Source organism: Pseudomonas baltica (genome assembly GCF_014235765.1).
Lineage (GTDB): Bacteria > Pseudomonadota > Gammaproteobacteria > Pseudomonadales > Pseudomonadaceae > Aquipseudomonas > Aquipseudomonas baltica.
Window position 1 is genome coordinate 1 of record NZ_JACMYH010000009.1, and the last position, 57,671, is coordinate 57,671.

Genomic DNA, 57,671 nt, shown 5'->3' on the forward strand with positions numbered 1-57,671 from the left:
GTGATTGGCGAGCCCGTCAACCGTTAATTCAGGTCTTTTTCACAATGGGCGGTTTTCGCCCCATTACACGGGGAATCCGCCGAGCGATGGCAGGAACGCGAAGCAGCAGGAGCAATGCACCCGCGGCAGCGTAGATCGACCATTCCTCCAGATCGGCGCGGACGATCCAGAGGAAGTGCAGCAGCCCCAGGCCCAACACCACATAGATGAGGCGATGCAGCTGCTTCCAGCGCCGACCCAGTCGACGCTGGCTGTACCGGTTGGACGTCACGGCCAGTGCAAGCAGGCAAAGGAACGCAAGGCTGCCGACGATGATGTAGGGGCGCTTGATCAGCTCGACACCAAGCTGACTCCAGTCCAGCCCTAGAACGAAGAACAGATAGGCCGCCAGGTGCAGGCATACATAGGCAAAGCACCACAGGCCCAACTGCCGTCGCACTGCTATCCAGCCGGCCCAGCCAGACAACTTCTGCAGGGGCGTCATGCACAGCGTGATCATCACCAGTATCAGGGTGCCCAACCCCAGCCGATCGACCAGCACCTTGCCTGGATCAGGGCCCAAGGCAAATATCCAGGCCTGGTACAGCCATAACAAAGGCCATACGCACGCCACCACGAACACACTCAGACGCCATAACGGATAACGCATCAGTAGTTCTTCCGCAGATCCATGCCGGTATAGAGGGAAGCAACCTCCTCCGCGTACCCGTTGAACATCGCGGTCTCACGCACGTTGGGGCTGAACAGCCCGCTGGGCAGACGCCGTTCACGTGCCTGTGTCCAGCGCGGATGGTCGACTTCCGGGTTCACGTTGGCATAGAAGCCGTACTCGCTGGGAGCGATGTTTTCCCAGGTCGTCTCTGGCCGTTCGCTGACCAGGCTGATACGCACGATGGACTTGACGCTTTTGAACCCGTACTTCCACGGCACTACCAGGCGCAAGGGTGCGCCGTTCTGGTTGGGCAACTCGCGGCCGTACATGCCTACCCCAAGGATTGCCAGCGGATTCATCGCCTCGTCCAGGCGCAAGCCTTCTACATACGGCCAGTTGATCAGGGCAAAGCCGGAGCGCTGACCGGGCATGCTCTTGGGGTCCTGCAAGGTTTCGAAGCGGATGTACTTGGCTTTCGAGGTGGGCTCGACCTGCTTGAGCAAGGCCGAGATGGGAAAGCCGATCCAGGGGATGACCATGGACCATGCCTCGACGCAGCGCAGCCGATAGATCCGCTCTTCGAGCTGATAAGGCTTCATGAAGTCTTCGAGGGCATATCGCCCAGGCTTGGCCACTTCACCGTCAATAACCACCGACCAGGGTTCGGTCTTCAAGGTGCCGGCATTGGCTGCCGGATCGCCCTTGCCGGTGCCGAACTCATAGAAGTTGTTGTAGTGGGTAGCATCCTTGAAAGGCGTGATCGCCTCGCCTTGCACGGTGACCGCGCCCCAGCGGGTTTTACCCAGCTTGTCGTTCAACCAGGCGGGCGCACCGCTAGGGTCGACGCCTTCATAGCGCGATGGGTCGGCAGCGGATGCCCAAGAGGGAAGTGCCGAAACGGCCAAGGCTGTTGCGGTGGCGCCCATGAGCGAGCGGCGCGAGAGATAGATCGATTCGGGGGTGACTTCGGACTCTTTGCAGTCCGAAGCACGCGATAGCTTGATAAGCATGGTGCCTCCGTAGCCTTGGCTGTGTTCAACACACCAAGAGACTACGGATTATGCGTGAAATTGAATTTACTCTGCTTTTTTGTGACGACGCATGCGTAACAAATACTGTATCGGGCCGGAAGCGGCATAGGCGAGGAAGATCAGCAGCAGGATGCGGGGTGGATCGCTGAACACCACGGCGAACACCAGGACGACCGCCAGGATGGCTACGAAAGGCACTCGACCCTTGAGATCCAGCTCCTTGAAGCTGTTGTACTTGATGTTGCTGACCATCAGCATGCCTGCTGCCGCCACCAGCAGGGCGACCAGGAAAGACATCTTCGAGCCCTGGATGCCGTAGTCGCTGAACGCCCACACAAGACCTGCGACCACACCGGCAGCAGCCGGACTGGCCAGGCCGATGAAGTAGCGCTTGTCGGCGGTGCCGACCTGGGTGTTGAACCGCGCCAGGCGCAGTGCCGCACCTGCAACGTAGATAAAGGCCACCATCCAGCCGACCTTGCCCATGTCACCCAGTGCCCAGCCAAAGGCCAGCAGCGCGGGTGCGACGCCGAATGCGACCATGTCGGACAGGGAGTCGTATTCCGCACCGAAGGCGCTCTGGGTATTGGTCATGCGCGCAACGCGACCGTCCAGACTATCGAGCACCATGGCCACGAAGATGGCGATGGCAGCGTAGGCAAAATACTTGCTGGCTTCGGCAGCATTGCCGGCGCTCTGGGCACTGATCGAGTTGATGATCGAGTAGAAGCCCGCAAACAGGTTTGCCGTGGTGAACAGGTTGGGCAGGAGATAGATGCCGCGGTGCCGGACTTTACGTCCTTCGGCGTCATGCCCTTCTTCGACATGCTCATCGATCGGCAGGAGGCTTTCGGCGTCAGGAGCCTTGTTTGGCTCTTCGGGACGTTCGCTCATGGACAATACCTTGCAACGGTGTGGAAAGTTTCGACAGGCGTCTGGGTCGAGGGTTCGACCGCAAAACGTTGCCGCTTTATACCAGAAGCTTGCCACCATAACGAAAAAACGCGGCCATGGCCGCGTTTTTTGTCGCCTGAAACTGTATCAGTTCTTGGCTTTGTCGACGATCTTGTTGGCGGCGATCCAAGGCATCATGGAACGCAGCTGCTCGCCGATGACTTCGATGCCGTGGGCGGCATTGTTGCGACGCTTGGCGGTCATCGAAGGGTAGTTGGTAGCGCCTTCGTTGATGAACATCTTGGCGTACTCGCCATCCTGGATGCGCTTGAGTGCATTGCGCATGGCCTGGCGCGATTCGGCGTTGATGACTTCAGGGCCGGTCACGTACTCGCCGTATTCGGCGTTGTTGGAGATCGAGTAGTTCATGTTGGCGATACCGCCTTCGTACATGAGGTCGACGATCAGCTTGAGTTCGTGCAAGCACTCGAAGTAGGCCATTTCAGGCGCATAGCCGGCTTCGACCAGGGTTTCGAAACCGGCCTTGACCAGTTCCACGGTGCCGCCACAGAGAACGGCCTGCTCGCCGAACAGGTCGGTTTCGGTCTCGTCCTTGAAGGTGGTTTCGATGATGCCGGTACGGCCGCCGCCCACACCGGAAGCGTAGGACAGCGCGACGTTCTTGGCGTTGCCCGAGGCATCCTGGTAGATGGCGATCAGGTCAGGAATACCGCCGCCCTTGACGAATTCGGTACGTACGGTGTGACCCGGCGCCTTGGGCGCGATCATGATCACGTCCAGGTCGGCGCGCGGCACGACCTGGTTGTAGTGAATGGCGAAGCCGTGGGAGAAAGCCAGGGTTGCACCCTGCTTGATGTTGGGCTCGACTTCGTTCTTGTACAGCTGGGACTGGAACTCGTCCGGGGTCAGGATCATGACCAGGTCGGCACCGGCAACGGCAGTGGCGACGTCGGCTACTTTCAAGCCATGGGCCTCGGCCTTGGCGACAGTAGCCGAGCCCTTGCGCAGGCCCACGGTGACGTCGACGCCCGAATCCTTCAGGTTGCACGCCTGGGCGTGGCCCTGGGAGCCGTAACCGATGATGGCTACTTTCTTGCCCTGGATGATCGAGAGGTCGCAATCTTTGTCGTAGTAAACTTTCATTGAATATCACCTGTTATCTAGGCCGTTTCGGCCGGTCGCTAATTGAGTTAGATGCTCAGCACTTTGTCGCCACGAGCGATACCGGTCACGCCACTGCGTACGGTTTCGAGGATCGAGGCGGTGCCGATAGACTGCAGGAAGCTATCCAGCTTGTCGCTGGTGCCCGTCAGCTGAACGGTGTAGACGCTACTGCTGACATCAACGATCTGCCCGCGGAAGATGTCCGTGGTGCGTTTGATCTCGGCGCGTTGGGCGCCAGTGGCCTTGACCTTGACCAGCATCAGTTCGCGTTCGATGTGCGCGCTTTCCGACAGGTCTACCAGCTTGACCACCTCGATCAACTTGTTGAGGTTTTTCGTGATCTGTTCGATCACTTCATCCTGCCCTACCGTGGTCAACGTCAGGCGCGACAGGGTCGGGTCTTCGGTAGGCGCCACGGTCAGGCTTTCGATGTTGTAGTTGCGCTGCGAGAACAGCCCTACCACGCGCGACAAGGCGCCGGGTTCGTTCTCGAGCAAAAGCGAAATGATGTGCCGCATGATTAGGTCCGCTCCGTCTTGCTGAGCCACATGTCGCGCATCGAGCCGTCCTTGATCTGCATCGGATAGACGTGCTCGCCGACGTCGACCTGGATATCGAGGAACACCAGGCGGTCGGTCATGGCGAAGGCTTCTTCCATTTTCGGCTTGAGATCCTTGAGATCGGTGATGCGCATGCCGACGTGGCCATACGCTTCGACCAGCTTGACGAAGTCAGGCAGGGATTCGACGTAGGAATGCGAATGGCGACCTCCGTAGCTCATGTCCTGCCATTGGCGCACCATGCCGAGCACGCCGTTGTTGAGCAGGATGATCTTGACCGGCAAGCCATACTGCAGACAGGTAGACAGCTCCTGGATGTTCATCTGGATGCTGCCCTCCCCGGTCACGCAGGCAACGTGGGCCTCGGGGAAGCTCATCTTGACGCCCATGGCCGCTGGGAAACCGAAGCCCATGGTGCCCAGGCCACCGGAGTTGATCCAGCGATTGGGCTTGTTGAACAGGTAGTACTGGGCCGCGAACATCTGGTGCTGGCCGACGTCCGAGGTGACGTAGGCGTCGCCCTGGGTGACCTCGCACAGCGTCTCGATGACCTTCTGCGGCTTGATCTTGGAGCCATCGCCCTTGTCGTAGGGGAACAGGCCGTTTTCGCCACGCCACTCCTCGACCTGCTTCCACCAACTGGCAACGGTGTCCTTGTTCGGGGTTTCACCGATGTCCTTGAGGGTGGCGAGCATTTCGGTCAGAACGCTGTCCACCGGACCGACAATGGGCACGTCCGCCTTGATGGTCTTGGAGATCGACGCCGGGTCGATGTCAATGTGGATGATCTTGGCGTTGGGGCAGAATTTGGCGGCGCCGTTGATCACGCGATCGTCGAAGCGTGCGCCCACGGCCAGGATGACATCGGCGTGGTGCATGGCCAGGTTGGCCGTGTAGCTGCCGTGCATGCCGAGCATGCCGACGAACTGGCGATCCATGCCCGGGTAGGCGCCCAGCCCCATCAGGGTGTTGGTGACCGGCAGGTCGAGGATCTGGGCCAGCTCGGTCAAGGCAGCGGAAGCTCCACCGAGGATGACACCGCCACCGGCGTACATGACCGGGCGCTTGGCCGCCAGGAGCATCTCGACAGCCTTGCGGATCTGCCCGGAATGGCCACGGACCGCCGGACTGTAGGAACGCAGCTTGGCCTTCTTGGGATAGACGTATTCGAATTTGTCGGCCGGGTTGGTCATGTCCTTGGGAATATCGACCACGACCGGGCCGGGCCGACCGGACTGCGCCAGGTAGAAGGCCTTTTTCAGGACTTCGGGGATCTCCGAGGCGTGCTTGATCATGAAGCTGTGCTTCACGATGGGCCGGGAGATGCCGATCATGTCGGTTTCCTGGAACGCGTCGGTACCCACCAGCGTGCTGGCCACCTGCCCGGAGAGGATCACCATCGGGATGGAGTCCATGTAGGCAGTGGCGATACCGGTGATGGCGTTGGTGGCACCCGGACCGGAGGTCACCAGCACGACACCGGCCTTGCCGGTGGCACGGGCATAGCCGTCGGCCATGTGGGTGGCTGCCTGCTCGTGACGGACCAGCACGTGCTCGACAGCAGGCTCCTTGAACAGGGCATCGTATACATGCAGGAGGGCACCGCCGGGGTACCCGTAGATGTGCTTAACGCCTTCGTCGCGCAAGAAGCGGACGACCATTTCAGCGCCAGATAAAAGCTCCACGTTGTTCACCTCTAAAACGCCAGAATACCGTTCCATGGGAACGGGTCTTAATAGGTTTACTGCCAGCAGAGCATGAGCGACGGTGGTCGCCGACGTACGTCAGCACTGACTGAGCAAGTATTGGGAGTACCCAAGTGTCACGGGTTTTTCCCACCCAGCGCGAGGTAACGCGTTGCGGGTATTACGGGTCGGCGCTGGTGTGCGCCTGTGCTCTGCTGTGTGGGTCTGCTTCTGGCAGTCCCTGTACAGCGGACTTTCGATTGTTGTGATTCGTCTGCTGCAAGTCAAGCGATGCGTGCATTTTATTGCGCGCCTGCACCCAAACGGCGCAATAAACCCTGCCGAGCTGCCAGGCTATGGTAGTTTCATGCGTAACCCACCCTCAGAGAAGGCGCCATGCGTTCAACCATTGCTGTGAGTATCCTGCTGCTTGCCCTGTGCCCGTTGGCAATGGCAGGGCAAATCTACAAATGGGTCGATAGCCAAGGTGTGACGCATTTTGATGCACGACCGCCCAACGGTGTTCAGGCGACAGCCGTCGAAGGCGTGAAACCGGTGACCCCGCCCGAGCCGATCTCCAACGAAGCGGTGATGAAAGCCAGTGGCGAAGCCGAGCAACGCAGGATCGACCGCAAAGTGAAATCGCAGGTTGCCGACGAGGCAGCGCGACGCAACGAATTCTGTACCGGCGTCAGGACCAACCTGGCGCAGCTGAAGAACAATCCGCGGGTGCTTCAACAGGTCAACGGCGAGGTCAAGCGCCTGACAGAGCAGGAGCGTCAGGCGAGGATCGAGGAAGTGCGCAAGGTGATCGACGAGCAGTGCAGCTGAAGGGCTAGCGCACCTGGCCGATCAACTCGTCGAAACGCGCCAGGCTGGCGCGCAGGCCGCGGCTCTGCTCGGCGCGATCGGCATAGACCATTTCGGCCATGGCCAGGATGCCCGACGCATTGGGCAATGGCAGGTCCTGCTCGATGATGGTTTTCATGCGCGGCAGAAAGATCCACTGAAGCCACTGATCGAAATCCAGGGTGTCGACGCTGAATGGTTCGACACTGGCCAGCGCTTCGGCGCTGGGTGGCACGTCCTGCCACCAACCCTGCTGGCGCAGCTCGCGTTCGATCAACAGCAGGTGTTCGGCAATCGCCAGAAAACGATTATCCATCAAGACGCGCTCTTGGCTTTCTGACGGGCCAGATTGGCCCCGGCGGCATCACCCTGCTTGTCGCGCGACTGGGCAATGGTGTTCCACAGGCTCGCCTGCAGATCCGGACGGCCATTGGCATAGGTCAGCGCGCGACGGGCCAGTTGCTCGGCCTGGGCCGCATCACCCTGGGCCAGGCGCACCTGAGCCAGCTTGTACAGAACCTGCGGTTCGCGCGGTGCGATCCGCTGCGCACGCTCCAGGCTCGATGACGCACCGTTCAAGTCGCCACCGCCCTGCTGTTGCTGGGCCGTGGTCAACAGGGCAAGCACCGGCCCGTCCAACTGCTCATCGGCGGACAGGCCGGCGCTGTTGCCGCTGGCTCGCGGAATCCCGCTAGGAGCATTGGCCGGCATGTTGTAGGTCGTGCTGGGCGCCGGCGGGGCATAGGCCGGGGCCGAGCTGCTCGGGCCAGGGACGATCGGGCCTGGTGTGATCGGGCCGGTGCTGATCGGCGCGCTGTTGCCCGGCGCCGGAAAGCTCTGGATCGGCTGCGAGCCTGCACCCTGCGGAACCATGACCACCACGCCGGAATCTTCGGTGATCGCCTGGGCCTGCGCCTTGGGCCGGACCACGGTGGTCTGGCGGAAGCCGCCGGTACGCGACACGCGTTCGCCATTGGTGACCGCAGAGCCGGAATCGACCACTGGAATGGAGCCACGCTCCACGCTGGCGCAACCGTTGAGCAAAGCCAATGCCGTCAAGGCAGGAAACCACCACTTGTTCACTTCATTCCCCTTTGCTTAGTTCAACCAGCCTTTGACCCAGTCCATCACCGAATCGTCGGCCGCCGGATTGGCACCGCCGCATGCGGTGCCTGGCGTCGGTTCGCTGCCACGAATATACGGCATCTGCACAGCGTTGGGGCAGCTGGCATCCGAGCCCTGTCCGGTCTTGGCGTCGATCCAGGCCTGCACCACGTTTTCCGGCACCGGCGTATCCAAAGGCAAGGGATCGGCTTTCTTCATGAAGCTGGTCCAGACCTGCAGCGCACCGGTGGCACCGGTGAACGGCGTCTTGCCATTGTCGTCACGGCCCAGCCAGACCACGGCCAGCACGTCCTGGCTGAAGCCGGCGAACCAGCTGTCGCGAGAGTCGTTGCTGGTGCCGGTCTTGCCGGCCAGGTTAAGGCTGCTCGGCAGCACGTTGTAGACCGAACGTCCGGTACCTTCGCGCATCACGCGCTGCATGGCGTTCTGGATCAGGTAGATGGAGGCAGGATCGAAGCGCTGCTGAATCTGGAACGGGTAGCGCTTGAGCGGTTCGCCTTCGGCCGTGAGGACACTGCGAATGCCACGCATAGGCGTGTTGAAACCGCCGTTGGCCAGGGTTTGGTACATGGTTGCCACTTGCATGGGCGACAAGCCACCGGCACCGAGCAACATCGACGGGTAGGCTGGCCAGTCGACCTGCACGCCCAGTTCGCCGAGGGTCTTGAGCACATTGGGCACGCCCAGTTCCAGACCCAATCGAGCCGTCGACAGGTTGTAGGAATGGGCCAGGCCTTGATACAGGAACACCGTGCCATTGGAGGTACGTTCGTAGTTCTGTGGCTTCCAGATCTGGCCGTCCGCACCCTTGACCGAGAACGGTACGTCCTGCACCCAACTGGTCAGGGTGTATTTGCTCGGCTGCTCCAGCGCGGTCAGGTACACCGCAGGCTTGATCAGCGAGCCGATCGGGCGTACGGCGTCGAGCGCGCGGTTGAAGCCGGCAAAACCCGGTACGCGGCTGCCGACCAGCGCCTGGACCTCACCACTTTCAGGGTTGGTGACGACCATGGCCGCCTCGACCTCGTCCGACCCCTTGCGCCCGGCCAGGCGCTTGAAGGTATCGGTGACCGACGATTCGGCCTTGGTCTGCAGGATAGGGTCGAAACTGGTGAAGATCCGCAGGCCTTCTTCGGTCAAGTCTTCGTCGCGGTAGTCGTCGCGCAGCTGGCGTTTGACCAGGTCGAGGAAGCCAGGGAACGAGCTGTCCGCCAGGCTGCCGCGCTTGGTCACGCCCAATGGCATCTTCTTGGCCGCATCGACCGCCTCCTGGGTCGCCACGCCCTGTTGGGCCAGCAGATCGAGCACCAGGTTGCGGCGTTCCATCGCCCGTTCCGGATTGCGCCGCGGGTTATAGGAAGACGGCCCCTTGACCATCCCCACCAGCAAAGCCACTTGATGCAGCTTGAGTTCGGACAAGGGCTGGCTGAAGAAGAACTGGCTGGCAAGGCCGAAGCCATGCACGGCGCGCTGGCCGTCCTGACCAACGAAGACTTCGTTGAGGTAGGCCTCGAGGATTTCACCCTTGTCGTAGTGCAGCTCCAGCAACACCGCCATCATCGCTTCGGTCAGCTTGCGGGTCAGGCTGCGCTCGTTGGTCAGGTAGAAGTTCTTGACCAACTGCTGAGTCAGGGTACTGCCGCCCTGGCGCATGGCACCCGAGGACGTGTTGACCCAGATGGCGCGTGCGATCGACTTGGGCGAGACGCCAAAGTGGTGGTAGAAGTCGCGATCTTCGACGGTGACCAGTGTGTCGAGCAGGTACGGCGGCACCTGGTCGAGCTTGATCAGGATGCGGTCTTCCAGGTTTTTCGGGTACAGGCCGCCGATCAGCAACGGCTCCAGGCGCACCACCGCGACCTTCTTGCCTGCGCCGCCGCCCAGTTCGGAGACGTAGTCGCCGGAAAACTTGACGCGCACCGCCTGCGGCTGCTCGAGCCCTTCGTAGAACTGGAAGCCGCGGGTATTGAGGTCGACCGTGTTGCCACTGACCGAGGCGGTGCCGGGACCGTCGACGGTCGTTTGCCGACGGTAGCCGAGCGCATCGAGTTCGGTGAGGAAATCATTCTTGGCCAGTTTCTGACCGACGAACAGCTCGAGCGGGCGTGCGTAGACCTTGGCGGGAATGGTCCAGCGCTTGCCAGAGAATTTTTCCTGCACAACGGCGTCCAGGTAGACGGCAAAGCCGGCCAGGATCACCAGGCCTACCAGACCCAGCTTGAGGCCCCAGCCAAGCCAGGTGCGCAAGCCGCCGGAAGGAGGTTTTTTGGGGGTACGGGAAGATCGGGTTCGAGTCATGGCGGCGGATTATACGCACTTTGAATTGTCGCGGGCAGGGACCGTCGGCGGTTTGCATCATCGGTGGCAGTGGCCATAATGACCGCCTTGAAATCACCTCTGCCAATGAAGGATCGCCTGTGAGCCAGACCCTGATCGCCGCCCTGCAAAACCCGGCCCTGTACCCGCATCCGGTAGAAGGGTTCCAGGTCATCGAGACGCATATCTCCTGGGTGATACTGACCGGGCCTTACGCTTACAAGATCAAGAAACCGATGAATTTCGGCTTTCTGGACTTCACCGAACTGTCCGCCCGCTCCCACTTCTGCGCCGAGGAGCTGCGACTGAACCAGCGCCTGACCACCGACCTGTATCTGCAGGTTCTGCCGATCACCGGCAGCGCGCAAACGCCTCGACTGGGCGGCGAAGGCGCACCCATCGAGTATGCCTTGCAGATGCGCCAATTCGAAGGCGGCAACCTGCTGAGCACCCTGCAGGCCAATGGTGAGCTGACCCAGGAGCACGTGGATTCGCTGGCGCGGCAGATTGCCGATTTCCACCGGGCCGCGCCAGTGGTGCCGGAGGCGCACGAGGCCGGCACGCCGAAGGCGGCGATGGCCCCCGTCGAGCAGAACTTCGAACAGATTCGCCCGTTCCTTACCGAAAAGGATGATCTGGCCCAGCTGGATGCCTTGCAGGCCTGGGCCCAAAGCAGCTACGTGCGCCTGGAGCCGCTGTTGGCGCTGCGCAAGCAGGAAGGGTTCATCCGCGAGTGCCATGGCGACATACACCTGGGCAACGCCACCGTCATCGATGGCGAAGTGGTGATCTTCGATTGCATCGAGTTCAACGAGCCTTTCCGTTTCACCGATGTGTATGCCGATATCGCCTTCCTCGCCATGGACCTAGAAGACCGCGGGCTGAAAAGCCTGGCGCGGCGCTTCGTCAGCCAGTACCTGGAATTGACCGGTGACTACCAGGGGCTGGAGCTGCTCAACTTCTACAAGGCCTACCGCGCATTGGTACGGGCCAAGGTGGCCCTGTTCAGCATGTCGCCCGACGCCAGTGGAGTGCAGCGTGCAACGACGCTGCGCCAGTACCGCAATTACGCGAACCTGGCGGAAAGCTACAGCGCCATTCCTTCGCGCTTTCTGGCCGTTACCAGCGGTGTGTCGGCGGTAGGCAAGAGCCACGTCGCGCTGCGCCTGGTCGAAGCGCTGGGCGCCATCCGCCTGCGCTCGGACGTGGAGCGCAAACGCCTGTTCGGTGCCCAGACCGCCGAAACGGGCCTGTATGACGCCAGCACCAGCGAAGCGACCTACCTGCACTTGCACGCATTGGCCGAGCACGTGCTGCGCGCCGGCCTGCCGGTGGTGATCGACGCGACCTATCTCAAGGCTGACCAACGGGCGGCAGCAGCTCGAATCGCCGAATCCACCGGAGTGCCGTTCCTGATCCTAGACTGCAACGCGCCCGCAGCCGTGATATCCAGCTGGCTGCAGCAGCGCCAGGCACAGGCCGACGATCCTTCGGATGCTACCCAGGCAGTGATCGACGCTCAGCAGGCCGGCCGCGAGCCGTTGAGCGAAGCCGAGCTGCTGCAGACTCGCCACGTGGAAACCAACGAAAGCGGCAGCCTGGACAAGCTGGTCAAGCAGATCCGGCAACGCCTGCCAGGGCTGTAACATACAGCCAGACCCGGAAGGCAGATCGGCCATTCGGCAGGCCGCTCTGCCACCGCTACACTGCCAGATTGGCAACTGCTTCATCGCCCCCCGCTCATTCCTTGGCCGAGGCCAGGAGGTTTGATGACCGATGAACTTCTGGCCCTGAAGAATCTGGGCAAGACATCCGCACAGTGGCTGCATGCCGTCGGCATCCACAGTGCTTCCGACCTGCGCCGGGCAGGTGCCGTGCAGGCGTACTGCGCGGTGAAGCAGCGCGGCTTCCGCGCCTCGAAAGTGCTTCTCTATGCCATCGAAGGGGCGTTGCGCAATGTGCATTGGAGTGAGCTGTCGTGCGAACGGAAAAACAGTCTCAATAGCCAGGTCGAAGCCCTGTCGCCCCCTCGCAGGCTCTAGACCGAGGGTCCGCAGGCGGATGAAATAATTGCACGTAGCGCTTGACTCTTAAATGAGAATCGTTATGATTATCACATCCAGTCGCGAGACTGGTGATCTCTGGAAGGCCCTTGGTTCGGACTTCCAGATGTCTCCTCATCAGGCTAATCACGGTTATTGACCCGGCACTTTGCCGGGTCTTTTTTTGCCTCGACTTTTGCAGCACCTCGCCCACTCAGCCTTGCAGGATCACCGGCAAGCGATGGTCGATGACAATCTCGTGCGTATCCAGATGCACCCCATAAGCCAGTACTTCAACACCAGCCTCCACTGCCTGGCGCAATGCCAATGCGTAGCCTGCGTCTATCTCGGTGGCGGGGCGTACAGCATCCACACCGTCGAGGTTGACGCAGTACAACTGCACGGCCCGCACTCCGCTGCGCGCCAGTACGGCCAGCTCGCGCAAGTGCTTCGCGCCGCGCTGGGTGACAGCGTCGGGAAACGCTGCAATGCGACTGCCGGCAAAGCCCAGGGTCACACTCTTTACTTCGACCCATGCAGACGCGCCGGGATAGTCCAGCCTGAAGTCGATACGGCTGCGCTCCTGGCCATAGGGTACTTCGCGCTTGAGCGCAACGAAGCCGGCAAGCTCCGGTATGCGACCTGCGTGCAATGCCTCCTCGACCAAGGCGTTGGCCCGCGCGGTATTGATGCATGCCAGCCGACCTTGCGGTGTTTCGCTGATCTCCCACGTGCCGGGAAGCTTGCGCTTGGGGTCGCTGGAGCGGGTGAACCACACGCGGCCACCGGCCATCATGCAGTTGAGCATCGAGCCGGTGTTGGGGCAGTGAATGGTCATCCGCTCACCGCTTTCAAGTTCGATGTCGGCCAGAAACCGCTTGTAGCGCTGGATCAGGCGCCCCTGCTCCAGGGCCGGCGAAAAAATCATCGCGCCCGCCAGCTCTGCAGGCCACGGGTAATGCGCGCCACAGCCTGCTCCAACCTGGGAAGGCTTTGGGTATAGGCGAAGCGCACATGGTGGCTGGCCTTGTAGCGGCCGAAATCCAGGCCGGGCGTGAAAGCAACGTGCTCGGTTTCCAGGAAATGCTGGCAGAACGCGAAGGCATCGTCGCTGAATGCACTGATATCGGCATACAGGTAGAACGCACCCTCAGGCTCGACCGCAATCGCAAAGCCCAAGGCACGCAAGGCGGGCAGCAGATAGTCACGGCGGTGACCGAAGGCTTCGCGGCGTTGCTCGAAGATCTCCAGCGTGGCCGGTTCGAAGCAGGCCAATGCTGCATGTTGCGCCATGCTCGGCGCACTGATGTACAGATTTTGCGCCAGTTTTTCCAGCTCAGGAATGGCTTGGGGCGGCGCGACCAGCCAGCCAAGTCGCCATCCGGTCATTCCGAAATACTTGGAAAAACTATTCAGGACGAGTGCGTCGTCATCCACTTCAAGTACGCTGGCGGCCGTCGTGCCATAGGTCAAGCCATGGTAGATCTCGTCGACCACCAGATGCCCCTGGCGCGACTTGACGGCCTGGCTCAATGCGCTCAATTCGTCCTTGTTCAACAGTGTGCCGGTAGGGTTGGCAGGCGATGCCACCAAGGCGCCGACGCTGTGCTCGTCCCAGTGCTGCTCCACCAGTTGGGCGTTGAGTTGGTAGCGCTGTTCGGGGCCCACCGGCACCAGATGCGCGGCGCCCTCGACCAGGCGCAGAAAGTGCCTATTGCACGGGTAGCCGGGGTCTGCCAGGAGCCAGTGCTTGCCCGGATCGACCAGCAGGCTGGCGGCCAGCAGCAAGGCTCCCGAGCCGCCCGGGGTGATCATGATGCGCTGCGGGTCGATGTCCAGGCCGTAGCGCTGCTGATAGAAACCGGCGATCGCCTCGCGCAGCGCCGGCAGGCCTCGCGCTGCGGTGTAGCGGGTATGGCCAGCGGCCAATGCGGCCTGCCCGGCGGCAACGATGGGGGCCGCCGTGGTGAAGTCTGGTTCGCCGATTTCCAGGTGGATCACGTCGTGACCCTGGCTCTGCAGTTCATTGGCACGGGCCAACAGCGCCATCACGTGAAAAGGTTCGATGGCGCGACTGCGTGCGCTGTAGAGCGAAGCCATGGGTATTCCTTGGGACGAGGAAAAAAGCCGATTCTACCCAACCTTTGCATCGAACGTTTCGCCGAACGTGCGATCGAAACCCACCACATCGTGCCTGCGACGCAGGCGTTCCGGGCACGACAACCGGGAGTAGCGCGTGCTGGTTCGATCTGGTAAGTTCGCCGGCTTGCAGTCGCAGGGCCGGCGGGTGTCGGAGAGGGATCATCCTGCGCAATGGATTAGTAGAGCGAGAGGCGGTTGATTCATGCCCACCAATGAAAAGCAACAAAGTACTGGCAACTTTTCCGGCTTCGCTCCCTACGTTGCGACGAAGGGCGAGGAATACATGGGCGCGCCGATGCGTGCTCACTTCACCAAGATCCTGAACAAGTGGAAACAAGACTTGATGCAGGAAGTGGATCGCACCGTCGACCACATGAAGGATGAAGCCGCCAACTTTCCAGACCCGGCCGATCGGGCCAGCCAGGAAGAGGAATTCAGCCTCGAACTGCGCGCGCGCGATCGCGAGCGCAAGTTGATCAAGAAGATCGACAAGACGCTGCAGTTGATCGAAGACGAAGAGTACGGCTGGTGCGAATCCTGCGGCATCGAGATCGGCATTCGTCGTCTCGAGGCACGTCCGACCGCCGATCTGTGCATCGACTGCAAGACCTTGGCGGAAATCAAGGAAAAACAGGTCGGCAAGTGACCTGTCGACAAAGGGGCGCCACGGCGCCCTTTTGTTTCTGTATTGCCCGTAGAATCCCGCACCCATGACTACCCTTCCTTATATAGGTCGCTTTGCTCCGACCCCGAGCGGCTACCTGCATTTCGGCTCCCTGGTGGCCGCCCTGGCCTCATGGCTGGACGCGCGCGCCGCAGGTGGCCGCTGGTTGCTGCGCATGGAAGACCTGGACCCGCCCAGAGAAGTCGCCGGCGCACCGGCAGCGATCCTCAAGACCCTTGAGCGCTACGGGTTGCAGTGGGATGGCGAGGTGGTCTACCAGAGCGAGCGGCATGCGGCCTATCAACAGGTGATCGACCGCCTGTTGGCGCAGGGGCTGGCCTATGCGTGCACCTGCTCACGCAAGCAGTTGGAACCCTACCAAGGGATCTATCCCGGCACGTGCCGCAATGCCGGACATTCCACGCAGGATGCAGCCATCCGCCTGCGCGTCCCGGAACTGCGCTATCGCTTCGAGGACCGTGTCCAGGGAACGTATGCACAACATTTGGGCAGCGAGTCGGGGGATTTCGTCATTCGTCGTCGCGACGGTCTGTATGCCTATCAACTGGCGGTGGTGCTGGACGATGCGTGGCAGGGAGTGACCGACATCGTGCGCGGTGCCGACCTGCTCGATTCGACGCCGCGCCATCTGTATCTGCAGGAGCTGCTCGGGTTGCCGCAGCCGCGATACCTGCATGTTCCCTTGATCACCCAGCCAGACGGTAACAAGCTGGGCAAAAGCTACCGATCGCCGCCCCTGGATGCGGACCAGGCTGCGCCACTGCTGGTGCGTGCCCTGCGGGCGCTGGGCCAGCGGCCCGAGGCGGACCTGGCGCACGGCAGTGTGGACGATGTGTTGCGCTGGGGTGTGGAGCATTGGGACAGTGGTGCGATTCCCCCGGTGCGCACGGTGGCAGAAGCGCAGCTGGAGTAGCGATCGGCTGGTGCCCGGCTCTTCGCAGCGACACGCCGATCCGCTACCATCGCCGCACTGTTTTCGCACACTTACCCTACCCCGAGGCCAGCATGTATATCTATCGTTTGGTCCTGCTTCTGGTGGTGGGGATATACCTGTTCTCCCCCGCCATCATGGACTGGTGGATCGAGCCCACGGGCGCGTGGTATCGACCTTACCTGCTGTGGCTGATTCTGATCGTGGTGACCTTTATCCTGCAGAGCCAGCGTGATGCCGATGAGCTTTAGCCTTACCCAGATGCTGCTGGTCAGCGCCGCGTACCTGCTGGTGCTGTTCGCCGTGGCCTGGGTCAGCGAGCGCGGCATGATCGCGCGGGCGATCATCCGCCATCCGCTGACCTACACCTTGTCGCTGGGTGTCTATGCCAGCGCCTGGGCGTTCTATGGCACCGTGGGCCTGGCCTATCAATACGGCTATGGTTTCCTGGCTTGCTACCTGGGGGTTTCCGGCGCGTTCCTGCTGGCGCCGGTGTTGCTGTATCCGATACTCAAGGTCACCCGTACCTACCAATTGTCGTCGTTGGCAGACCTTTTCGCGTTTCGTTTTCGCAGCACCTGGGCCGGCGCGCTGACCACGGTGTTCATGCTGGTCGGCGTACTGCCCCTGCTCGCGTTGCAGATCCAGGCGGTGGCCGACTCCATTGGCATCATGACTCGCGAACCGGTGCAGAACCACGTGGCGTTGAGTTTTTGCGTGCTGATCACTCTGTTCACGATCTTCTTCGGCTCACGCCACATCGCCACCCGCGAGAAGCATGAAGGCCTGGTATTTGCCATCGCCTTCGAATCCGTGATCAAACTGATCGCCCTGGGCGGGATTGGCCTGTATGCCCTGTACGGGGTGTTCGACGGCCCGCACGATCTGGAGCAATGGCTGCTGCAGAACCAGACGGCCCTCGCGTCGCTGCATGCGCCGCTGCAAGAGGGACCCTGGCGCACGCTGCTGCTGGTGTTCTTCGCCTCGGCGATCGTCATGCCGCACATGTACCACATGGTCTTCACCGAAAACCTCAATCCGCGTGCGCTGGTCAGTGCCAGTTGGGGGCTGCCGCTGTTCCTGCTGCTGATGAGCCTGGCGGTGCCGCTGATCCTGTGGGCCGGCCTGCGCCTGGGCGCGACGACCAGCCCCGAGTTCTTCACCCTGGGCATCGGTATTGCCGCCAACAGCAAGTCACTGGCGCTGCTGGCTTATGTAGGCGGACTTTCCGCGTCCTGCGGGCTGATCATCGTCACCACCCTGGCGCTGTCGGGCATGATGCTCAACCATCTGGTGTTGCCGCTGTACCAGCCGCCGGCCGAAGGCAACATCTACCGCTGGCTGAAGTGGACACGCCGGGCGCTGATCGTCGCCATCATCATGGCCGGCTATGCCTTCTACCTGCTGCTGGGCGCCAAGCAGGACCTTGCACACCTGGGGATCGTCGCCTTTGTCGCCACGCTGCAGTTTCTGCCGGGCGTGCTGTCGGTGCTGTACTGGCCCACCGCCAATCGACGCGGATTCATCGCCGGCCTGCTGGCCGGCATGGCCGTCTGGCTGGTGACCATGCTGCTGCCGCTGATCGGCAACCTGCAAGGCTTCTACATCCCGCGCCTGAACATGATCTACGTGCTCGACGATACCAGCTGGCACATGGCAGCCATCGCCTCCCTGGCTGCCAACGTATTGCTGTTCACGCTGATCTCGCTGTTCACCGCTGCCAGCAGCGAAGAAGTCAGTGCTGCCGAAGCCTGTGCAGTGGATAACGTGCGGCGCCCGCAGCGGCGCGAACTGCATGCCGCGTCCCCCCAGGAGTTCGCCACGCAACTGGCCAAACCGTTGGGCGCCAAGGCCGCCCAGCGCGAGGTGGAGCAGGCCCTGCGTGACCTCTACCTGCCCTTCGACGAGCGCAGGCCCTACGCATTGCGGCGCCTGCGGGACCGGATCGAAGCCAATCTGTCCGGGCTGATGGGCCCCAGCGTGGCGCAGGACATGGTGGAAACGTTCCTGCCCTATAAATCAGGCAGCGAGAACTATGTCACCGAGGACATCCACTTCATCGAAAGCCGGCTGGAAGATTATCACTCGCGCCTGACCGGCCTTGCTGCCGAGCTCGATGCCTTGCGCCGCTATCATCGACAGACCCTGCAGGAGCTGCCCATGGGCGTTTGCTCGCTGGCCAAGGACCAGGAGATCCTGATGTGGAACAAGGCCATGGAAGACCTGACCGGCGTGCCTGCGCAGCATGTGGTCGGCTCGCGCCTGGTAACCATCAGCCAGCCATGGCGCAGCCTGCTGATCGACTTCATCAACGTGCCCGACGAGCACCTGCACAAGCAACGCCTCGCCCTGGATGGGCAGACACGCTGGCTGAACCTGCACAAGGCCGCCATCGACGAGCCGCTCGCGCCCGGCAACAGCGGGCTGGTGGTGTTGGTCGAGGACCTGACCGAAACGCAGATGCTCGAAGACAAGCTGGTGCATTCCGAGCGGCTGGCGAGCATCGGCAGGCTGGCGGCCGGGGTCGCCCACGAGATCGGCAACCCGATCACCGGTATCGCCTGCCTGGCGCAGAACCTGCGCGAGGAGCGCGAGGAAGACAGCGAGATCACCGAACTGAGCAGCCAGATTCTCGAGCAGACCAAGCGCGTGTCGCGCATCGTCCAGTCGCTGATGAGCTTTGCCCATGCCGGCGGCCACCAGCACAGTGACGAGCCGGTCAACCTGGCTCAGGTAGCGCAGGATGCCATCGGCCTGTTGGCGCTGAACAGGCGCAACTTCGAGATCCAGTTCTACAACCTGTGCGATCCGGAGCACTGGGCCGTGGGTGATCCACAACGCCTGGCCCAGGTGCTGATCAACCTGTTGTCCAACGCCCGGGATGCCTCTGTGGCCGGAGGCGCGGTGCGGGTCAAGACCGAAGCGTGCGAACACACCGTCGACCTCATCGTCGAGGACGAAGGCAGCGGTATTCCCAAGAACATCATGGATCGGTTATTCGAACCGTTCTTCACTACCAAGGACCCGGGCGAAGGAACCGGACTGGGGCTCGCTCTGGTCTATTCCATCGTTGAAGAGCATTATGGACAGATCACCATCGACAGCCCGGCCGATCCCCTGAGCCAGCGCGGTACCCGAATTCGGGTGACATTGCCGCGTCATGTCGAAGCGACGTCCGCTGTGAACTGAGACCGTCGAGAGAATTGAATCAATGCCGCATATTTTGATCGTCGAAGACGAAACCATCATTCGATCTGCCCTGCGTCGCCTGCTCGAACGCAACCAGTATCAGGTCAGTGAGGCCGGCTCCGTGCAGGAAGCGCAGGAGCGGTTCAGCATCGCATCGTTCGACCTGATCATCAGCGACCTGCGCCTGCCGGGTGCACCGGGCACCGAATTGATCAAGCTGGGCGAGGGCACCCCGGTGCTCATCATGACCAGCTATGCCAGCCTGCGCTCGGCAGTGGACTCGATGAAAATGGGCGCGGTCGACTATATCGCCAAGCCCTTCGACCACGATGAAATGCTCCAGGCCGCCGCGCGTATCTTGCGCGATCGCCACAACGCACCCGCGGCAGCGGTGGAGCGCCCGGCGAACAAGGCCGGCGCGGAAAAGCCCGCCGCGCAGAATGCCAATGGCGATATCGGTATCATTGGTTCCTGCCCGCCCATGCAGGACCTCTACAGCAAGATCCGCAAGGTCGCCCCGACCGATTCCAACGTACTGATCCAGGGTGAGTCCGGCACCGGCAAGGAGCTGGTCGCGCGGGCACTGCACAACCTGTCCCGGCGCGCGAAGGCACCGATGATCTCGGTGAATTGTGCGGCGATCCCGGAAACCCTGATCGAATCCGAACTGTTCGGTCACGAGAAAGGTGCCTTCACCGGCGCCAGCGCCGGCCGCGCCGGGCTGGTCGAGGCTGCCGATGGCGGAACGCTGTTTCTCGACGAGATCGGCGAGTTGCCTCTCGAGGCCCAGGCGCGCTTGCTCAGGGTGCTGCAGGAAGGCGAGATTCGCCGCGTAGGCTCGGTGCAGTCGCAGAAAGTCGACGTTCGCCTGATTGCCGCAACCCACCGGGACCTGAAAAGCCTGGCCAAGCTGGGGCAGTTCCGCGAAGACCTCTACTACCGGCTGCACGTGATTGCCTTGAAGTTGCCGCCCCTGCGCGAGCGCGGCGCCGATGTCGGCGAAATTGCCAAGGCGTTCCTCATTCGCCAGAGCTCACGGATCGGGCGGACCGACCTGCGCTTTGCCGCCGATGCCGAACAGGCCATCCGCCAGTATTCCTGGCCCGGCAATGTGCGGGAACTGGAGAACGCCGTCGAGCGCTCGGTGATCCTGACCGAGAGCACCGAGATATCGGCCGAACTGCTGGGCATCGACATCGAACTTGCCGACCTGCAGGACACCGATGACTTCGTCGGCCTGCCATCCCAGCAGAACGCGGCAAACAACACGGCCCACGATCCCACCGAAGATCTTTCCCTGGAAGACTATTTCCAGCACTTCGTGCTGGAGCATCAAGACCACATGACCGAGACCGAATTGGCGCGCAAATTGGGCGTCAGTCGCAAATGCCTGTGGGAGCGTCGTCAGCGCCTGGGGATTCCACGGCGCAAGTCGAGCGTGGCCAGCGAAAGCTGATACGTTTCAGCTCTAGCCCGCGGGTTTGCGCGGGTTGACGGGTAGCCGTGACAAACTGTTACCCTAGGCCTGCGACGTAACAAGACACGGTTCCATCGGTAACGAATACAGGGTCAATTTCAGCCCTCGATCACCGCCCTCCTCCTCGCAAAGCCCCGTTCTTGAGGGGTTTGCAAAAGTTGGCATGGGACCTGCTATATCTCTGGTACAAGAACAACAACAAGCAAGCAAACTCATAACAAGAACAAGACGAATCGACTCACGCATAACAAGAACAACACGGCGGAGGCGCAGCTAACTGATTCTTTTGGAGAGGCGTTGTTTTTGGGGAAACCCGCAGCCAGGCAGAGAACTACAACAACTGCTTTGAAGCAGATGCCAGAACTGGTTGGATCACATTGATCATCACAGCACAGCGACCAAAGCAATCCGTTTGCTCTTGCTCCCGAATAGGGAGACACCCCCGAACCCAGGTTCGGTGGGCAGGGCACTCAACAAAAACAAAAAGCCCGACAAAAAACAAAAACAGAGCACGCAACTACTTCTTGGGGAGCTTCGGCTCCCCTTGTAGTTTCCGGCTTTTGTCCTGCCGCTTGTGCCGACCGGCGCAGCCTCCTACACCATCCCTCGACTAAATGCTAGAATCCCCGCCCATCATGCGGTCGTTCTTCGTATATGGCCGAAAATCCCTTCAAACAGTGCATCCCATGCTGAAGAAGCTGTTCAAGTCTTTGAATACTCCCGCGCGTCATCCGCAGCACCGGCGTACCACGCCCGAAGTGCTCAATGCTGGCCAACACTCGCTGCAGCGCAGCCAGTTCAGCCGCCACGCCGTGGGCATCGTCGAACGCCTGCAGACTGCTGGCTACCAGGCCTATCTTGTAGGCGGTTGCGTACGTGACCTCATGCTGGGCATCGTGCCCAAGGATTTCGACGTCGCTACCAGCGCCACGCCCGAACAGGTACGGGCCGAGTTTCGCAATGCGCGAGTGATTGGCCGACGCTTCAAGCTCGTGCACATCCATTTCGGCCGCGAGATCATCGAGGTCGCGACGTTCCGCGCCAATCACCCGGAAGAAGACGACGAACAGGACGTGCATCGCTCCTCGAGCAGCGAGAGCGGACGCATCCTGCGCGACAACGTCTACGGCACTCTGGAGGACGACGCCCAGCGCCGCGACCTGACCATCAATGCCCTGTACTACGACCCGGTCAGCGAACGCATCCTGGACTACGCCAATGGCGTACACGACGTGCGCAACCGCCTGATTCGCCTGATCGGTGATCCAACTCAGCGCTATCAGGAAGATCCGGTGCGCATGCTGCGGGCCGTACGCTTTGCCGCCAAGCTGGATTTCGGCATCGAGAAGCACACGGCTGCGCCGATTCGCGAGCTGGCGCCGATGCTGCGCGAGATACCGTCGGCACGTCTGTTCGAGGAAGTGCTCAAGCTGTTCCTGTCCGGCCATGCCGCCGACACGTTCGAGATGCTGGTCGACCTGCACCTGTTCGATTCGCTGTTTCCGGCGACCACGCAGGCGCTGGAAGACACGCCGACCTACACCCATACGTTGATCAGCGAGGCGCTGCGCAACACTGACCTGCGCATCAAGCAGGGCAAACCGGTGACGCCGGCCTTTCTGTTCGCCGCCCTGCTCTGGCCGGCGTTGCCGGCACGCGTACTGCGCCTGCAGAGCCGTGGCATGCCACCGATCCCGGCAATGCAGGAGGCGGCCCATGAGCTGGTTGCCGAGCAATGTCAGCGCGTCGCCATTCCCAAGCGTTTCACCATCCCTATTCGCGAGATCTGGGACATGCAGGAGCGCCTGCCGCGCCGCAGCGGCAAGCGTGCCGACCTGTTGCTCGACAATCCGCGCTTCCGCGCCGGCTACGACTTCCTGCTGCTGCGCGAAAAAGCCGGCGAAGAGACCGAAGGCCTGGGTGAGTGGTGGACCGACTATCAGGACTGCAACGACAGTCAGCGCCGCGAGATGATCGCGGACCTGGGCGGCAAGGACGAATCAGGTGCACCACGCAAGCGTCGCCGTACCGGCACCAAGCGCAAGCGCGCCGAGGGCGACGAATAAGCATGGTGCGCGTGCACATCGGGCTGGGCAGCAATCTGGATAGCCCGCAACGGCAATTGCATGAGGCCCTGCAGGCCCTGGCCGCACTGCCGGACACCACGCTGGCAGCGGTTTCTTCGTTCTACACCAGCGATTCACTGCTGCCCGGCCAGCCGCGCTACAGCAATGCCGTAGCAGCCCTGGACACCGGGCTGGCGCCGCTGCCGCTGCTCGATGCGCTGCAGGCGATCGAGAACGAGCAGGGCCGCGAGCGTGCCGAGCGCTGGGGGCCGCGCACCCTGGACCTGGATATCATCACCTATGCCGACCGGGTGATCGACGAGCCTCGTTTGCAAGTGCCGCACTACCACCTTCAAGCCCGTGCATTCGTGCTGTATCCGCTGGCCGAAGTGGTTGAAGAGGGCTTCATGCTGGCGGACGGCCGCAGCCTGCGCGAGCTGCTGGCTGCCTGCCCGTTCGCAGGGCTGGAGAGGCTGTAGCGCAGGCAGGCCTCTTCGCAGGCTCTGTTCGCGCAGAAGCCGTCAACCCAATTGACTTCCCCGGTCGTGCTCACGACTATAGGCGGCCCGTTGCACCCCCGAGGTGCCAAACGGCGCGAAACCAACCTTTATGAGTGGGTTTCCAAACATCACGACAGATGATGTTGTGTCGACACAGCGCCAGCCCGAGGATACTTTTCATGCCCGAACTCACCCTGACCGCCCTGCAGAGCCTCAAGCTCAAGGGCGAAAAGATCACCATGCTGACCTGCTACGACGCGACGTTCGCCCACGCCGCCTGCGCGGCCGGCGTCGAAGTATTGTTGGTGGGGGATTCGCTGGGCATGGTGCTGCAGGGGCATGACAGTACCTTGCCGGTGACCGTGGCGGACATGGCCTACCATGTCGGCTGTGTGAAACGTGGCAACCAGGGGGCCTTCATCGTTGCCGACCTGCCGTTCATGGCTTATTCCACCTGCGAGCAAACCCTGGCCAACAGTGCACTGTTGATGCAGGCCGGGGCGCACATGGTCAAGCTCGAAGGCGCCGCCTGGCTCGCCGAATCGGTGCGCCTGCTGGCCGAGCGCGGTATTCCAGCCTGCGTCCACCTGGGGCTGACCCCGCAATCGGTGAACCTGCTGGGCGGCTACAAGGTGCAAGGGCGCCAGGACATCCAGGCACGCCAGATGCGTGCCGACGCCATCGCCCTGGAGCAGGCCGGAGCGGCCATGCTGCTGCTCGAATGCGTGCCCGTCGAGTTGGCTGCCGATATTGCCCAGGCAGTGAAAGTGCCGGTGATCGGCATTGGCGCCGGCAGTGCGGTCGACGGCCAGGTGCTGGTTCTGCACGACATGCTCGGGCTCTCCCTGAGCGGCCGCGTGCCGCGGTTCGTGAAAAACTTCATGACCGGGCAGAGCGATATTCAAGGCGCACTGCGCGCCTACGTAGCCGCCGTCAAGGCGGTGGATTTCCCCGCACCTGAACATGGATTCGCCTCATGAACACCGTCAAGACCGTACGAGAACTGCGCGCCGCCGTGGCCCGTGCCCGTGGCGAAGGCAAGCGTATCGGCCTGGTGCCGACCATGGGCAACCTGCACAGCGGTCATGCCGCGCTGGTCGCCAAGGCTACCCAGCGTGTCGATTTCGTCGTGGCGAGTATCTTCGTCAACCCGTTGCAATTCGGCGCCGGCGAAGACCTGGACAAGTACCCGCGCACCCTGGCGGCCGATCAGGAACGGCTGGTGCAGGCAGGCTGCAGCCTGCTGTTCGCACCATCGGCAGCGGAAATGTACCCCGACGGCATGGCCGGGCAGACCCGAGTGAGCGTTCCGCAATTGTCCGAGGGCTTGTGCGGCAGCACTCGTCCAGGCCATTTCGAAGGCGTGGCCACGGTGGTCAGCAAGCTGTTCAACATGGTCCAGCCGGACCTTGCCGTGTTTGGCCAGAAGGACTACCAGCAACTGGCCGTGATTCGCGCGCTGGTACGCGACCTCAATATGCCTATCCAGATCATCGGCGAGCCGACCGTGCGTGCCGAAGACGGCCTGGCGCTGTCTTCGCGCAATGGGTATCTGAGCCAGGAGCAGCGTGCCCAGGCACCTCTGCTGTATCAGGTGCTCAGCCAGGTCGCGGCGCAGATAAGCCAGGGCCGTCGCGATTACCCGCTGCTGCTGGACCATGCCAAGCAGGTCATTGCCCAAGCCGGCTTCGCTCCTGAGTACCTGGAAATCCGGCATGCGGTGACCCTGCGTCCGGCCACTGCCGAAGACCGCGACCTGGTGATTCTGCTCGCAGCGAATCTGGGTACCACACGACTGATCGACAACCTGCACTTGGACCTCGATCACGACACTCAACACAGCTGAACCGCGACAGCCTGAAAGTCCCTCGCGCATCGTTCACTAGGCGCAGACAGAACGCGCGCGGCGGTTTAAGGTGGTGCAGCGTCCGAACCGTGCATTGGCAGCCGATCAGCGGCCCGCAACCACCCTGGCCGCCTGCCGGATCTTTCGATGCAGCAGGCACGCAACCGGCCGAGCGTTCCAATGTCCAAACGCAGTTCAAGAAAAAGGAAATTTGCAGCGATGGCGTACTACCGAACCCCGCATGACGTGACCACCCTGCCCGCTTGGCAGGCGCTAACCCAGCACCGCGCTGCCATGCAAGACTTCAGCATGCGCGATGCCTTCAATGCCGACCCTCAGCGCTTCGAGCATTTCTCCCTGAGCGCCTGCGGGCTGTTCCTCGACTATTCGAAAAACCTGATCGACACGCAGACCCGCGATCTGCTGGTGCAACTGGCCAACGAAGTAGACCTGCAAGGCGCGATCAAGGCGATGTTTGCCGGCGAACTGCTGAACGCTTCCGAAGGCCGTCCGGCGTTGCACACCGCATTGCGCCGCCCGGTGGGCGACAAGCTCAATGTCAACGGTGTCAACGTGATGCCAGACGTGCACAAGGTGCTCAACCAGATCACCGAGCTGGTCACGCGCATCCATGACGGCCTGTGGCGTGGCTACACCGAGAAGCCGATCACCGACGTGGTGAACATCGGTATCGGTGGCTCCTTCCTCGGCCCGGAACTGGTGTCCGAAGCTTTGCTGCCGTATGCCCAGAAAGGCGTGCGCTGCCACTACCTGGCCAACATCGATGGCAGCGAATTCCACGAGCTGTCGGCCAAGCTGCGTGCCGAGACCACTCTGTTCATCGTTTCCTCGAAATCGTTCAGCACTCTGGAAACGCTGAAGAACGCCCAGGCTGCGCGTGGCTGGTACCTGGCCCAGGGCGGTTCGGAAGCCGAGCTTTACCGCCACTTCATCGCGGTGTCGAGCAACAATGCCGCAGCCGTCGAATTCGGGATCCGCGAAGAAAACATCTTCCCGATGTGGGACTGGGTCGGCGGGCGTTATTCGCTGTGGTCGGCCATCGGCTTGCCGATTGCGATGTCGATCGGCATGGCCAACTTCAAGGAGCTGCTGTCGGGCGCCTACACCATGGACCAGCACTTCCAATCGGCGCCGTTCGAACAGAACATGCCGGTGTTGCTGGCCTTGCTGGGGGTCTGGTACGGCAATTTCTGGGATGCCAAGAGCCACGCGATCCTGCCGTACGACCACTACCTGCGCAACATCACCAAACACCTGCAGCAATTGGACATGGAGTCCAATGGCAAGAGCGTGCGCCAGGACGGCACGCCGGTGAACATCGACACCGGCCCCGTCATCTGGGGTGGCGTGGGCTGCAACGGCCAGCATGCCTATCACCAGTTGCTGCACCAGGGCACCCACATGATCCCGGCCGACTTCATCGTCCCGGTGGTGAGTTTCAATCCGGTCGCCGATCATCACCAGTGGCTGTTCGCCAACTGCCTGTCGCAGAGCCAGGCGCTGATGCTGGGCAAGAGCCGCAGCGAGTCCGAAGCCGAACTGCGCGAGCGCGGCATGGCCGAAGACGAGGTGCAGAAGCTGGCCCCGCACAAGGTCATTCCCGGCAACCGTCCGAGCAACACCTTGGTGGTCGAGCGCATCAGCCCGCGTCGCCTCGGCGCCCTGGTAGCCATGTATGAGCACAAGGTGTTCGTGCAAAGCGTGCTGTGGGGCATCAATGCTTTCGATCAGTGGGGCGTGGAACTGGGCAAGGAGCTGGGCAAGGGCGTCTACCAGCGCCTGATCGGCGAAAACGAATCGCTGGCCGAAGATGCCTCTACCCAGGGCCTGATCAACTATTTCCGCGGTCGTCATCGCGGCTGACCCTGGATACCCCGCGGCGCTGCAAGCCAGCGTCGCGGTGGTTCGATACCCCGTTGCACCGGGCAATTGATGTAGAATTGCCTCCCTTCTTTTTGCGTCAGGCTCCGTGCATGTCCGCTTTGATCCAGGCGCTGCGCGCCGCCCTCGACGTCCGCTCCTCGCTGCTCGAGCAACTGCATGAACAGGGCACTGATTGCTATCGCCTGTTCCATGGCAGCCAGGAAGGCGCCGGTGGCTTGACCGTCGACCGCTATGGTCCGCAATTGCTGATCCAAAGCTTCCATCAGACGCTGACACGCGAAGATCTGCTGGCCCTGCACGGCGCCGTCGAGCAACACCTGCAGACGCCGCTGCTGCTGGTGTACAACGACCGTTCGCGGGGCAACTCGCGGATCGATCGGGAAGACACGGTGTATCGTGCCGAAGACGCGGCGCTGGCCGACATGATCGGACACGAATGGGGCTTGAATTATCGCGTGCGCGGACGGCATCCCGGGCAGGACCCGTTGCTGTTTCTCGACCTGCGCAACGCGCGCGGCTGGGTCAAGCGACACAGTGCTGGCAAAAGCGTATTGAACCTGTTCGCCTACACCTGCGGCGTGGGCCTGAGCGCAGCAGCAGGCGGCGCCCGCGAGGTGTGCAACCTGGATTTTGCCGAAGGCAACCTGGCAGTCGGCGCCGAGAACGGTGCACTGAACCCCGACCTTGCGCCCATGCAATTCATCCAGTCGGATTACTTTCCCGCCATCCGCCAACTGGCTGGTTTGCCCATCACCCCGCGTCGCGGGCAGAAGCTGCCATCCTACCCGCGCCTGCAACAACGCCAGTACGATCTGGTCTTTCTGGACCCGCCCGCCTGGGCAAAGAGTGCGTTCGGCACGGTCGATCTGCTGCGCGACTACCAGAGCCTGCTCAAGCCCGCGATCCTGGCCACGGCCGACAGCGGTGTACTGGTCTGCTGTAACAATTTGGCCAAGGTCAGCCTCGACGACTGGCGTGATCAGGTGTTGCGCTGTGCCGAGAAAGCCGGGCGGCCCGTGCGTGAATGCTCGGTAATGGGCCCGGCGGCCGATTTCCCTTCCAGCGACGGCCAGCCGCCGTTGAAGACGCTGATCCTGAATTTCTAGTTTTCCTACAGCAACTGGTGAAAATTCCATGACTTACGCGGCCTGAGTCATAGGAACCGCATTGACGTGCCATACTCCAAGCACCTCCGATCACGTCAGATGGCCTCTTTTCCATGTCCAAAGGATTGAAACGCACCGCCGCCACCCTTGTGGCGCTGGTAGCGCTGTACGCTCTGCTCGGCTTCCTGATCCTGCCCGGCATCGCCCTGCGGGTTGCCAATCAGCAGCTGGCAGACTATTCCACTGTTCCTGCTCAGCTGCAGCGCCTGGAATTCAATCCGTTCAGCCTCGAGCTGACCCTGTGGGGGCTGAAGATCGGTGAACCCGGCGCCGAGCAGATCGGTTTCGAGCGGTTGTACGCCAATCTGCAATTGGACAGCCTGTGGACCGGCGCGCTGCATCTGGTTGCGGTGGAGCTGGAAAAGCCTCGCACCGAAGTGCTGTTCGACAAGACCGGCAAGCTCAACTTGAGCGGCTTGTTCAAGCTTCCCGCCAGCGACCCGGCTGTGCAGGACGCACCGTCCGAACCTTTCGCGTTGCGCATCGGCAGTATCAAACTGGTTGACGGCTATCTGCATTTCAAGGACTTGCGCCCAAGCCAGCCGATCGAGTTTCTCTACGACTCGATGAATCTGGAGCTGCAGAACCTCAGCACGCTACCGGACGATCATGCCGACATGACGCTGGTAGCCAACAGCCCCCAAGGCGGGCGTATCGACTGGCGCGGACGTATTGGCCTGAGCCCGGTGTCTTCCCAAGGCTCACTGAAGGTGACCGATGCGCAGATGAGCGTCTGGTGGCCGTACGTGCGTGACAGCGTGCCCTTGGCCCTGGAGAAGGGCGTGTTCACCCTCAGTGCCGACTACAACCTGAACCTGGCCAAGCAGACCGAACTCACCTTGGACAAGGTGGCCCTCACCGTTGCGCCCTTCGCGATCGCCGCTCCCGATGGCCGTCCCTTGGTACGGCTCGAACGCCTTGAGGTCAGCGATACATCGGTGGATCTGGTCAAGCAGTTGGTCAGGGTTGGTCAGATACGCAGTCACGGCCTGGAAACCTGGGCCGCCCGCGAGGCGGATGGACAGCTCGACTGGCAAAAGCTGTTCGCCAGCCCGACGACGGCGCAGGTGCAGGCACAGACGCCGGCCGCCAGCAAGACGGCAGCCGCGTCAGCCAAGCCTTGGCAGGTGTTGCTCAAGGATGTGCAGTTGCGTGACTACCGGGTGCATCTGGCGGACCGTGTGCCGACCGACAACGTGGCGGTGGAGCTCGGGCCCCTCAACCTGGATCTGCGTGATTTCGACAGCCTCAACGGCGCTCCCTTCACCCTCAAGCTGGACACCGGGCTGGGCAAGCAAGGTCACTTGCAGGCCAGCGGCGAGGTCAGCCTGGCTCCGGTTGGCGCACGCCTGAAGGTCAGCACCCAGGACATCGACCTGCGTGTCGCGCAGGCCTACATCAGCCCGCTGATTCGCCTGGAACTGCGCAGCGGCATGCTCGACAGCGATCTCGCTGTGCAACTGAACAGCACTGAACCGCTGGCGATGACGGTGTCCGGCCGCGTCGAAATCGATCAGCTGCACACGCTCGATACGCTCAAGGAGCGCGATTTCGTCAAATGGCAGCACCTGACTCTCGACGGTCTCGACTACCGCCACGGCGATCGCCTGCAGATCGAGCGGGTGCAGCTGCAACAGCCCTACGCGCGCTTCATGATCAACGAGGACCGTACCACCAATATCGACGACCTGCTGATTCCGCAACCGCCGCAGCCCGCCAACTCGGTCAACTCGGGGAAACCCGCAGGTGCCGAAAAACCTCTCGGTATTCGCATCGGCTCCGTGGACATCGACAATGGCTCGGCCAACTTTGCCGACTTCAGCCTCACCCCGAACTTTGCCACGGCCGTTCAGCAACTCAACGGGCGCATAGGTACGATCGACAACCGTCAGGCCAAGCCGGCACGCATCGACATCCAGGGCAAGGTCGACCGCTATGCGCCGGTGACCATCGCCGGTGCGCTGAATCCGTTCGACCCGATGGCCAGCCTGGACATCACGACCAGCTTCAAACGCGTGGAGCTGACCACCCTGACGCCCTATTCGGGCAAGTTCGCCGGCTATCGCATCCGCAAGGGCCGTCTGAACCTCGACTTGCACTACCTGATCACCAAAGGCCAGCTCAAGGCAGAGAACAAGCTGCTGGTGGAACAGCTGCAACTGGGCGACAAGGTCGACAGCCCGGATGCGGTCGATCTGCCGCTGCGCCTGGCCATCGCGCTGCTCAAGGATTCCCAAGGCAGAATCGCCATCGAACTGCCGGTGAGCGGCGATCTGAACAGCCCGCAGTTCAGCGTCATGCCGATCGTCTGGCAGACCCTGCGCAACCTGATGGTTCGTGCCGCTCAGGCGCCGTTCAAGTTCATTGGTGGACTGGTCAGTGGCGGCGGCTCGGAAGACCTGAGCACCGTGTCGTTCCGCCCAGGTTCGGACGAATTGAGCGCAGAGGCCCAGGCGGCCCTGGTGAAGCTGGCGGCGGCCTTGAAGGAGCGCCCGACCCTGCGCCTGGAAATCGAAGGTACCAGCGCCCAGGCCAGCGACGGCCCGCTCATTGCGCAGCAACGCCTGGAGCGCGAATACCAAAGCACCTACTATAAAATGGCCCAGCGCCGTGGCGACAAAGTCCCCGCCACCGCAGCCGAGATGCAAGTGCCTGACGACGACAAGCCGGCAATGCTCGAAGCCATCTACCGTACCCGGCTCAAAGGTCAGCCACCGGTGGAATGGCAACAGCTGGAAAGCAAGGTTCGCACCGACAAGCTACGTGAAGCGGTGCTCAAGTCCTGGGCTTCGAACAATGCATTGCTGCGTCAGCTGGGGCAGGCCCGTGCAGGCAGCATCAAGGACTTTCTGGTCGACAAGGGCCAGTTGGCGGACGAGCGTGTGTACTTCATCGATGCAGCCCTGGGCCAGGCCGAAAAAGATGGGCGCATCATCACCCCCCTGCATCTGGATGCCGAATGAACAAATTGACTTGGATGACCTGCGTGCCATTGCTGCTGGCGCTGTGCAACACAGCCAACGCCGCCTCGACGATGCGCTGTGGCAACACCCTGGTGTCGCTGAACGATCGCACGGTTCAGGTAGAGCAGAAATGTGGTGCGCCTGCCAGTAAGGCGCAGACGGGCTACGAACGCTCGGGGCCGATCAATCGACGCGTCGAACTGCCGATTGAAGAGTGGGTGTACGGACCTTCCAATGGTATGAGCCAATACTTGAAGTTCGTCGGCAGCAAACTGGTGCAGATCGAAAGCAGCCGCAACTGACGCATCATTCGAGCGCATGAACAACGCCCATAAAAAAAGCCCCGGCGCATGGCGCTGGGGCTCTCAGTGGCCACATCCCTGTGGCCTTCGCATGAAACTTACTCGGCTTTCAGGCCATCGGCGGAGACAGCTTTCACGCCCTTGATGGCCTTGGTGATACGTACGGCAGTAGCCTTCTGAGCGTCGGTCACAGCAACGGTCGACGACAGGGAAACCACACCTTTGTTGGTTTCGACCTTGATGTCGGTGCCTGGGATGCCTTTTTCGGTAACCAGATCGGATTTGACCTTGGTGGTGATCCAAGTGTCAGAGGTTGCTTCTTTGGCTTCAGTCACGTTACTAGCAGCAACAACCATTGGAGCCTGGGTGGACTGTTGAGCGAAAGCAGCGTTGGCCATGGTCAAGGTCAGCGCGGTAGCAGCAGCGGCAGCAATAGCGAACTTCTTCATACGAGTCACTCCTGTTTTTTAAAAGGTCTGCAGACGTTTAATGTCTTGGCTGCAGGTGACAAGTATATTGCAGACCTCATGCCAACCCACCAACACAGATAAAGTCCTTTATTATCAATCAGTTAAGATTCTTACAAAAAAAGCCATTCGTGCAACTTGCACGTCTGCAGGTAATTTTGCGTGCAAGTTGCAAGTTCGCAAAAGTTCCCTGGCGTTTCTGAACGCCTTGAATGGGCACTTTGAACAAACCCCAGGCTACTGAGCAAACTCTAGTCGAAAAAAAAGAGCCCCGAAGGACTCTTTTTTTCAAGCCGGCGAGGTTAGGCGCCCGAAGCCTTTGCAGCAGCAACGTCCTTGATGGACAGCTTGATACGGCCGCGGTTGTCCACGTCCAGTACCAGTACTTCCACTTCTTCGCCTTCCTTAAGGATGTCGGTCACTTTCTCGACGCGCGCATCGCTGAGCATCGAAATGTGAACCAGACCGTCCTTGCCAGGCAGGATGTTGACGAAGGCACCGAAGTCAACGATGCGCTCGACCTTGCCCACGTAGATCTTGCCGATCTCGGCTTCTGCGGTGATACCCAGAACGCGCTGACGTGCTGCTTCAGCCGCTTCCTTGGATTCGCCGAAGATCTTGATCGAACCGTCGTCTTCGATGTCGATCGAAGCCTTGGTTTCCTCGCAGATGGCGCGGATGGTGGCGCCACCCTTGCCGATCACGTCGCGGATCTTGTCGGTGTCGATCTTCATCGCGATCATGGTCGGCGCGTTTTCCGACAGCTCGGTACGCGAAGTGCCGATGATCTGGTTCATCTGACCGAGGATGTTCAGGCGCGCTTCCAGCGCCTGGCCCAGGGCGATTTCCATGATCTCTTCGGTGATACCGTTGATCTTGATGTCCATCTGCAGCGCGGTAACACCCTTGGCGGTACCGGCTACCTTGAAGTCCATGTCGCCGAGGTGGTCTTCGTCACCGAGGATGTCGGTGAGGATGGCGAACTTGTCGCCTTCCTTGACCAGGCCCATGGCGATACCGGCAACCGGCGCCTTCATCGGCACACCGGCGTCCATCAGGGCCAGGGAAGCACCGCAGACCGACGCCATGGAGCTGGAACCGTTCGACTCGGTGATTTCCGATACCACGCGGATGGTGTACGGGAACACGTCGGCGGCCGGCAGCATGGCCTGTACCGAACGACGGGCCAGACGGCCGTGGCCGATTTCACGACGACCCGCGCCGCCCATGCGACCACACTCGCCCACCGAGAACGGAGGGAAGTTGTAGTGCAGCATGAAGGGGTCTTTCTTCTCGCCTTCCAGGGTGTCCAGCAACTGAGCGTCGCGGGCAGTGCCCAGAGTCGCCACGACCAGCGCCTGGGTTTCACCGCGGGTGAACAGGGCCGAACCGTGGGTTTTCGGCAGAACACCGACTTCGATGTTCAGCGGGCGCACGGTCTTGGTGTCGCGACCGTCGATACGCGGCTTGCCGTTGACGATGTTTTCACGAACGGTGCGGTATTCGATCTCGCCGAAGATTTCCTTCACTTCGGCTGCGGTCGGCTTGCCTTCTTCGCCGGAGAACTTGGCGATCACCTGGTCACGCAACTCGCCCAGCTTGGCGTAGCGATCGGCCTTGACGGTGATGGTGTAGGCCTGGGAAACGGCATCGCCGAATTCGCCACGGATCGCGCCCAGCAGCTCGGTGTTCCATGCTTTCGGGGTCCAGCTCCAGGTAGGCTTGGCGGCTTCTGCAGCCAGCTCGCCGACGGCCTTGATGACCGACTGGAACTCATCGTGGGCAAACAGCACGGCGCCCAACATCTGGTCTTCGGTCAGCTCTTTGGCTTCGGATTCAACCATCAGCACGGCGTCTTTGGTACCGGCCACGACCATGTCCAGGCTCGAAGCCTGCTGCTGCTCGTAGGTCGGGTTCAGCAGGTAGCCAGTGCTCTCGTGGAAGGCCACGCGCGCAGCGCCGATCGGGCCGTCGAACGGAATGCCGGAAATGGCCAGGGCCGCCGAGGTACCGATCATCGCAGCGATGTCCGGATCGGTTTTCTTGCTGGTGGAAACGACGGTGCAGACGACCTGCACTTCGTTCATGAAGCCTTCGGGGAACAGCGGACGGATCGGGCGATCGATCAAACGCGAGGTCAGGGTTTCTTTCTCGGAAGGACGGCCTTCACGCTTGAAGAAACCACCGGGAATCTTGCCGGCAGCGTAGGTCTTTTCCTGGTAGTGCACGGACAGCGGGAAAAAGCCTTTGCCTGGATCGGCTTGCTTGGCACCTACCACGGTCACCAGTACGGTCACGTCGTTATCGACGGTGACCAGCACGGCGCCGGAGGCTTGACGGGCAATACGGCCCGTTTCGAGGGTTACGGTCGATTGACCGAATTGAAACGTCTTGATTACCGGGTTCACGGTTTCCTACCTTCTGTTGGCTCTTGGGGGAACTGGTTTCTTGCGAAATTCTTGGGCAGAGCGGGGAATCGGCCCCGTTGACCGTCCAGATACAACTTGAGGCTGGAAACCTGCCCGCCCCCGCGGAAAACCCGCTGGGGTACGACAGACAACCAACCTCAGGATTGCGCGTGGCGCCCTCGCAGGCCCGGGCTTGAGCCCAGGCCTGCGAACATGGCAAACCACGCTTGTCACCGCGTGTCGAGCCGCTATTAGCGACGCAGACCCAGACGACCGATCAGGGCGCTGTAACGGGTGACGTCCTTGCCCTTCAGGTAATCCAGCAGCTTGCGGCGCTGGTTGACCATACGGATCAGGCCACGACGCGAGTGGTGGTCCTTGCCGTTGGCCTTGAAGTGACCCTGCAGCTTGTTGATGTTGTGCGTCAGCAGTGCAACCTGCACTTCTGGCGAACCGGTATCACCAACGGCTTGCTGGTAGTCGGCAACGATTTGAGCTTTGTCTTCAACGCTAAGAGCCATGAGGCATCTCCACTATCAAGGGCACTGCATGCAGTGTCCAACAGGCCAGGGCAAAACCCTGTTTTCATGAGAAGAGGCGCGACCGTGCCTGTTGACAGCCGTCCTCGACCAGCCGCCACGAATACCGTGACGACCGGGATCGGTCATTCCGACCGAATCAAGCGACGTGGCGCAATGCGCCCGTCTTCGCTCACTTCACCGATTCCGATGAAGCGACCATTGTGATCCTGTACCCGCACCATGCCGAACTTGGGGGCTTCGGGAGCCCTCACCGGCTGGCCGTGGAGCCAGTAGAACGCGCTGTGCTCCGAAAACTGCAGCAGAGGCCAATCCTGCAGGCCGCTGTCCGATGGCAGCAGGAACCTGTCCACTGCCTCGTTACCGCCTTCGGCATGCACGGCTTCGAGTTCTTCGAGCGTGACCGTCTGCGCCAGGCTGAACGGGCCCGCTTGCGTGCGACGCAGTTCTGAAACGTACGCACCACACCCCAACGCCTCGCCGATGTCTTCGACCAGGGTCCGAATGTAGGTGCCTTTGCTGCAGTCCACGGCGAACCTTGCAGTGGTCTGCTCGCAGCCAAGCAATTGCAGCCGCGCAATAGTAACAGAACGCGGCTCGCGCTCCACTACTTCACCGGCACGCGCCAGCTTGTACAGTGGCTGCCCGTCGCGCTTGAGCGCCGAGTACATCGGCGGTATCTGGCTGATCTGGCCACGGAAACGAGGCAATACCGCCTCGATGTCGGAGTGACCGACGGTCACCTCGCGGGTCTGCAGAACCTCGCCCTCGGCATCGGCCGTGGTCGTGGTCTTGCCCAGTTGCGCCAGGGTCTCGTAGCCTTTGTCGGATTCGAGCAGGTACTGGGAAAACTTGGTCGCCTCGCCGAAACACAGCGGCAGCACACCGGTGGCCAAGGGATCGAGACTGCCGGTATGACCGGCCTTCTCGGCATTGAGCAGCCAGCGCACTTTCTGCAGCGCGGCGTTGGAAGTGAACCCCAGTGGCTTGTCCAGCAGGATGATGCCACTGACATTGCGACGGATACGCTTGACCTGAGCCACCGGGATTACTCCTTGGGCTCTTTGGCCGACTCGTCCGCGTGATGCTGGCTGTCCTCGGCCACGGCACGCTCGATCAACGCCGACAGATGAGCGCCACGGCTCACGCTTTCGTCGTAGTGGAAGTGCAACTGCGGCACGCTGCGCAGCTTCATTTCCTTGGCCAACTGCATGCGCAGGAAACCGGCGGCCGAGTTCAACACCTTGATGCTCTGGGCGATGTCGGCAGCGCTGTCCTGGCCCATGACGGTGATGAAGATCTTGGCATGACCGACATCGCGGCTCACTTCGACCGCTGTGATGGTGACCAGGCCAACGCGTGGATCCTTGACCTCGCGACGGATCAGTTGCGCCAGCTCGCGCTGCATCTGATCGCCGATACGCTGGGTACGGCTGTATTCTTTTGCCATGTTTCATTACCTGTAACTAGAGCGGCAAACGCCCGATCAGGCTGGGCCGGATCGGGCGTTGCGTTTAGAACCGGCCCGGCGCTGGCCGGACAGGTTCCTGGAGGTCGCAGCTTAGAGAGTACGAGCCACTTGGACTTTCTCGAAGACTTCGATCTTGTCACCGACCTTGACGTCGTTGTAGCTCTTGACGCCGATACCGCATTCCATGCCGGCACGCACTTCGGACGCATCGTCCTTGAAGCGACGCAGCGATTCCAGCTCGCCTTCGAAGATCACGATGTCTTCGCGCAGTACACGGATCGGACGGTTGCGGAAGACCACACCCTCGATGACCATGCAGCCGGCGATCGCACCGAACTTCGGCGAACGGAACACGTCACGCACTTCGGCGATACCCAGGATGTTCTCGCGAACATCGCTGCCCAGCATACCGGTCAGGGCTTTCTTGACGTCTTCGATGATGTCGTAGATCACGTTGTAGTAACGCATATCCAGACCTTCCTGCTCGACGATCTTGCGCGCGCCAGCATCGGCCCGCACGTTGAAGCCGAACAGTACCGCTGTCGAAGCCAGCGCCAGGTTGGCATCGGATTCGGTGATACCACCGACGCCGCCACCGACCACACGCACTTGCACTTCGTCGTTGCCCAGGCCATTCAAGGCACCCTGCAACGCTTCCAGCGATCCACGGACGTCGGATTTGAGGACGATGTTGAGCGTCTTCTTCTCTTCCTGACCCATGTTTTCGAAGATGTTTTCCAGCTTGCCGGCGTGAGCACGGGCCAGCTTGACTTCGCGGAACTTGCCTTGACGGAACAGAGCCACTTCACGGGCTTTCTTCTCGTCGGCAACCACGCTCATCTCGTCGCCGGCATCCGGGGTACCATCAAGGCCCAGGATCTCGACCGGAATGGCCGGACCGGCTTCCTTGATCGGCTTGCCGTTCTCGTCGAGCATGGCACGTACGCGGCCGTAGTTCGAACCGACCAGCACCATGTCGCCCTGACGCAGCGTACCGTCCTGAACCAGCACGGTGGCCACCGGGCCACGGCCCTTGTCCAGGCGCGATTCGACGACCACACCACGGCCTGGAGCCGATGGCGTTGCGGTCAGTTCCAGTACTTCAGCCTGCAGCAACACGGCTTCGAGCAATTCGTCGACGCCGGTACCCTGCTTGGCCGAAACCGGTACGAACGGGGTGTCGCCGCCCCACTCTTCCGAAGTCACACCGTGAACCGACAGCTCGCTGCGGATACGGTCCAGGTCGGCGCCCGGCTTGTCGATCTTGTTCACTGCAACCACCAGCGGCACGCCAGCGGCTTTCGCATGCTGAACGGCTTCGATGGTTTGCGGCATCACGCCGTCGTCCGCCGCGACCACCAGGATCACGATGTCCGTCGCCTTGGCACCACGGGCACGCATCGCGGTAAACGCGGCGTGGCCCGGGGTGTCGAGGAAGGTGACCATGCCGCGTTCGGTTTCGACGTGGTAGGCACCGATGTGTTGGGTGATACCGCCGGCTTCGCCTGCAGCAACCTTGGCACGACGAATGTAGTCGAGCAGCGAGGTCTTGCCGTGGTCGACGTGGCCCATGACGGTCACGACCGGTGCACGAGCGAACGCCTCACCCTCGAACTTCAGCGATTCGGCCAGGGAATCTTCCAGGGCGGTGTCGCTGACCAGAGTCACCTTGTGACCCAGCTCCTCGGCAACCAACTGGGCAGTTTCCTGATCCAGCACCTGGTTGATGGTGGCTGGCGTGCCCAGCTTGAACATGAACTTGATGATCTCGGCAGCCTTGACCGACATCTGTGCGGCCAGATCGCCAACAGAGATGGTCTCGCCAATTTTCACGTCACGCACCAGCGGGCCGGTAGGGCTCTGGAAACCGTGAGCGTTGCGCTTCTTCAGCTTGCCCTTGCCACGACCGCCACGACGGAAGCCATCGCTCTCTTCGTCGGTGGTACGCGGTGCGGCACGCGGCGTCGGAGCCTTTTCCTTGACGGTGGCACGGTGAGGCTGGTTCTTGCGCTCGCCATCACTGTTGCCACTGCCGCTGCGACGGTCGTCGTTGCGCGGCTTGTCGGGACGACGAGGCTCTTCCTTCTTGCGCTCGGGAGCCGGTGCAGGTGCCGGAGCGACCGCAGCCACATCGACGCTTGGCGCCGAAGGAGCTTGGGTTGCGGCGGCAGGGGCGTCGGCCTGAGCGGTGCTGCCAGGCTGCTTGCGCGTTTCTTCGTCGGTACGCGAACGCGTGTCCTGCTCGACCTTCTGGCGGGCAGCATCATTCGCTGCGCGACGCTCGTCGAGCTCGCGCTTCTGCTCGGCCTGGATCTCTTCCGGGCTGCGCTGAACGAATACCTTCTTCTTGCGTACTTCTACGCTGATGCTCTTGCTACCGGCCACACGCAGGGTGCTTTGGGTCTTGCGCTGCAAGGTAATCTTGCGCGGTTCTTCCGCTTTCGCCTTGTGGCTGCTTTTCAAATGAGCCAGCAGAGCCTGCTTCTCATTGTCGGTCACAACTTGTCCGGCGTCGGTGTGCGGCAGACCTGCCTCACGCATCTGCTGAAGCAGGCGCTCTACCGGTGCGGCGACCTCTTGGGCCAATTCTTTCACCGTGACTTGCGTCATGCACTTCTCTCCTCAGGCCGCGCCAATTACTCGAACCAATGGGCTCGGGCGGCCATGATCAACTTGCCGGCACGATCTTGGTCAATGCCGTCGATGTCGAGCAGGTCGTCAATCGACTGCTCGGCCAGGTCTTCGCGGGTAACTACGCCGCGCACCGCCAGTTCCATCGCCAAATCCTTGTCCATACCCTCAAGCGAGAGCAGGTCTTCGGCCGGATGGGCGTCTGCCAGCTTTTCCTCTGTAGCGATGGCTTTGGTCAACAAACGATCCTTGGCCCGAGCGCGAAGCTCGTTGACGATGTCTTCGTCAAAGCCGTCGATGTTGAGCATCTCTTCCAACGGTACGTAGGCAATTTCTTCCAGGCTTGTGAAGCCTTCGTCGACCAGTACCTGGGCCAGCTCTTCATCGACTTCCAGCTCGTCGATGAAGTTGCGCAGGATGTCACCGGTTTCCGCTTGCTGCTTGGCCTGAATGTCCGACTCGGTCATCACGTTCAGTGTCCAGCCAGTCAACTGGCTGGCCAGACGCACGTTCTGCCCGCCACGGCCAATTGCCTGGGCCAGGTTGTCGGCACCCACGGCGATGTCCATGGCATGGGCGTCTTCGTCGACGATGATGGCCGCGACTTCCGCCGGGGACATGGCATTGATGACGAACTGTGCCGGGTTATCGTCCCAGAGGACGATGTCGACGCGCTCGCCGCCCAACTCGCCGGACACAGCCTGCACACGCGAACCGCGCATGCCGATACAGGCACCTTGCGGGTCGATGCGCTTGTCCTTGGAGCGAACGGCGATCTTGGCGCGCGAACCCGGATCACGGGATGCGGCCATGACTTCAATGAGGCCTTCAGCGATTTCCGGCACCTCGATGCGGAAAAGCTCGATGAGCATTTCCGGCGCGGTACGCGAAAGGATCAGTTGAGGACCCCGGTTTTCGGTACGAATTTCCTTGAGCAGCGCGCGCAGGCGCACACCGACACGGAAGGTTTCGCGCGAAATGATATCTTCCCGAGCCAGCAGGGCCTCGGCGTTGTTGCCCAGATCGACGATGACGTTGTCGCGGGTCACCTTCTTGACCGTGCCAGAGATGATCTCGCCCAGTCGTTCACGGTAAGCATCCACCACCTGGGCGCGCTCGGCCTCGCGAACTTTCTGCACGATCACCTGCTTGGCGGTCTGGGCAGCGATGCGACCGAACTCGATGGAGTCGATCTTCTCTTCGATGACATCACCCACCTTGGCTTCGGGGTGTGTCAGTACAACCTTGCTCGGCCAGGTTTCGATGGCCGGATCGTCCAGGTCGTCTTCTTCGACGACCGTCCAGCGACGGAAGGTTTCGTAGGAGCCGGTGTGGCGATTGATTTCCACACGAAGATCCACTTCGTCTTCGAAGCGTTTCTTGGTCGCGGTCGCCAGAGCAATCTCCAGCGCTTCGAATATTACGCCTGCCGGTACACCCTTTTCATTGGATACCGACTCAACAACCAGCAGTACTTCTTTGCTCATCGTACGCCTCGCCTTTCGCAAGCCATTGGATCCGCGGGACCCGCAGTATCTGGCACGTCTCAGTCAAAACTGGGAATGATATTGGCCTTGTCGATCGAATCGATCGGCAGCAGGAATTCGTGTTCGTCTACTCGAATCACGACATCCTGGTCCTCCACACCATGGAGAAGGCCCTGAAAGTTGCGTCGTCCTTCGAAAGGGGCGCGCAGCTTTATCTTTACTTGTGCTCCGGCGTACGCGGCAAACTGTTCGATGTTGAACAGCGGGCGTTCCATGCCTGGAGAAGAAACTTCAAGGGTGTATTCGACGGTGATTGGATCTTCAACGTCCAGTACACCACTGAGCTGGCGGCTGACAATGGCGCAATCGTCCACCAGCACTCCGCCCTCTTTATCGATATAGACACGCAAAAGTGAATGGCGGCCTTGAGCCGAAAACTCAATACCCCAGCATTCATAGCCAAGGGCCACGACCACCGGGGCCAACAAGGCCTGCAACTGTTCTAGCTTGCTCGACACCTGAACCCCCTCGTGCATGCTGTGCAAATAAAAAATGGGCGAAGCGCCCATCCCGGATACGCCGTTGAATACCGGCGCTAAGAACTGTCCAGCTAACAAAAAGCCCCTTTGAAAAGGGGCTTTGCTAAAACTGGTTGCGGGAGCTGGATTTGAACCAACGACCTTCGGGTTATGAGCCCGACGAGCTACCAGACTGCTCCATCCCGCGACAAAGCTGGGGCGAAAGTATACGACCGAACCCGTTTTGGGTCAATCCAAGCTTCCACCGACAAGAAAGCCCGCAACAGCGGGCTCTCCTGATAATTGGTACCGAGAAGGGGACTCGAACCCCTACACCCTATGGGCACAACCACCTCAAGGTTGCGTGTCTACCAATTCCACCACCTCGGCAATACAACGTGTGAAACCCTTACCGCTTTTGTAACCCTGACACTCTTGCGAGTATCACTTTTGCCCTTGAGCCTGAGGAACGTCGGTAGCAGGAGCTACGTCGGTCTTTTGCTCTTGGAGCACCGGAACATCATCTGCTGCCGGCTTCTGCCTAGGTGCTTCGATGACCGCTGGATCTGGCAAACCTACTTGAGTCAGCTGTTGAGCTTTCTCTTTAGCAAAGTAACCTAAACCCAAGCTGGTTATGAAGAAACAGGCGGCAAGTATAGCAGTAAACTTACTAAGAAAGGTAGAGGAACCTTGGCTTCCGAAGACAGTATTTGATGCACCTGCCCCGAATGACGCGCCAGCGTCCGCACCTTTACCCTGTTGCAGCAAAACCAGAGCGACAACGCTCAGTGCACCCAACAGATGAAGAACGACTACGACTGTTTCCAGCATTTTCTCAGTTTCCCGCGGCGCGACAGATCGCACCGAAATCATCTGCATTCAGGGAAGCACCACCAATGAGGCCCCCATCGATATCCGGCATGCCGAACAGTTCGGCCGCATTGGCCGCTTTGACGCTACCGCCGTACAACAGCCGCACAGCTTGTGCGACCTTGGCATCTTCTGCCGTCAACTGAGCCCGGATGGCGGCGTGCACATCCTGAGCCTGTTGCGGCGTGGCAGTCAGCCCGGTGCCAATGGCCCAGACCGGCTCGTAGGCAATCACCGCATGGGTGAAAGCTTCGATACCCAAGGCCGCAATGACGCTGCCCAGCTGACGACCTACAATTTCCAAAGTCTGACCGGCTTCGCGCTCTTCAAGGGTTTCCCCTATGCAAAGCACTGGCGTCAGGCCGGCCGCTTGCGCGGCGCGGAATTTCTCGATCAGTTGCTGCTCGCCTTCGCCGATGACCTGGCGACGCTCGGAGTGACCGATCAGAACCAGCGAACAACCGGCATCAACCAATTGGCTCGAGGCGGTTTCGCCAGTCAATGCACCTTGCTCGGCCTGAACCGCGCAGTTCTGCGCACCTACAGCGATATGGCTGCCCTGCAGACCCTCGACCACACGGTCGACGAACAACAGGGGCGGGAACACCGCAACCTCGACAGAGTCGGGCAAGGACTGTTCGGACAGACCCTTGATCAGCTCGGCGACGCTGGCGCGGGTACCGTGCATTTTCCAGTTACCAGCTACCATGGGGCGACGCATGCTGTACCTCGTCGATCAAAGTGGGCGCAGATGTTACCCAACGCAACGTTCACTGGCAAGCCGTATTCAGGCGCAAACTTCACTCACCAGCCTGGCAAGCTCATCGGCGTAGCCACGCACGACTTTTTCGTCGTCGCCTTCGACCATTACCCGCACCAGCGGCTCGGTTCCGGACTTGCGCAACAGCACGCGCCCGCGACCACCCATGGCCTCGGTCACCCGCGCGCAGGCCTCTTTGACCGAGGGGTGCTCGACCGGATTGACGTCGCCGCCGGCAAAGCGCACGTTGACCAATACCTGAGGACACTTGCGCAGCCCCTGACGGGCGTGTGCAAGGGTTTCGTCACGGCGCTTGAGGGCCAGCAGCACCTGCAGCGCAGCGATGATCGCATCGCCCGTGGTGGTGTGATGGCAGCAGACGATGTGGCCCGAATTCTCGCCACCCAATTGCCAGTCACGCTCCTTGAGCTCGGCCATCACGTAGCGGTCGCCGACGCTGGCGCGAACGAACGGGATGGACAGGTCCTGGAAGGCCAGTTCCAGGCCCAGGTTGCTCATCAGGGTACCGACCACGCCGCCGTGCAGCTTGCCGCGCTCGTGGAGATCGCGAGCGATGATGAACAGCAAGTCGTCGCCATCGACGATGGCGCCCGTATGGTCGACCATCAATACGCGGTCACCGTCTCCGTCGAAGGCGATGCCCAGGTCGGCATGGCCTATCAGCACGGCAGCCTGCAACGCTTCCATGTGGGTCGAGCCGCAATTGTCGTTGATGTTCAGGCCATCGGGCGCGGCAGACAGCACGGTGACCTGCGCACCCAGCTCGCGAAAGACATTGGGTGCGACCTTGTAGGTGGCGCCATGGGCACAATCGATCACCAGCTTGAGGCCGGCGAAATCGGTGGTGGTGGGCACGCTGCTCTTGCAGAACTCGATGTAGCGGCCAGCGGCGTCGTTGATGCGCGAAACCTTGCCCAGCTTGCTGGACTCGGCCACCGTCATCGGCGCATCCATGAGCTCTTCGATCATCGACTCGACTTCGTCGGGCAGCTTGGTGCCCTGGCCGGAGAAGAACTTGATGCCGTTGTCATCGTGCGGATTGTGCGATGCACTGATGACGATCCCGGCTTCGGCATGGAACGTACGCGTCAGGTAGGCAATGGCGGGCGTGGGCATCGGGCCGAGCAACAGGACGTCGGCGCCGGCCGCGGACAGGCCGGCCTCCAGCGCCGATTCGAACATGTAGCCAGAGATCCGCGTGTCCTTGCCGACCAGCACGCGGCACGCGCCCATCTTGCGGAACGCCATACCGGCCGCCCAGCCCAGCTTGAGCATGAAATCAGGGGTAATGGGGTACTCGCCGACACGACCACGAATGCCGTCGGTGCCAAAATATTTCCTGCTCATAAGTACTCCGTAATTCTTATTCGGCCGCTTCAACAGCGGCGATCATCCGAACGACATCAATCGTTTCGGCCACATCGTGGACGCGCAAGATCTTCGCACCCTTGGTCATCGCCAAGGCCGCCAGGGCCAAGCTGCCATTGAGGCGCTCGGCCACCGGCTTGTTCAGGGCCAACCCAACCATGCTCTTGCGCGAAACACCTACCAGCAAGGGCCGCCCAAGCGCATGCAGCGCCTGCATATGCTTGAACAGGCTGAGGTTGTGCGCATGCGACTTGGCGAAACCGAAGCCTGGGTCGAGCAGTATACGCTCTGCAGGGATGCCGACCGAAGCACAGGCGTGCATGCGTTCGGACAGAAAGCCCGCCACCTCGCCCAGCAGGTCGTCGTAGTGGGGATGGTCCTGCATGGTGCCGGGCTCGCCCACCATGTGCATCAGACATACCGGAAGGCCGGTGGCCGCAGCGGCGTCCAGTGCGCCGTCGCGGCGCAGCGCGCGCACGTCGTTGATCAAACCGGCGCCGAGCCGTGCACTTTCGCGCATGACTGCTGGCGTGGAGGTGTCCACCGAAATGATCACATCAAGTTCGCGGTTGATCGCTTCGACCAAGGGCGCGACACGCTCAAGTTCTTCCACCGTAGACACAGCTCGAGCGCCTGGGCGTGTCGATTCGCCACCGATGTCGATCAAGGTTGCGCCGGCATCGACCATCGCCTGCGCATGACGCAGGGCCAGATCGCGCTGGTTGAAGCGGCCACCATCAGAAAAGGAGTCGGGGGTGATATTGAGGATGCCCATGACGTGCGTCTGGGCCAGATCGAGAACCCGGTTGCCGCAAGGCAACCGAGTGGGGTATTGCGAAGGGGTCATGTCAAACCTTAGGTATCTAGCGTTGAGGCGTCTGTATCAGACCTCGGCCGCTGGTCCACCGATGGGTGTTTCAGGACGTGGATCCGGGGCGATGGTAGTGCCCGACGAACCCGAACCACCGCCGGACCAATCGCGAGGCTCACGTGGCGTGCGGCCTGCCATGATGTCGTCGATCTGATCGGCATCGATCGTCTCGTACTTCATCAGCGCGTCCGCCATTGCATCCAGCTTGTCACGGTTGTCCGTGAGAATCTGCCTGGCCGTGCCGTAGCACTGGTCGATAATGCTGCGCACTTCGGAGTCGATCACCTTGGCAGTCTCGCCCGACACTGCTGCCGCACCACCGCCGCCGCCACGACCCAGGTAACCCTGGTCTTCGTCTTCCGCGTAGAGCAACGGCCCGAGCTTCTCGGAGAGGCCCCACTTGGTGACCATGTTCCGAGCGATCTGGCTGGCACGCATGATGTCGTTGGACGCACCGGTGGTAACGCCATCGAAGCCCAGCGTCATTTCCTCGGCAATGCGCCCCCCGTACAGCGAGCAGATCTGACTGATCAAGGCGCGCTTGGAAAGGCTGTAGCGATCTTCCTCAGGCAGGAACATGGTCACGCCCAGCGCGCGACCGCGCGGGATGATCGAGACCTTGTAGACCGGGTCGTGCTCGGGCACGACGCGACCGACGATGGCATGGCCCGCTTCATGGTAAGCCGTGTTCTGCTTCTCTTTCTCGGACATGACCATGTTTTTGCGCTCGGCGCCCATCATGATCTTGTCCTTGGCGAGCTCGAATTCCTTCATCTCGACAAGGCGCTTGCCATTGCGGGCAGCGAACAGCGACGCTTCGTTGACCAGGTTGGCCAGATCGGCACCGGAGAAACCCGGTGTACCGCGAGCGATGACCGCAGGGTTCACGTCGTCGCCCAAGGGCGCTTTCTTCATGTGAACCTTGAGGATCTGCTCGCGACCGCGGATGTCCGGCAGGCCCACCACGACCTGACGGTCGAAACGGCCAGGGCGCAGCAGCGCAGCGTCGAGCACGTCCGGACGGTTGGTCGCGGCAATGACGATGATGCCGTCATTCATTTCGAAGCCGTCCATTTCGACCAGCAACTGGTTGAGCGTCTGCTCGCGCTCGTCGTGACCACCGCCCATGCCGCCGCCACGATGGCGACCCACGGCATCGATTTCGTCGATGAAGATGATGCAAGGCGCGTGCTTCTTCGCCTGTTCGAACATGTCACGTACACGGCTGGCACCGACACCGACGAACATCTCGACGAAGTCCGAACCGGAAATGGTGAAGAACGGTACCTTGGCTTCGCCGGCAATGGCCTTGGCCAGCAGCGTCTTACCCGTACCGGGCGGGCCGACCATCAGCACGCCGCGGGGAATGCGACCGCCCAGGCGCTGGAACTTGCCTGGATCGCGCAGGAACTCGACCAGCTCGCCGACTTCCTCCTTCGCTTCGTCGCAACCAGCCACGTCGGCCAGGGTGGTCTTGACCTGGTCTTCGGAGAGCAGGCGCGCCTTGCTCTTGCCGAAGCTCATCGGGCCGCCCTTGCCACCCGCCCCGCCTTGCATCTGGCGCATGAAGAACATGAACACCGCGATGATCACCAGGATCGGGAAGCTGGCTACCAGTAGCTGGGTCCAGATGCTTTGCTGTTCAGGCTGCTTGCCCTCGACCACGACCTTGTTGTCCACCAGATCGCCGATCAGGCCATTGTCCTGGATGGCGGGCCGGATGGTCTTGAAGGCATCGCCATCGGTGCGCTTGCCGGTGATGACATAGCCATCCACGGCAACGCGCTCGACCTTGCCGTCCTTCACCTGCTGGATGAAGTCGGAATAGTTGAGGGTCTGCGGCTCATTGGGGCTGGAGAAGTTGTTCATGACCGTCACCAGGACGGCGGCGATGATCAACCACAGGATCAGATTCTTTGCCATATCGTTCAATTCGCTACCCTCTGAAGCCTGCTACCCGCAACCCGCGCAGGCGTGCTTCGCATGATGTTCACCGGCCAAACTTACTACATTGCCTACGGCTCCGCAGGCGGCGTCTGTAACCTTTTGTGAAACTTTGACTGCGTAATCTTCGTTTATGCTCAGCATGCCGCGCCATTTAATAAAAGCTATCGACAGCCTCAGACCTCATGGTCCGGCTTTTCCGCACCCTTGAAACCACGGCCCAGCAAGTACTGCTCGCGTGAGCGGTCACGGGACGAGGAAGGCTTGCGCATCTGCACCTTGTCGAACATCTGCCGAACGGTCTTGTGATACACGTCGAAGCCTTCACCCTGGAAGACCTTGATCAGGAAATCACCGCCCGGACGCAGGACCCGGCTGGCCAGGTCGAGCGCCAGCTCGCAGAGGAACATTGCACGCGGCATGTCGACTGCGGCCAGTCCACTCATATTGGGGGCCATATCGGAAATCACAAGGTCGACCTGCGAATTACCGACGGCCTCGAGGATCTGCGCCAGCACTGCATCCTCGGTGAAGTCGCCCTGAATGAAGGTGACATCGGGGATGCTGTCCATTTCCAGGATATCGGACGCGATGAGTCGGCCCTGGCCACCAATCAGACGACTGGTCACCTGGGACCATCCACCAGGCGCGGCGCCCAGGTCGATGACACTCATGCCGGGGCGGATCAGGCGGTCGCGCTCCTGTATTTCCAGCAGCTTGTAGCTTGCACGCGAACGATACCCGTCTTTCTGCGCCATCTTGACGTAGGGATCGTTGAAGTGTTCTTTCAGCCAATTGAGGCTTGTCTTGGAACGGGCCACGGGGCACCTCGAATAACGGGTCGTGATTAACTGGGCGGAGCCGAGGGCGCTCGGGTAAACTGGCCGCCGCTTTTTACAAGATCAGATGAAGGGTCAGATTATGCCGCTCACTCAAGAGCAGAAGAAACAGTACAAATCGATTGGTCACCATCTGAAGCCGGTTTTGATGGTTGCCGACAATGGTTTGACTGAAGGTGTTTTAGCAGAATTCGAACGCGCCTTGAGCGATCACGAGCTGATCAAGATCAAACTCAACATCCTCGACCGCGAACAGCGCCTGCAAGCCGTTGCCGAATTGTGCAAGGTCGGCCGTGCCGATCTGGTCCAGGTCATCGGCAAGATGGCCCTGGTTTACCGCAAGAACCCGCAAGTGAACAAGCAACTGTCGAACGTGCATCGCTTTCGCTGATGCCCGGGCCGACCCTCGAGGTCGCGCCCTGCGCGCCGCCGAGGGGCCCGGCTGCCCTACCAACACCAGGCTAACGCCCAACAGCTGGTAGCACCACAGCTGCCAGATGGCGGCGCTCACGCGCCGCCACGGCAGTCGATCAAACGTGGGCGACTTCGACGATCTCGTACTCGATCACGCCGCCGGGGGTTTTCACCGTGACCACGTCGCCTTCTTCCTTGGCGATGAGGGCACGTGCGATCGGCGAGCCATGGGACAGCTTGCCGCCCTTGATATCGGCTTCGTCCTCACCGACGATCTTGTACTTCACGCGCTCGTCGGTTTCGACATTGGCGATTTCCACGGTCGTGCCGAAAATCACCTTGCCGGTTTTCGGAATCGTGGTGACGTCGATCACCACGGCGTTCTGCAAACGCCCCTCGATGTCACGGATACGCGCTTCGACCATGCCCTGCTCTTCGCGGGCCGCATGGTATTCGGCGTTTTCCTTGAGGTCGCCCAGCTCGCGCGCCTCACCGATGGCCTGGCTCAGGCGCGGACGCTCGACCTTGCTGAGTTTTTCGTGTTCTTCCTCCAGGGCACGATGGCCCTGGACGGTCATTGGGTACTTGATCATGCGTTGAGTCCTGCGTGGAGATCCTGCAAACGGCGCACGGTCTTTTCAGGACCGAACTTGAGCGCTTCACAGATCGCTTCGCCAGCGGCAATGGTCGTGGTGCAGTAGATCTTGTGCTGCAAGGCGTTGCGACGGATCGAGTAAGAATCGGCGATAGACTGACGGCCTTCGGTGGTGTTGATGATCAAGGTGACTTCGTCGTTCTTGATCATGTCGACCACGTGCGGGCGACCTTCGGTCACCTTGTTGACGCGACGTACCTTCAAACCGGCTGCTTCGATGACGCGTGCGGTGCCTGCGGTGGCGACCACTTCGAAGCCCAGTGCGATCAGGTCGCGGGCCACGCCAGCCACCAGCGGCTTGTCGTCGTCACGCACGCTGATGAAGGCCGTGCCGCCGGTCGGCAGCACTTCGCTGGCGCCCATCTGCGCCTTGGCGAAGGCTTCGCCGAAGGTGTCGCCGACACCCATCACTTCACCCGTGGATTTCATTTCCGGGCCAAGGATCGGGTCGACGCCAGGGAACTTGGCGAACGGGAACACCGCTTCCTTGACGCTGTAGAAGTTGGGAATGATTTCCTTGGTGAAGCCGATTTCCTTCAGGGTCTTGCCGGCCATGACGCGCGCGGCAATCATTGCCAGCGAGGTGCCGATGCACTTGGACACGAACGGCACGGTACGCGAGGCACGCGGGTTGACTTCGATCACGTAGATCTTGTCGCCCTGCAGCGCCAGCTGCACGTTCATCAAGCCGATGACACCCAGTTCCAGGGCCATCTTCTTGACCTGCTCGCGCACTTCGTCCTGGACGTGGGTCGGCAGCGAGTACGGCGGCAGCGAGCAGGCCGAGTCACCGGAGTGAACACCGGCCTGCTCGATGTGCTGCATGATCGCGCCGATGACCACGTCGGTGCCGTCGCACACCGCATCCACGTCCATCTCGATGGCGCAGTTGAGGAAGTGGTCGAGCAGTACCGGGCTGTCGTTGGACACCTGTACGGCTTCACGCAGGTAGCGCTTGAGCTCGTCGAGTTCGTAGACGATCTCCATGGCGCGGCCGCCCAGTACGTACGACGGGCGCACGACCAGCGGGTAGCCAATCACGCCAGCGGCGCGAATGGCTTCTTCTTCGCTGCGCACGGTCGCGTTCGGCGGCTGTAGCAGGTTCAGGCGCTGGACCATCTGCTGGAAACGCTCGCGGTCTTCGGCGCGGTCGATGGAATCGGGGCTGGTGCCGATGATCGGCACGCCGGCTTCTTCCAGGGCGCGGGCCAGTTTCAGCGGGGTCTGGCCGCCGTACTGGACGATGACGCCCTTGGGCTTCTCGACGCGCACGATTTCCAGCACGTCTTCGAGCGTCAATGGCTCGAAGTACAGGCGATCGGAGGTGTCGTAGTCGGTGGACACGGTTTCCGGGTTGCAGTTGACCATGATGGTCTCGTACCCGTCGGCGCGCAGGGCCAGGGCCGCGTGAACGCAGCAGTAGTCGAACTCGATGCCTTGGCCGATACGGTTCGGGCCACCGCCCAGGATCATGATCTTGTCGCGGTCGGTCGGGTTCGCCTCGCACTCTTCCTCGTACGTGGAGTACAGGTAGGCGGTATCGGTGGCGAACTCGGCGGCGCAGGTGTCGACGCGCTTGTAGACCGGGAACACGTCCAGCTTGTGGCGGTGACGACGCAGATTCTTGTCGGTGATGCCCAGCAGCTTGGCCAGGCGCTGGTCGGAGAAACCCTTGCGCTTGAGGCGGAACATCAAGGCCTTGTCGATATCGGCCAGACCCAGGGTCTTGACCTTCTCTTCTTCCTTGATCAGGTCTTCCATCTGCACCAGGAACCAACGGTCGATCATGGTCAGGGCGAAGATGTCGTCCACGCTCATGCCGGCGCGCATGGCGTCGGCGACGTACCAGATGCGCTCGGCGCCCGGCACGGTCAGTTCGCGCTTGAGGATGCCGTTGGCTTCGGGGCTGCTCAGGTCGACTTTCGGGTCCAGGCCACTGACGCCCACTTCCAGGCCGCGCAGGGCTTTCTGCAGGGATTCCTGGAAGGTCCGGCCGATGGCCATGACTTCACCCACGGATTTCATCTGGGTGGTCAGGCGCGCGTCCGCTTTCGGGAATTTCTCGAAGGCGAAGCGTGGCAGCTTGGTGACGACGTAGTCGATGGACGGTTCGAACGACGCCGGGGTCTTGCCGCCGGTGATGTCGTTCTGCAGTTCGTCGAGGGTGTAGCCGACGGCCAGCTTGGCCGCGACCTTGGCGATCGGGAAGCCGGTGGCCTTGGAAGCCAGTGCCGAGGAACGCGACACGCGCGGGTTCATCTCGATCACGACCATGCGGCCGGTGTCCGGGCAGATACCGAACTGTACGTTGGAACCGCCGGTTTCCACGCCGATCTCGCGCAGCACTGCCAGCGAGGCGTTGCGCAGGATCTGGTATTCCTTGTCGGTCAGGGTCTGCGCCGGTGCGACGGTGATCGAGTCACCGGTGTGCACGCCCATCGGGTCGAAGTTCTCGATGGAACAGACGATGATGCAGTTGTCCTTTTTGTCGCGGACCACTTCCATCTCGTACTCTTTCCAACCGATCAGCGATTCGTCGATCAGCAGTTCCTTGGTCGGCGACAGGTCCAGGCCACGGGCGCAGATCTCTTCGAACTCTTCACGGTTGTAGGCGATGCCGCCGCCGGTACCGCCCATGGTGAACGATGGACGAATGATGCACGGGAAGCCGAGCTTCTCCAGCACGGCATTGGCTTCTTCCATGCTGTGGGCGATACCCGAGCGCGGGCAGGCCAGGCCGATGGACTTCATGGCCTTGTCGAAACGCGAACGGTCTTCGGCCTTGTCGATGGTGTCGGCATTGGCACCGATCATTTCCACGCCGAACTTGGCCAGAACGCCTTCGCGCTCCAGGTCCAGGGCGCAGTTCAGGGCAGTCTGGCCACCCATGGTCGGCAACACGGCGTCCGGACGCTCTTTCTCGATGATCTTGGCCACGGTCTGCCACTTGATCGGTTCGATGTAGGTGGCGTCGGCCATGTCCGGGTCGGTCATGATGGTGGCCGGGTTGGAGTTGACCAGAATGACGCGGTAACCCTCTTCGCGCAGGGCCTTGCAGGCCTGGGCGCCGGAGTAGTCGAATTCGCAGGCCTGGCCGATGACGATCGGGCCGGCGCCAAGAATCAGGATGCTTTTCAAGTCTGTACGTTTTGGCATGGTTCTCACTCAATTGCGCAGTTCAGCCGGCTGCCCGCCTGAACTTTATTGGGCGGCGCCCTGGCGGCCTGTCCGTCTTCGACGGGGCCAGCCGGGGCGCGCGTTACACACGGGTCCGACAGTGATCAGCGGCGCTTGGCCATCGATTCGATGAAGCGGTCGAACAGCGGCGAGACGTCGTTCGGACCGGGGCTGGCTTCAGGGTGACCCTGGAAGCTGAACGCGGCCTTGTCGGTCAGCTCGATACCCTGCAGGGTGCCGTCGAACAGCGACTTGTGGATCGCGCGGACATTGCTCGGCAAAGTCGCTTCATCCACCGCGAAGCCGTGGTTCTGGCTGGTGATCATCACCACGCCGCTATCGATATCCTGCACCGGGTGGTTGGCACCGTGGTGACCATGACCCATCTTGACGGTCTTGGCGCCGGCGGCCAAAGCCAGCAACTGGTGGCCCAGGCAGATGCCGAAGACCGGAATCTCGGTCTGCAGCACTTCCTTGATCGCTTGGATAGCGTAGTCGCAGGGCTCTGGATCGCCAGGGCCGTTGGACAGGAACACGCCATCGGGGTTGAGCGCCAGTACGTCGGCGGCCGGGGTCTGCGCAGGCACCACGGTGAGGTGGCAGCCACGCTCGACCAGCATGCGCAGGATGTTGACCTTGACGCCGTAGTCGTAGGCGACCACGTGGTAAGGCAGCTCGCTGTTAGGCACATCGGGGTGGCTGTCGGATTTCAGTTCCCAGACACTGGAGCGCCACTGGTAGGTGTCCTTGGTGCTGACTTCCTTGGCCAGGTCCATGCCCTTGAGGCCAGGGAAGGCGCGCGCGGCGGCGATGGCGGCCTCTTCGCTGATGTCGTCACCGGCCATGATGCAGCCGTTCTGCGCGCCTTTCTCTCGCAGGATGCGGGTCAGGCGGCGGGTGTCGATGCCGGCGATGGCAACCACGTTGTTGGCTTTCAGGTAGTCGTCCAGGGCCATGGTGTTACGCCAGTTGCTGGCCACCAATGGCAGGTCGCGGATCACCAGGCCTGCGGCCCAGACGCGATCAGACTCGGCATCTTCCGGGGTGGTGCCGGTGTTGCCGATGTGGGGGTAGGTCAGGGTGACGATTTGCTGGGCATAGGAAGGATCGGTAAGGATTTCCTGATAGCCGGTCATGGCGGTGTTGAACACCACCTCTCCAACGGTTTGCCCGTCGGCTCCAATGGCTTCGCCGCGAAAGATGCTGCCATCGGCAAGGGCGAGTATGGCTGGCTTAGTCAAGAAGACCTCCCGTAAATAAAGCCTGAAAGGGCGATCGCAGGTTGTAAAAAAGCGGAATGCCGTATGGATACGTCACCCCGCTTCTTTTCATCGAATTATCTGCGCGCTTTTAGTGGACACACTAAAGCTGTAGCTTACAGAAAAGAGGGGTTTTGGTCTACCGCGAATGCGGTGCGGACTTGAGGGAATGCGACTTTGGCGCGCTTTCCCCTGTAGGAGCGGTCATTGGCCGCGAATAGGCACCGCGGTGTGTCAGCAAGGCTGCGGCGTCTGGTTCGCGGCCGATGACCGCTCCTACGGGAGGAGCGAGCCGGGCGCAGCTGGGTCAATGCAGGTCCAGCACGTCCTGCATGTCGTAGAAGCCTGGGGCGCGGCCGTCGAGCCAGAGGGCGGCGCGTACCGCTCCCTTGGCGAACGTCATGCGACTGGACGCCTTGTGAGTGATCTCGACGCGCTCGCCGTCAGCGGCGAACAACACGGTGTGGTCACCCACCACGTCGCCCGCGCGCACAGTGGCGAAACCAATGGTCTGGCGCTCGCGCGCGCCGGTCTGACCTTCACGGCCGTACACCGCCACCTTTTTCAGATCGCGACCCAACGCGCTGGCAATCACTTCGCCCATGCGCACGGCCGTGCCCGAGGGCGCATCGACCTTGTGCCGGTGATGGGCTTCCATGATCTCGATATCGACGTCGTCGCCCAACACGCGCGCAGCGGTGTCGAGCAACTTCAGGCACAGATTGACGCCGACACTGAAGTTGGCGGCGAAGACGATAGGGATATCCTTGCCCGCCTCGGCCAGCAACGCCTTTTCTTCGGCACTGAAACCGGTGGTGCCGATGACCATGGCCTTGCCCGCCTTGCGGCAGAACGCCAGGTTCTTCAGCGTTACCGTTGGGTGGGTGAAGTCGATCAACACATCGAACTCCTCCGCCACCTTGGCCACATCGCCCGACAGCGGTACGCCGATCCGCCCCAGCGCAGCCAGCTCGCCGGCATCGGCGCCGACCAGTGTGCTGTCCGGCCGATCGACCGCCGCCGTCAAACCGGCGCCGGGCGCCAGTTGGACCGCTTCGATCAGGGTCTTGCCCATGCGCCCGGCGGCGCCCATCACAGCTATACGTCGCATGCTCGAATCCTTATGCCTTACAGGTCGCCGAAGAAACGCTTCACACCCTCGAACCAGCCATTGGCCTTCGGCGAATGGGATTCGTTGCCCTCAAGCGAAGTGCGGAATTCTTCCAGCAACTCACGCTGACGACGGTCGAGGTTGACCGGCGTTTCCACCGCCACCCGGCACATCAGGTCGCCGGCACCGCCGCCGCGCACGGGCGCAACGCCCTTGCCGCGCAGGCGGAACTGCTTGCCGGTCTGGGTGCCTTCCGGAATCTTCAACTTGACCCGACCGTCGAGGGTCGGCACTTCCAGCTCGCCGCCCAATGCCGCGTCGGTAAAGCTGATCGGCACTTCGCAGTACAAGTGCTTGCCGTCGCGCTGGAAGATCGCGTGCTCGCGCACGTTGATCACCACGTAGAGGTCGCCGGTCGGGCCACCCTGCATGCCCGCCTCGCCTTCACCCGACAGGCGAATGCGATCACCGGTGTCGACGCCCGAAGGCACCTTGACCGAGAGGGTCTTGTACTCTTCGACACGGCCTTCGCCATGGCACGAATCGCACGGGTCGGAGATGATCTTGCCCTGGCCATGGCAGCGCGGGCAGGTCTGCTGCACCGAGAAGAAGCCCTGCTGCATACGCACCTGGCCGATACCGCCACAGGTCGGGCAGGTGATCGGCGCCGAGCCTTTCTTCGCGCCACTGCCGTCGCAGGGCTTGCAGTTGACCAGCGTCGGCACACGGATGCTGACCGTGGTGCCGCGCACGGCTTCTTCCAGGTTCAGTTCGAGGGTGTAGCGCAGGTCGCTGCCACGCTGGGCGCCACCGCGGCCATTGCCGCCGCGACCGCCACCGAAGAAATCGCTGAACACATCGCCGAAGATATCGGAGAAATTCTGGCCGCCGAAACCCTGGCCACCGCCACCCATGCTCGGGTCGACGCCGGCATGACCATATTGGTCGTACGCCGCGCGCTTGCTCGCATCGGACAGCACTTCATAGGCCTCGTTGGCCTCTTTGAATGCCTCTTCCGATTCCTTGCTGTCGGGGTTGCGATCCGGGTGATGCTTCATCGCGAGGCGGCGATAGGCCTTCTTCAGATCTGCTTCGCTGGAGCCGCGCTCCACCCCCAGAACCTCGTAATAGTCACGCTTTGCCATAAGTCTTTTTACTCTTTTGGGAGCCAGCACGCAGGGGCGCCGCTGACCGCGCCGCCAACATCCGATCGCTGTCGCATGTTGTTAAAATTCGTGTATTCCAGACACGCCAACGCGGGAGCAAGCCCCCGCGCGGCGACATCCTACCAGTCACCGTGCAAGCACAGTCAACCGGCCGACCAACAAGTGTTTACTTGTTGTCTTTGACTTCTTCGAACTCGGCATCGACAACGTCGTCGTGCTTGCCGGCTTCTTCCGCTGGCTGGGCAGCAGCACCTTCAGGCTTCTCGGCCTGGTCGGCGTACATCTTCTGCGCCACTGGAGCGGAGACCTTGGACAGCTCTTCGACCTTGGCATCGATGGCAGCCTTGTCGTCGCCCTTGACCGCAGCTTCCAGCGCCACGACGGCCGCTTCGATGGCAGTCTTCTCGTCGGCAGTGACCTTGTCACCGGCGTCGGCAACCATCTTGCGCGTCGAGTGCACCAGTGCATCACCCTGGTTGCGGGCAGCAGCCAGCTCTTCGAACTTGCGGTCTTCCTCGGCGTTGACTTCAGCGTCACGCACCATCTGCTGAATTTCGTCTTCGGACAGACCGGAGTTGGCCTTGATCACGATCGACTGGGTCTTGCCGGTGGCCTTGTCCTTCGCGCCGACGTGCAGGATGCCGTTGGCATCGATGTCGAAGGTCACTTCGATCTGCGGCACGCCACGTGGCGCTGGCGGGATCTCGGCCAAGTCGAACTTGCCCAGCGACTTGTTCTGCGCGGCTTGCTTGCGCTCGCCCTGCAGGACGTGAATGGTCACGGCGCCCTGGTTGTCATCGGCAGTCGAGAATACCTGCGATTTCTTGGTAGGAATCGTGGTGTTCTTCTCGATCAGCGCGGTCATCACGCCGCCCATGGTTTCGATACCCAAGGTCAGCGGGCTGACGTCGAGCAGCAGCACGTCTTTCACGTCGCCGGCCAGTACGGCGCCCTGGATGGCAGCACCCATGGCAACAGCTTCGTCAGGGTTGACGTCCTTGCGCGCTTCTTTGCCGAAAAAGTCGGTGACCAGCTTCTGAACCAGCGGCATGCGGGTCTGACCGCCGACCAGGATCACGTCGTTGATCGCGCCGACGTCGATACCGGCGTCTTTCATGGCGATGCGGCAAGGCTCGATGGTGCGTTGAACCAGGTCTTCGACCAAAGATTCCAGCTTGGCGCGGGAGATCTTCACGTTCAAGTGCTTAGGACCGGTCGCGTCTGCAGTGATGTACGGCAGGTTGACGTCGGTCGACTGGCTCGAGGACAGCTCGATCTTGGCTTTCTCAGCGGCTTCTTTCAGGCGCTGCATGGCCAGCGGGTCACCCTTGAGGTTCATGCCGCTTTCTTTCTTGAATTCGTCTACGAGGTAGTCGATCAAGCGGATGTCGAAGTCTTCGCCGCCCAGGAAGGTGTCGCCGTTGGTGGCCAACACTTCGAACTGGTGCTCGCCGTCTACTTCGGCGATTTCGATCACGGACACGTCGAAGGTACCGCCACCCAAGTCATAAACGATGACGGTGTGGTCGCCCTTGGCCTTGTCCATGCCGTATGCCAGCGCAGCGGCAGTCGGCTCGTTGATGATGCGCTTGACGTCCAGACCGGCGATACGACCGGCGTCCTTGGTGGCCTGACGCTGGCTGTCGTTGAAGTAGGCCGGCACGGTAATGACCGCTTCGGTGACCGCTTCGCCGAGGTAGTCTTCGGCGGTCTTCTTCATCTTTTTCAAGATTTCAGCCGAGATCTGCGGCGGTGCCATTTTCTGGCCGTTGACTTCGACCCAGGCGTCTTTGTTGTCGGCTTCGACAATTTTGTACGGGACCATCTGGATGTCTTTCTGCACGACGTCTTCGGCGAAACGACGACCGATCAGGCGCTTCACTGCATACAGCGTGTTATGCGGGTTGGTGACGGCCTGACGCTTGGCCGACTGACCGACGAGAATTTCGCCGTCGTTGGCATAAGCGATGATCGAAGGTGTGGTCCGAGCGCCTTCGGCGTTCTCGATGACCTTGGCCTTGCCGTTTTCCAGAATGGAGACGCAGGAGTTGGTGGTCCCCAGGTCGATACCGATAATCTTGCCCATGTTTCTTCTCCTGGCACTAAGGCCCGAAAATTTTGGATTTGGTTGCCGCAGCAGTGGTGGCTGTCTGCGGTAGCACTTAAACGCTTGACACTAAGATG

At 61.4% G+C, this 57,671-nt stretch carries 48 protein-coding genes and 2 tRNA genes; 17 read left to right on the forward strand and 33 right to left on the reverse strand.

Going from position 1 to position 57,671, the window contains the following annotated elements; translation table 11 throughout:
• Positions 1-28: 28 nt before the first annotated feature.
• From msrQ to H7993_RS19385, 6 genes are all read right to left on the reverse strand, one after another.
• Positions 29-649: a protein-methionine-sulfoxide reductase heme-binding subunit MsrQ gene (gene msrQ, locus H7993_RS19360; protein ID WP_185795368.1), complete on the reverse strand. Its 621-nt coding sequence runs from the start codon at positions 647-649 to the stop codon at positions 29-31.
• A complete protein-coding gene (msrP, locus tag H7993_RS19365) occupies positions 649-1,662 on the reverse strand; it encodes a protein-methionine-sulfoxide reductase catalytic subunit MsrP (protein ID WP_185795369.1) in 1,014 nt (337 codons plus the stop codon). The genes msrQ and msrP overlap by 1 nt, the downstream gene beginning before the upstream one ends.
• A 66-nt stretch (positions 1,663-1,728) precedes the next feature.
• Positions 1,729-2,577 (reverse strand): CDP-diacylglycerol--serine O-phosphatidyltransferase, encoded by an 849-nt coding sequence (pssA, locus tag H7993_RS19370; RefSeq protein ID WP_122480158.1) that lies wholly within the window; start codon positions 2,575-2,577, stop codon positions 1,729-1,731.
• A gap of 147 nt (positions 2,578-2,724) precedes the next feature.
• A complete protein-coding gene (gene ilvC / locus H7993_RS19375) occupies positions 2,725-3,741 on the reverse strand; it encodes a ketol-acid reductoisomerase (protein ID WP_043190697.1) in 1,017 nt (338 codons plus the stop codon).
• A 47-nt stretch (positions 3,742-3,788) separates the two neighbouring features.
• A complete protein-coding gene (gene ilvN / locus H7993_RS19380; RefSeq protein ID WP_043190700.1) occupies positions 3,789-4,280 on the reverse strand; it encodes an acetolactate synthase small subunit in 492 nt (163 codons plus the stop codon).
• Between the two features lie 2 nt (positions 4,281-4,282).
• The gene (locus H7993_RS19385; protein ID WP_122480255.1) at positions 4,283-6,007 is read right to left on the reverse strand and encodes an acetolactate synthase 3 large subunit; all 1,725 of its coding nucleotides are present in this window, start codon (positions 6,005-6,007) and stop codon (positions 4,283-4,285) included.
• Between the two features lie 396 nt (positions 6,008-6,403).
• Between H7993_RS19385 and H7993_RS19390 the strand changes: the two genes are divergently transcribed.
• Complete coding sequence (locus H7993_RS19390; RefSeq protein WP_122480160.1) at positions 6,404-6,838, forward strand: DUF4124 domain-containing protein; 435 nt, start codon at positions 6,404-6,406, stop codon at positions 6,836-6,838.
• A gap of 4 nt (positions 6,839-6,842) precedes the next feature.
• Here the strand turns inward: H7993_RS19390 and H7993_RS19395 are convergent, their stop codons facing one another.
• The 3 genes from H7993_RS19395 to mrcB are packed head-to-tail and all read right to left on the reverse strand — an operon-like array spanning position 6,843 to position 10,279.
• On the reverse strand, positions 6,843-7,172 hold the full coding sequence (locus H7993_RS19395; protein ID WP_185795370.1) for a YqcC family protein: 330 nt from the start codon (positions 7,170-7,172) through the stop codon (positions 6,843-6,845).
• A complete protein-coding gene (locus H7993_RS19400; RefSeq protein ID WP_185795371.1) occupies positions 7,172-7,939 on the reverse strand; it encodes a tetratricopeptide repeat protein in 768 nt (255 codons plus the stop codon). The genes H7993_RS19395 and H7993_RS19400 overlap by 1 nt, the downstream gene beginning before the upstream one ends.
• A gap of 15 nt (positions 7,940-7,954) precedes the next feature.
• Positions 7,955-10,279, reverse strand: a complete 2,325-nt coding sequence (mrcB, locus tag H7993_RS19405; protein ID WP_122480163.1) for a penicillin-binding protein 1B — start codon at positions 10,277-10,279, stop codon at positions 7,955-7,957.
• 119 nt (positions 10,280-10,398) lie between these two features.
• Between mrcB and H7993_RS19410 the strand changes: the two genes are divergently transcribed.
• Together H7993_RS19410 and H7993_RS19415 are read left to right on the forward strand one after the other, a co-directional pair.
• The gene (locus tag H7993_RS19410; protein ID WP_185795372.1) at positions 10,399-11,943 is read left to right on the forward strand and encodes an AAA family ATPase; all 1,545 of its coding nucleotides are present in this window, start codon (positions 10,399-10,401) and stop codon (positions 11,941-11,943) included.
• 123 nt (positions 11,944-12,066) lie between these two features.
• Entirely contained in the window at positions 12,067-12,339 is a 273-nt protein-coding gene (locus H7993_RS19415) for a TfoX/Sxy family protein (protein ID WP_185795373.1), read from the forward strand.
• 214 nt (positions 12,340-12,553) lie between these two features.
• Here H7993_RS19415 and sfsA read toward each other — a convergent pair whose 3' ends face one another.
• The gene (gene sfsA / locus H7993_RS19420; protein WP_185795374.1) at positions 12,554-13,267 is read right to left on the reverse strand and encodes a DNA/RNA nuclease SfsA; all 714 of its coding nucleotides are present in this window, start codon (positions 13,265-13,267) and stop codon (positions 12,554-12,556) included.
• A complete protein-coding gene (locus tag H7993_RS19425; protein ID WP_185795375.1) occupies positions 13,264-14,439 on the reverse strand; it encodes a pyridoxal phosphate-dependent aminotransferase in 1,176 nt (391 codons plus the stop codon). The genes sfsA and H7993_RS19425 overlap by 4 nt, the downstream gene beginning before the upstream one ends.
• 244 nt (positions 14,440-14,683) lie before the next feature.
• Between H7993_RS19425 and dksA the strand changes: the two genes are divergently transcribed.
• From dksA to H7993_RS19490, 13 genes are all read left to right on the forward strand, one after another.
• Positions 14,684-15,127, forward strand: coding sequence for an RNA polymerase-binding protein DksA (gene dksA, locus H7993_RS19430; RefSeq protein WP_122480168.1), 444 nt, complete (start codon positions 14,684-14,686; stop codon positions 15,125-15,127).
• 64 nt (positions 15,128-15,191) lie between these two features.
• Entirely contained in the window at positions 15,192-16,079 is an 888-nt protein-coding gene (gene gluQRS / locus H7993_RS19435) for a tRNA glutamyl-Q(34) synthetase GluQRS (RefSeq protein WP_185795376.1), read from the forward strand.
• 92 nt (positions 16,080-16,171) lie between these two features.
• The gene (locus H7993_RS19440) at positions 16,172-16,348 is read left to right on the forward strand and encodes a hypothetical protein (RefSeq protein WP_003250005.1); all 177 of its coding nucleotides are present in this window, start codon (positions 16,172-16,174) and stop codon (positions 16,346-16,348) included.
• A complete protein-coding gene (locus H7993_RS19445; RefSeq protein ID WP_163007662.1) occupies positions 16,332-19,286 on the forward strand; it encodes a sensor histidine kinase in 2,955 nt (984 codons plus the stop codon). Before H7993_RS19440 ends, H7993_RS19445 begins: the two co-directional genes overlap by 17 nt.
• A 22-nt stretch (positions 19,287-19,308) precedes the next feature.
• Positions 19,309-20,742: a sigma-54-dependent transcriptional regulator gene (locus H7993_RS19450; protein WP_185795377.1), complete on the forward strand. Its 1,434-nt coding sequence runs from the start codon at positions 19,309-19,311 to the stop codon at positions 20,740-20,742.
• Positions 20,743-21,449: 707 nt separating this feature from the next.
• Positions 21,450-22,829: a polynucleotide adenylyltransferase PcnB gene (locus tag H7993_RS19455; RefSeq protein WP_163007663.1), complete on the forward strand. Its 1,380-nt coding sequence runs from the start codon at positions 21,450-21,452 to the stop codon at positions 22,827-22,829.
• A gap of 2 nt (positions 22,830-22,831) precedes the next feature.
• Complete coding sequence (gene folK, locus H7993_RS19460) at positions 22,832-23,308, forward strand: 2-amino-4-hydroxy-6-hydroxymethyldihydropteridine diphosphokinase (protein WP_185795378.1); 477 nt, start codon at positions 22,832-22,834, stop codon at positions 23,306-23,308.
• Between the two features lie 200 nt (positions 23,309-23,508).
• Positions 23,509-24,309 carry a 3-methyl-2-oxobutanoate hydroxymethyltransferase gene (gene panB / locus H7993_RS19465; protein WP_185795379.1) on the forward strand — a complete coding sequence of 267 codons (801 nt, stop codon included), beginning with the start codon at positions 23,509-23,511 and terminating at the stop codon, positions 24,307-24,309.
• Positions 24,306-25,175 carry a pantoate--beta-alanine ligase gene (gene panC / locus H7993_RS19470; RefSeq protein ID WP_185795380.1) on the forward strand — a complete coding sequence of 290 codons (870 nt, stop codon included), beginning with the start codon at positions 24,306-24,308 and terminating at the stop codon, positions 25,173-25,175. Before panB ends, panC begins: the two co-directional genes overlap by 4 nt.
• Positions 25,176-25,394: 219 nt before the next feature.
• Positions 25,395-27,059: a glucose-6-phosphate isomerase gene (gene pgi, locus H7993_RS19475; RefSeq protein ID WP_122480175.1), complete on the forward strand. Its 1,665-nt coding sequence runs from the start codon at positions 25,395-25,397 to the stop codon at positions 27,057-27,059.
• Positions 27,060-27,169: 110 nt separating this feature from the next.
• Complete coding sequence (locus H7993_RS19480) at positions 27,170-28,186, forward strand: class I SAM-dependent rRNA methyltransferase (RefSeq protein ID WP_185795381.1); 1,017 nt, start codon at positions 27,170-27,172, stop codon at positions 28,184-28,186.
• Positions 28,187-28,299: 113 nt separating this feature from the next.
• On the forward strand, positions 28,300-31,209 hold the full coding sequence (locus H7993_RS19485; RefSeq protein WP_185795382.1) for a DUF748 domain-containing protein: 2,910 nt from the start codon (positions 28,300-28,302) through the stop codon (positions 31,207-31,209).
• The gene (locus H7993_RS19490) at positions 31,206-31,511 is read left to right on the forward strand and encodes a DUF2845 domain-containing protein (protein ID WP_185795383.1); all 306 of its coding nucleotides are present in this window, start codon (positions 31,206-31,208) and stop codon (positions 31,509-31,511) included. Before H7993_RS19485 ends, H7993_RS19490 begins: the two co-directional genes overlap by 4 nt.
• Before the next feature lie 98 nt (positions 31,512-31,609).
• Here the strand turns inward: H7993_RS19490 and H7993_RS19495 are convergent, their stop codons facing one another.
• From H7993_RS19495 to rlmE, 16 genes are all read right to left on the reverse strand, one after another.
• Positions 31,610-31,960: a BON domain-containing protein gene (locus tag H7993_RS19495; protein WP_185795384.1), complete on the reverse strand. Its 351-nt coding sequence runs from the start codon at positions 31,958-31,960 to the stop codon at positions 31,610-31,612.
• 320 nt (positions 31,961-32,280) lie between these two features.
• Positions 32,281-34,386: a polyribonucleotide nucleotidyltransferase gene (pnp, locus tag H7993_RS19500; protein WP_122480180.1), complete on the reverse strand. Its 2,106-nt coding sequence runs from the start codon at positions 34,384-34,386 to the stop codon at positions 32,281-32,283.
• A 251-nt stretch (positions 34,387-34,637) separates the two neighbouring features.
• The gene (rpsO, locus tag H7993_RS19505) at positions 34,638-34,907 is read right to left on the reverse strand and encodes a 30S ribosomal protein S15 (protein WP_043190760.1); all 270 of its coding nucleotides are present in this window, start codon (positions 34,905-34,907) and stop codon (positions 34,638-34,640) included.
• A gap of 143 nt (positions 34,908-35,050) precedes the next feature.
• On the reverse strand, positions 35,051-35,968 hold the full coding sequence (gene truB / locus H7993_RS19510; protein ID WP_185795385.1) for a tRNA pseudouridine(55) synthase TruB: 918 nt from the start codon (positions 35,966-35,968) through the stop codon (positions 35,051-35,053).
• Positions 35,969-35,973: 5 nt separating this feature from the next.
• Entirely contained in the window at positions 35,974-36,375 is a 402-nt protein-coding gene (rbfA, locus tag H7993_RS19515; RefSeq protein WP_122714827.1) for a 30S ribosome-binding factor RbfA, read from the reverse strand.
• Between the two features lie 111 nt (positions 36,376-36,486).
• On the reverse strand, positions 36,487-39,006 hold the full coding sequence (gene infB / locus H7993_RS19520) for a translation initiation factor IF-2 (protein WP_122480183.1): 2,520 nt from the start codon (positions 39,004-39,006) through the stop codon (positions 36,487-36,489).
• Positions 39,007-39,032: 26 nt separating this feature from the next.
• Positions 39,033-40,514: a transcription termination factor NusA gene (gene nusA / locus H7993_RS19525; protein ID WP_122480184.1), complete on the reverse strand. Its 1,482-nt coding sequence runs from the start codon at positions 40,512-40,514 to the stop codon at positions 39,033-39,035.
• Positions 40,515-40,573: 59 nt separating this feature from the next.
• Entirely contained in the window at positions 40,574-41,032 is a 459-nt protein-coding gene (gene rimP / locus H7993_RS19530) for a ribosome maturation factor RimP (protein ID WP_163007671.1), read from the reverse strand.
• Between the two features lie 131 nt (positions 41,033-41,163).
• A tRNA-Met gene (locus H7993_RS19535) sits at positions 41,164-41,240 on the reverse strand.
• Between the two features lie 96 nt (positions 41,241-41,336).
• Positions 41,337-41,422, reverse strand: a tRNA-Leu gene (locus tag H7993_RS19540).
• 54 nt (positions 41,423-41,476) lie between these two features.
• Entirely contained in the window at positions 41,477-41,863 is a 387-nt protein-coding gene (gene secG, locus H7993_RS19545) for a preprotein translocase subunit SecG (protein WP_122480186.1), read from the reverse strand.
• Between the two features lie 4 nt (positions 41,864-41,867).
• On the reverse strand, positions 41,868-42,623 hold the full coding sequence (gene tpiA, locus H7993_RS19550) for a triose-phosphate isomerase (protein WP_185795386.1): 756 nt from the start codon (positions 42,621-42,623) through the stop codon (positions 41,868-41,870).
• Between the two features lie 66 nt (positions 42,624-42,689).
• A complete protein-coding gene (gene glmM, locus H7993_RS19555; protein WP_122480188.1) occupies positions 42,690-44,030 on the reverse strand; it encodes a phosphoglucosamine mutase in 1,341 nt (446 codons plus the stop codon).
• 16 nt (positions 44,031-44,046) lie between these two features.
• The gene (gene folP, locus H7993_RS19560; protein ID WP_185795387.1) at positions 44,047-44,898 is read right to left on the reverse strand and encodes a dihydropteroate synthase; all 852 of its coding nucleotides are present in this window, start codon (positions 44,896-44,898) and stop codon (positions 44,047-44,049) included.
• Positions 44,899-44,934: 36 nt separating this feature from the next.
• The gene (ftsH, locus tag H7993_RS19565) at positions 44,935-46,845 is read right to left on the reverse strand and encodes an ATP-dependent zinc metalloprotease FtsH (protein ID WP_185795388.1); all 1,911 of its coding nucleotides are present in this window, start codon (positions 46,843-46,845) and stop codon (positions 44,935-44,937) included.
• A gap of 197 nt (positions 46,846-47,042) precedes the next feature.
• Entirely contained in the window at positions 47,043-47,687 is a 645-nt protein-coding gene (gene rlmE, locus H7993_RS19570; RefSeq protein ID WP_185795389.1) for a 23S rRNA (uridine(2552)-2'-O)-methyltransferase RlmE, read from the reverse strand.
• A gap of 100 nt (positions 47,688-47,787) precedes the next feature.
• Between rlmE and H7993_RS19575 the strand changes: the two genes are divergently transcribed.
• Entirely contained in the window at positions 47,788-48,096 is a 309-nt protein-coding gene (locus tag H7993_RS19575) for a YhbY family RNA-binding protein (protein WP_049858703.1), read from the forward strand.
• A 139-nt stretch (positions 48,097-48,235) separates the two neighbouring features.
• Here the strand turns inward: H7993_RS19575 and greA are convergent, their stop codons facing one another.
• The 6 genes from greA to dnaK all read right to left on the reverse strand — a co-directional run bounded on the left by greA (position 48,236) and on the right by dnaK (position 57,573).
• The gene (greA, locus tag H7993_RS19580; RefSeq protein ID WP_122480192.1) at positions 48,236-48,712 is read right to left on the reverse strand and encodes a transcription elongation factor GreA; all 477 of its coding nucleotides are present in this window, start codon (positions 48,710-48,712) and stop codon (positions 48,236-48,238) included.
• Positions 48,709-51,930: a carbamoyl-phosphate synthase large subunit gene (carB, locus tag H7993_RS19585; protein ID WP_185795390.1), complete on the reverse strand. Its 3,222-nt coding sequence runs from the start codon at positions 51,928-51,930 to the stop codon at positions 48,709-48,711. Before carB ends, greA begins: the two co-directional genes overlap by 4 nt.
• Positions 51,931-52,055: 125 nt before the next feature.
• Positions 52,056-53,192, reverse strand: coding sequence for a glutamine-hydrolyzing carbamoyl-phosphate synthase small subunit (carA, locus tag H7993_RS19590; protein ID WP_122480194.1), 1,137 nt, complete (start codon positions 53,190-53,192; stop codon positions 52,056-52,058).
• Between the two features lie 325 nt (positions 53,193-53,517).
• Complete coding sequence (dapB, locus tag H7993_RS19595) at positions 53,518-54,321, reverse strand: 4-hydroxy-tetrahydrodipicolinate reductase (protein ID WP_122480195.1); 804 nt, start codon at positions 54,319-54,321, stop codon at positions 53,518-53,520.
• Between the two features lie 17 nt (positions 54,322-54,338).
• Positions 54,339-55,466 carry a molecular chaperone DnaJ gene (gene dnaJ / locus H7993_RS19600; RefSeq protein ID WP_122480196.1) on the reverse strand — a complete coding sequence of 376 codons (1,128 nt, stop codon included), beginning with the start codon at positions 55,464-55,466 and terminating at the stop codon, positions 54,339-54,341.
• Positions 55,467-55,653: 187 nt separating this feature from the next.
• Positions 55,654-57,573 (reverse strand): molecular chaperone DnaK, encoded by a 1,920-nt coding sequence (gene dnaK, locus H7993_RS19605; protein WP_122480197.1) that lies wholly within the window; start codon positions 57,571-57,573, stop codon positions 55,654-55,656.
• Positions 57,574-57,671: the final 98 nt, after the last annotated feature.

Coding starts and splice junctions, on each gene's coding strand:
- msrQ (WP_185795368.1), bottom strand. CDS start 649: ATGCGTTATCCGTTATGGCGTCTGAGTGTGTTCGTGGTGGCGTGCGTA.
- msrP (WP_185795369.1), bottom strand. CDS start 1,662: ATGCTTATCAAGCTATCGCGTGCTTCGGACTGCAAAGAGTCCGAAGTC.
- pssA (WP_122480158.1), bottom strand. CDS start 2,577: ATGAGCGAACGTCCCGAAGAGCCAAACAAGGCTCCTGACGCCGAAAGC.
- ilvC (WP_043190697.1), bottom strand. CDS start 3,741: ATGAAAGTTTACTACGACAAAGATTGCGACCTCTCGATCATCCAGGGC.
- ilvN (WP_043190700.1), bottom strand. CDS start 4,280: ATGCGGCACATCATTTCGCTTTTGCTCGAGAACGAACCCGGCGCCTTG.
- H7993_RS19390 (WP_122480160.1), top strand. CDS start 6,404: ATGCGTTCAACCATTGCTGTGAGTATCCTGCTGCTTGCCCTGTGCCCG.
- H7993_RS19395 (WP_185795370.1), bottom strand. CDS start 7,172: ATGGATAATCGTTTTCTGGCGATTGCCGAACACCTGCTGTTGATCGAA.
- mrcB (WP_122480163.1), bottom strand. CDS start 10,279: ATGACTCGAACCCGATCTTCCCGTACCCCCAAAAAACCTCCTTCCGGC.
- H7993_RS19415 (WP_185795373.1), top strand. CDS start 12,067: ATGACCGATGAACTTCTGGCCCTGAAGAATCTGGGCAAGACATCCGCA.
- sfsA (WP_185795374.1), bottom strand. CDS start 13,267: ATGATTTTTTCGCCGGCCCTGGAGCAGGGGCGCCTGATCCAGCGCTAC.
- H7993_RS19425 (WP_185795375.1), bottom strand. CDS start 14,439: ATGGCTTCGCTCTACAGCGCACGCAGTCGCGCCATCGAACCTTTTCAC.
- dksA (WP_122480168.1), top strand. CDS start 14,684: ATGCCCACCAATGAAAAGCAACAAAGTACTGGCAACTTTTCCGGCTTC.
- gluQRS (WP_185795376.1), top strand. CDS start 15,192: ATGACTACCCTTCCTTATATAGGTCGCTTTGCTCCGACCCCGAGCGGC.
- H7993_RS19440 (WP_003250005.1), top strand. CDS start 16,172: ATGTATATCTATCGTTTGGTCCTGCTTCTGGTGGTGGGGATATACCTG.
- H7993_RS19445 (WP_163007662.1), top strand. CDS start 16,332: ATGCCGATGAGCTTTAGCCTTACCCAGATGCTGCTGGTCAGCGCCGCG.
- H7993_RS19450 (WP_185795377.1), top strand. CDS start 19,309: ATGCCGCATATTTTGATCGTCGAAGACGAAACCATCATTCGATCTGCC.
- H7993_RS19455 (WP_163007663.1), top strand. CDS start 21,450: ATGCTGAAGAAGCTGTTCAAGTCTTTGAATACTCCCGCGCGTCATCCG.
- folK (WP_185795378.1), top strand. CDS start 22,832: ATGGTGCGCGTGCACATCGGGCTGGGCAGCAATCTGGATAGCCCGCAA.
- panB (WP_185795379.1), top strand. CDS start 23,509: ATGCCCGAACTCACCCTGACCGCCCTGCAGAGCCTCAAGCTCAAGGGC.
- panC (WP_185795380.1), top strand. CDS start 24,306: ATGAACACCGTCAAGACCGTACGAGAACTGCGCGCCGCCGTGGCCCGT.
- pgi (WP_122480175.1), top strand. CDS start 25,395: ATGGCGTACTACCGAACCCCGCATGACGTGACCACCCTGCCCGCTTGG.
- H7993_RS19480 (WP_185795381.1), top strand. CDS start 27,170: ATGTCCGCTTTGATCCAGGCGCTGCGCGCCGCCCTCGACGTCCGCTCC.
- H7993_RS19485 (WP_185795382.1), top strand. CDS start 28,300: ATGTCCAAAGGATTGAAACGCACCGCCGCCACCCTTGTGGCGCTGGTA.
- H7993_RS19490 (WP_185795383.1), top strand. CDS start 31,206: ATGAACAAATTGACTTGGATGACCTGCGTGCCATTGCTGCTGGCGCTG.
- H7993_RS19495 (WP_185795384.1), bottom strand. CDS start 31,960: ATGAAGAAGTTCGCTATTGCTGCCGCTGCTGCTACCGCGCTGACCTTG.
- rpsO (WP_043190760.1), bottom strand. CDS start 34,907: ATGGCTCTTAGCGTTGAAGACAAAGCTCAAATCGTTGCCGACTACCAG.
- rbfA (WP_122714827.1), bottom strand. CDS start 36,375: ATGGCAAAAGAATACAGCCGTACCCAGCGTATCGGCGATCAGATGCAG.
- infB (WP_122480183.1), bottom strand. CDS start 39,006: ATGACGCAAGTCACGGTGAAAGAATTGGCCCAAGAGGTCGCCGCACCG.
- nusA (WP_122480184.1), bottom strand. CDS start 40,514: ATGAGCAAAGAAGTACTGCTGGTTGTTGAGTCGGTATCCAATGAAAAG.
- secG (WP_122480186.1), bottom strand. CDS start 41,863: ATGCTGGAAACAGTCGTAGTCGTTCTTCATCTGTTGGGTGCACTGAGC.
- tpiA (WP_185795386.1), bottom strand. CDS start 42,623: ATGCGTCGCCCCATGGTAGCTGGTAACTGGAAAATGCACGGTACCCGC.
- glmM (WP_122480188.1), bottom strand. CDS start 44,030: ATGAGCAGGAAATATTTTGGCACCGACGGCATTCGTGGTCGTGTCGGC.
- folP (WP_185795387.1), bottom strand. CDS start 44,898: ATGACCCCTTCGCAATACCCCACTCGGTTGCCTTGCGGCAACCGGGTT.
- ftsH (WP_185795388.1), bottom strand. CDS start 46,845: ATGGCAAAGAATCTGATCCTGTGGTTGATCATCGCCGCCGTCCTGGTG.
- H7993_RS19575 (WP_049858703.1), top strand. CDS start 47,788: ATGCCGCTCACTCAAGAGCAGAAGAAACAGTACAAATCGATTGGTCAC.
- greA (WP_122480192.1), bottom strand. CDS start 48,712: ATGATCAAGTACCCAATGACCGTCCAGGGCCATCGTGCCCTGGAGGAA.
- carB (WP_185795390.1), bottom strand. CDS start 51,930: ATGCCAAAACGTACAGACTTGAAAAGCATCCTGATTCTTGGCGCCGGC.
- dapB (WP_122480195.1), bottom strand. CDS start 54,321: ATGCGACGTATAGCTGTGATGGGCGCCGCCGGGCGCATGGGCAAGACC.
- dnaJ (WP_122480196.1), bottom strand. CDS start 55,466: ATGGCAAAGCGTGACTATTACGAGGTTCTGGGGGTGGAGCGCGGCTCC.
- dnaK (WP_122480197.1), bottom strand. CDS start 57,573: ATGGGCAAGATTATCGGTATCGACCTGGGGACCACCAACTCCTGCGTC.